This is a genomic window from Rothia sp. HMSC08A08 (assembly GCF_001808385.1).
Taxonomy (GTDB): Bacteria; Actinomycetota; Actinomycetes; order Actinomycetales; family Micrococcaceae; genus Rothia; species Rothia dentocariosa.
This window is the reverse complement of the sequence record NZ_KV793081.1, coordinates 3,988-61,658: the sequence shown is the minus strand read 5'-3', so window position 1 is coordinate 61,658 and position 57,671 is coordinate 3,988. Positions and strand designations below refer to the sequence as shown.

Genomic DNA, 57,671 nt, shown 5'->3' with positions numbered 1-57,671 from the left:
CCGAAGCACCCCACGCTCAGTACTTTAGTGCAGAAGTTTGACGAGAAAAAGAACGAAGAAGCGGCTCCGGTAGAAAAGGCAGCTGAGTCGGATACACCCGCCTCAGACCCCAGCCAAGATGTCGATAATAAACCCCAAAAATCCACCCTAGTGACCGTGGAGAAGGGAACAAAAATCTCAACTGGGTCGCTGATCTCACGCCCTAAATACCGCACGCAAACAACCCGTACCGTCGAAACTTCAAATGCATGGGAAGAAGATGCGGCACAAGAAGCCGCCGCCGAACGCCCACGCCTGCTCAAGCTCCGCGCCGCCCTCATCACGGCAGCGGTACCGCTCCTCTCGTTTATGATCGCTATTCGGGCCGTCGCATCCGCACCATTCCTCTGGCTGGAATACCGCAGGCCCGGATTCCCCGAAGACAGCTACGGATTCGACCTCGCCGAACGTATGCGGCTGGGCTCCTATGGGCTGGACTACGTGACCAACCTAGCCCCCGAAGACTACCTGGCGAAAGCCACCACCGGACCGGCAAACACCCCGGCATTCCTCCAGAGTGAAATTCAGCATATGCACGATGTCAAACGAGTCTTGCTCTTCGCAACCATCGCTGTGGCGGTATTCTGCGTGCTGGCCTTAATCGGCAGTATTTCGCTGAAGGAACGCGCCCCCGGCACTATTCGCCGCAGCCTGTACACTGGCGCTTGGGCTACCGTTATTATGCTCGTGGTGCTAGGTATCATAGGCGCCACCAGCTGGGAATGGCTCTTTACCGCCTTCCACACGACCTTCTTCCCGCAGGGCAACTGGCAGTTCCGCATGAGTGATACGCTCATTCGCCTATACCCGCCGCAATTCTGGATCGATGCGGCGCTCGCCATCGTGGTGATAACCCTGCTGATAATCGGTGTGCTGCTGGCGTTCACCTGGCCCACGCGCTACCGCCTCGTGAAGGAAAATCGGTATTACAAGGAGCGCTACCAGATTCGCCAGAAAATCAAGGCGATGCGCGCCGAACGTGACGGCGACATCGAAGCTTAGCGGGTACCCGGCATACGTCCCTCCAGCATAAAAAGGCTCTTGAGGTGAATAAATTGGTGTTTCTAACACCTTATTCACCTCAAGAGCCTTTTTCGTGCGGCATCCTGTTGGTTCCGGGTATTGGGGAACGCCGCCGCTAAATCCAGGTTGGAATCCACATATGCCCGTACCACTGTTCATACGGGATAACCTGCCCGGTCCACAGAGGCCAGAAGTATGCGCTCACCAGTAGAACCGCCGTCAGGTATACACCTACGCACAAAACGCCTACGCGCACGCGTCTGACGGAACTGGTACGATTCCCCAAAAGCACGCCCAAACAACCCGCCAAGAGGATGAGGAGGAAAGGCTCAAAGGAGAGAGCGTAGAAGAAGAACATGGTGCGGTTAGGGTAGAGGAACCACGGCAGATAGCCTGCGGCAAAAACCAGCAAAAGAGCCCCAAAACGCCAGTCGCGCTTCAGGATAAAAATGACTAGGGCGAGAATTATCGCCGGAATAAACACCCACCAGATCAGCGGATTACCAATATTGAGGATGGCCTGCGAACAATTGAGTGCCGTGCACCCTTTTTCACCAAACTTGGGCGCCTCATAGTAGTACGACGTCGGATGTCCCAGAATAAGCCACTGCCAAGCCTGCGAAGCGTAGCGATGCTCACTGCTGAGCCCCGAATGGAACTTAAACGCGGATGTATGATACTCCCAGAGTAGGCGCAAATCCTCGGGAAGCCATTTCACAGCACCCGAGTCGGGGAACTGATTACTCCAGTGGCGGTAGAAAGCGTTTGACGACTTAAACCAACCAATCCAGGTGGTCAGATAGACGATAAGACCCACGCCAATCATCTGAATAAACGCAGGAATACCCTCTCGAATCAGAGCGACAATACCCCAATTTTTCAACCCCAGGATGCGCCGCGCGTTCATATCCCAAAACACCGTCAGCACACCCATTGCAGCAATGAAGAACAGCGAGTTCCACTTCACCGCTACGGCGGCACCGGCACATATACCGGCGGCAAACCGCCACAGGTGCAGACCAGAGCCGGGGCCGAAAACAATCTTCTGCAAGCCCGACTCGCCGTGCGCATCCACAATCTTCATAACATTCGCCGCGAGCCTTCTACGCGCTGCCTGCCGGTCAAGAAGCAGACAGACAAAAGTCGCTAAAATCCAGAACATCTGGAAAATATCGAGAAGCGCCAGACGGGATTCCACAAACATCAAACCATCAACAGCACCCAGCAGCGCAGCGATAGAGGCAACCGTGACCGAACGGAACATGAGCCACCCGGCAACCGCCAGAAGCGCCACCGCGAGCGTACCAATAATCGCGGCACTCACACGCCAGCCGAAAGCGTTCTCGCCGAAAATCGCCATTCCCCAGGCAATCATCCACTTACCCAGGGGCGGGTGCACCACATACTCGGGGCTGTTCGGCAAGATACCGCTAAAATCCCCCGAAGCGAATGCGTGATCCACACCGCTCGACCATGAAACTTCATATCCGTAGTGCAGGTACGAATAGGCGTCCTTGGCATAGTAGGTTTCGTCAAAGACAATTGCATTCGGGTGTGCCAGGTTATAAAAACGCAGCACACCCGCCAAGAGTAAAATCAGGGTCGGTGCAAGCCAGCCCCAACGGGGCAGCGAAACACGGGCGACGCCCAGAGCCTCGAAAAGATTCGACAGAGAGTACTGCACTCTGGACTTCGTAAAAGAAAGACTACCGGTTAACATCACCTATCAATCCTATAGGGTGTAAGCCTCCACGTCTTCTTGAAAATACCTGAAACCACAAAAATCTGGCTCAGACCATATATAAAATCTATAAAACTACACCGACATCATGCGGAACTAAGCGCTATGGCGGCATAGAGCACCTCCGAGATGAAAAGCACACACGATACACTGGGGGAGTGAGCGAAAACGAAATGTATGAGCGCGATACACAAAGTACCACCTCCGCCGATACAACAACGCAGTCCCTAGCGTCTGATGGGCGTGAGGAAGGTATTCTCATTCTCGGCGGAACCCCTATCGGCAACCTCTCAGATGCCAGCGACCGGTTACGGCAGGCGCTCGCTACCGCCGACGTGATCGCCGTCGAAGATACTCGCAAGCTCCGCACCCTTGCCTCCGGGTTAGGAGTGCACACCACGGGACGAATTATCGTAAATCACGATCATAACGAGGCGGAACGCAGCGCCCAGCTCGTGCAAGCGGTCAGCGACGGGAACACAGTTCTGCTGCTCTCAGATGCCGGTATGCCAACCATCTCAGACCCCGGCTATGTTGCCGCATCCGCCGTTGCCGACGCCGACCTGCCGGTGACCGTGATCCCCGGTCCCTCAGCGGCATTGACCGCGCTCGCGCTCTCTGGACTGCCCACCGGACGGTTCACCTTTGAGGGGTTCCTGGCGCGTAAAGGCTCAGAACGTACAAGAAGGCTGAACTCCCTGGCGGCGGAAGAGCGCACCATGATTTTCTATGAATCGCCGCATCGTGTAGCCGCCACGCTCACAGATTTTGCCCGGGTTTTCGGAGGAGAACGGCGTGCCGTCGTATGCCGCGAACTCACCAAATTGCACGAAGAAACCCTGCGCGGCACCCTGAACGAACTCGCCGACTGGGCGCACAAAACCCAGGTGCGCGGCGAAATCGTGATTGTGGTTGCTGGCGCCGAGCCTCTCGAAACTCCGCAGGCGCAAGACGTGGTAAGTCTCGTCCTCGAACGGGTGAATGCGGGGGAACGCCTCAAAAATGCGTGCGCCGCAGTTGCCGCCGAAACGGGTGCCTCCAAACGAGAACTCTATGAAGCCGCCCTCGCCGCTCGAAATGCCAACGCCTAAACACACCTCAACACAGCCCACAGGAGAATACCGTGTGCCATAGTCACTCCGAGCAAACCGAACTCACCCAGGAATATTTAGACTCTCTTGCAGCCTTGGCACACTATAAGATGCCGAGCGAAGAAGAACTGATGACGAGCGTGCTTCCGCACGGCTGGCAGATCGAAGAAGGGCAAACTCCCGCGCCCTACCGAGCCGAGCTTTACCGAGACGAGACCGGGGGAGGCATAGCGCAGGAACCCTCGGGTGAAGGCACCCGCCGCCGCTCCACGAAGGGCGACGACGGACGGTCCCGCAACCTTGTGTTCCCGCCTGCACCCGAGCCTCTGCCGTACGCCATCGTCGATAACCACACCCATATGGATCTGCTTGATGGCGAAGTAGAAGTTACTGCCCGGGATGCCCTCGATACCGGGGAAAAACTCGGCATAGGTGCCATTGTGCAGGTCGGCTGCGATATTCCCTCCTCGCTGTATGCGGTTGCCGCCGCCCGCGCCGACCGGCGGGTTTTGGCGGCGGTTGCCGTTCACCCCAACACCGCTCCCGAACTGGATTCCTCCGGTACCCTTGATGAGGCTCTGGAGACCTTGGATGTGCTCGCCGCCGAACCGCGTGTGCGAGCTATCGGCGAGACCGGGCTCGACTATTTTCGCACCGGGGAAGAGGGCACCGAGGCCCAGCAGCGCAGCTTTCGCGAGCATATTCGCCTGGCGAAGAAGCACGATCTGGCGCTTCAGATTCATGACCGGCAGGCGCACGATGATGTAGTGCGCATCCTCCTTGAGGAGGGCGCCCCCGAGCGTACTGTATTTCACTGCTACTCGGGCGGGGCTGAACTGGCTCGCATGTGCAATGAGCAGGGCTGGTACATGAGCTTCGCCGGAACCGTGACCTTCAAAAACTCGAAGGATATTCAGGAGTCGTTGCGTATGGCACGCCCTGAGCTGATTCTTGCCGAGACGGATGCGCCTTTTTTGACCCCGCACCCGTTTAGGGGCCGCCCGAATGCCTCGTACATGACGAACTATACGGTGCGGTTCATGGCGGCGCACCGCGAGCAGAACCTAGAAGACCTGTGCCGAATTATCCGCGCGAACTCGATGCGTGTCTACGGCAGCTGGGGACTTGAGGGGGTCTAGACGATGGTAACGATCAGTGCATAAGGTATAAGTATTTTTTGTGCCACCTTTATCGAAGCCTGCATGAACTATCACGCGTATATGCTATTATGGTAGATGCTATATCTCACCTTTTAAGGCTTTACCTCATAATTTCTGGAGTAAATTCTGTATTTGTGTGATATGGCATCCCGATAAATAGTTTTCTATCCCGTAACGTATCAATAGCATGTTAATGTGAGAGAACTAGGGTAAAGCCGTGTCAATCATTTCTTTTTCAAAAAGAATAAAACATTATATATGGATTAATTATGTCAAAGATGGCGCGGGGATAGATAAGATGCGCAGTTGGTATTCGCAGAAAAACCCATATTCTTATGACCTTGAGAAATACACTCATCGTATTGGTGATGTTGTTGTGCCAAACTCTAGTACCTTCTCTGTTAATCACTTATTCTACGATTCCCAACTTCCTAAAGATAATCTTCGAGATGCCCCTAACCAGATATTTGTAGTGTGGACAGGAGATAACGAAATAACGCCTGCCCGTCGGAAATCACTTAATCTTATTCGCTCCACTAACCCTGAGAGTAAAGTTATTCTGGTGACTCCAGATAATCTGGATGACTATATAGTTCCTGGGTATCCTTTACACCCTTCATACGTGAAGTTGAGCTACATTCAGCGTTCCGACTATATGCGTGCCTACCTGATGCACCATCACGGTGGTGTCTATATGGATATAAAACCTATGGATAAGCCCTGGTTACCTCTTCTTGAGGAGCTTAATGCTACCCCAGATATGTGGGTGATCGCGCCGCATGAAAAAAATTCCCGGAATTCGTCACCAGCAAGTGGGGTATTGGGGAAAGACCAGCGTAACTACTATAGGTCGATTGTGAATATGTCTGCTTATGCGTGCAAACCATACAGCAGGTTTACCGATGAGTGGATTTCTGAAATACATCGCCGTATGGATTACTTTTCAACCCTTTTAGAGGGGCGTTATAACTCTCAAGCATTTGAATATATGCCAGAGTATCCTGTCCCCTGGTCTGATTTATCAGGGAATATTGTGAGTCCATTAAGCTTGAAGTATAAAGATAATATAAAAACTATTGCAGGTATGCAATTTGAAATATATTCCGGTGGATACCGGTAAATCATTGTCACATCAAATATAAAGAGGGAAAATGAAAAAATATGTTGTTGCTCTTAAAGACGAAAATCGTCTTGAGTATTTCTTCAGTGCTCCAGGGGGCACTGGTTTTGATATATTTTGGGGAGTAGATGGGCGTGCTTTACCTATTCCTGGGGAAAGCCCTGAATTTGATAACATCTATTTTGAGAAGAGAGCAGGCCGTCTAGCCCGTCCCGGGGAAGTAGGATGCGCCTTGAGCCATACTTACGTGTGGCGTGATTTTCTAAAAAGCGGGGAAGAATGGGCACTTGTTGCTGAGGACGATGCATTGATACACGCCTCCATTGATGAAATTGTTTCTCGGGTTATTGAAAAATCTCTCAGTATTGGCGTGGTGAATTTTGCGGATGGCTGGTCCACCCAGATGGGTCGTATGAATGCCCGTACCCCTTACCCCCGGTTGTCATTGTTTTCTCCGTTTATTTGGGGTCGTCACCGTTTAGGGTACTGCGCTAACGACTGGACTGCCTGTACAGGACTGTATCTGATCTCTCGGTCGGCGGCGCAGAAAATTATTGAGCAGATTGATGCGCGCGGCTCACAATACTGGCTAGCAGATGATTGGCCCCTTTTCGCCGCTGATTTTGGGGTGGATATTAAGGTTGTGCAGCCAGGACTGTGCGGTTGGACAGGAAATAGTCTTATCGAGGAAGACGGGACGCATTTTGTGTACCATAAAGCAAACCAGACAAAAAAACAGCCGCTCCTCAATAAGCTGCGGATTTACGCCGCGCCCAAGGCCCGGCTGAAGAACGCCCAAAACATCGTCAAATCTACTCTCTGGCAGATACGGAAGAAACGCAGAGTTCTCAAGTAACTACCCGCACCAGTGAGCGGCGTCCTTCGACCTAGACCTGCAACCTTCCGTAGAATAGATAGGGTGAGAGAAAATCTGAGCGATAAACCCCTGCTGGGTCCTCAAGAAATCCGTGACCTTGCCGCGCAGCTGGGCATTCGCCCTACAAAGACCCTGGGGCAGAACTTCGTGATTGACCCGAATACTATTCGCCGCATCGTTACCGCAGCGGATATTACCGACGACGAAACCGTGCTCGAAATCGGTCCCGGACTAGGCTCTCTCACCCTGGGGTTGGCAGATGCCGCGCGCCAGGTTGTAGCGGTTGAAATCGATCCGCCATTGGCGCAGCAGCTACCGCATACTATCGCCAAATTCCGCCCCGATAAGGCACAAAACGTTAATGTGGTGCTTATGGACGCTCTCAAGGTGACTGAGCTTCCCCACACGCCGGATGCGCTGGTCGCTAACCTGCCCTATAACGTGGCGGTTCCGGTGCTTCTGCACCTTTTCGCGCAATTTCCGAGCATTTGCCACGCCTTGGTGATGGTGCAGGATGAGGTTGCCGATCGTCTGGCGGCGAAACCCGGATCCAAGATTTACGGGGTTCCTTCGGTGAAGGCAAGCTGGTATGCTGAGGTCTTTAAAGCGGGGGTTATTGGTAAAAACGTATTCTGGCCCGCCCCGAAGATTAACTCCGGGCTTGTGGGTTTCAGGATGCGCCCGCAGCCGCTCGCCGATATTGACCGCGACGAAGTCTTTACCGTGATTGACGCTGCTTTCGCCCAACGGCGGAAGACCCTGCGGGCCGCGCTTGCTTCGTGGGCTGGTTCCGGTGCTCGTGCCGAAGTGATCCTGACCGAGGCGGGCATTACTCCTACTGAGCGTGGCGAAAAGTTAGATATTCACGGGTATATTCGGATTGCCCAGGCGGCGCATCGGGTGCCAGCTTTAGTGGCGGATGAAAGTTAAGACCGGGAAACCGGAGATGGATAAAGAATGCATGTTCTAGAAACTCGGGCAAAAGCGCCCGGCAAAGTAAATCTCTATCTTGCCGTGGGTAACCCCCGCGAAGACGGCTACCATCCGCTCGCCACGCTCTTTTCTTCGGTCAATATCTACGAAACCGTAACCGCACGTGATGGTCAGAAGCCGGGAATTACCCTGAGCCTGGATATTGTGTCCGAATCCCTGGTCGATCAGCAGCACCGTGCCGGAGAATTTGATCTAGCCGAGGTGCCGTTGGACGAGTCGAACCTGGCGCATCGTGCAGCCGTCTCTATGGTGCAGGCGCACGGGCTCACCGTGAACGATCTGAACCTGCACCTGCATATCGATAAGGCCGTTCCCGTGGCCGGGGGCATGGCGGGTGGCTCGGCAGATGCCGCCGCCGCGCTTCTTGCCGTCGATCAGTATCTCTATGAGAAGCGGCTTACCGAACGTACCCTCGGACTCGAAGAGCTGCTTGCCCTAGCTGCGCCTTTGGGTGCTGACGTGCCTTTTGTGGTGCGTGCCGCGTTCCCGCTGGGCGGATTAGCCGTGGGGGAGGGCACCGGAACCGAGCTGCGCATCGTGGAGCTGCCTGAAGACATGATTCCGCTCGATATTGTACTGGTCGCCGCCTCGGAGGGACTCTCGACCCCGCAGGTATTTAGCGAGCTCGATGAGGGACGCGCCGCCGGACGTTACCCCGAAGCTGGCGAGCTGCAGGTTCCTTCGGGGCTGCTGCACGCGCTAACCCAGACGGAGGCGCCGATTGCGCGCATCCACGAAATTGGCAGGCAGCTTCGCAACGATTTGCAGAACCCAGCCGTGACCCTAACACCCGATCTTGAAACTATTTTAACCATGGATAATGAGAGCATGGTTGAGGCGTTTGTCTCTGGGTCAGGGCCTACCGTGGCTATTCTTGCGGAGGGCGCGACCGCAGCTGATGAACTCGCCGCAGCACTTCGCCGCCGAGGCCGTCACGCGATCGCCACCCAAACCCCCGCGATGCTCTAATTCCTTATGAATAGTCCCTTATTCCTCTGTAATAGGCGCAGTATCCAGCCGCAGCGGCTTCGGAATACGCTTGAGAATGCGGTACTGAAGAATACCCTCCAGCGCCCCAAGGTTACCGCCCGCCAGATACGCCGCCCGAAAACGGGTTGCAGGGTTTATAAGCTTAGGGGCCTGCCGCAGAACCTCCAGGATAGACGCCTTCGTACTGGGACCGCGCATTCCATGCCGTCGATAGTGTACCCACAGCAGTACCTTGTATTTTTGGTAGGCGCGCTGCTGATGAAAAATGCGTTTAGGTTTATCCCGCAGAATATAGTGCAGAAGCGGCCCGTGCGTGAGCGCCGCCGGAACGCCTGCAAGCTGCACACGCCAGGCAAAATCGGTCTCTTCGGAACTCTTATATGAAGAATCCATACCCCCAGCCTCAAGATATACGCGGCGAGGAATCGAAAAATTACCCCCGGCAACCGTCGGCAGAAAACCAGCATAGGGAGTGAGCTCTTCGTCGTAGAGAATCCTGGTGCGTGTGCTCAGAGTCTTCTGGTCATCGCCGGGTTCAAGACCGTAAGCCCGCAGAACTTCGGGAGTATTGACCCGATCATGAAGCAGAGACCCGCTTGCTATGACAGGGGAATATAGGTTTTGTACGTACAGATGTGAAGCCACCCAGTCAGGTTCTACAAGATCATCGCCATCGCAGAAGATGAGGATATCACCTGCGGCTTGTACCGCCCCCATATTGCGGGCGTGGCTGGCTCCGCCACGCTGGGATGCATCTATTACCCGCAGGGGATAGGGGGCATTGTAGCCTTCGACCACAGCGCGAGTGCCGTCGGTACTGCCGTTATCACAAATGAGCACCTCAAAACTGGGGTTACCGGTTTGGGCTGCGAGGGCATCAAGCTGCTGCGTAATATAGTTGGCGCCGTTATACACCGGAATAATGACGGATGCTGCAATGGGCTTGGGGCGAGTCACGACCGGCCTCCTTTCACCTGCTCAGCTACCGGGTACGAGTTCCCTTCGGCATTAAGGTCACGGATGCGCCGCGCCGGAACGCCCGCATACACGCCATGAGGCGCACAATCGTGCACCACCACGGCACCGGCGGCAATCACGCATCCTTCGCCGATCGTAACCCCGGCGGTAATGACAGCGTTTTGCCCCACCCACGTGCCGTTTTTGATGTGTACGGGACGAGTAATATTTGCTCCCGCGCGCTGAGCGGCAGAACCAATTTCATGGGTGTCGGCAAAAATGGTGACGCGCGGCCCCAGAAAAACATTATTTCCCAGAGTCGTATGCGCGCCCACCAAAGTTTCTTTATTGACAAAACAATTCGTGCCCATTACGACCTTAGGCATAATAGTGGAACTAGGATCGCAATATGTTCCGGCACCAAAAACAATGCCATTTTTGGTGAGTTCACGTCGTTTTTGCGCATTCGTGCGTTCTCGCCGCATAAGATGCAGGCGGTATTTCAAATCTTTGAGTTTCTGAATCATGAGAATTCGTGTGAGTGAGTGTGACCTATGCGGCTCTACCACCGTGGCAAGCCCGTCTGAAGATATTGTAGCCTACCTGCAGGCGGCGGTCAGCGGAGTGTTTTTTGGTAGGGAGCAATGCGAGAGTGTTTTCTTTATACGGGATCAGTTTATGCACATCCACATGAAGAAAACGCTCCCGGAATTTATGGTGCACTGAGTATTGCCTCCGTGTCTCTCAATAATCTGTGATATAAAACCCACTCCGTCATGGTGATTACCAAGTATCCCGGACGATACCTAAAAACGTATATACTAAGTGGTATATCGCGCGGTGTGATGACGCACATTTTGCATAGTTCAGGTCAAAATTACGCGCGACCTATTCCCGCTCGAACTCGCACGAAATGAATACCCCATGCCCCACGACGTAGATATTATCGTAGGCGTTCCCGAAGGCGCCGGGTGGGCGCCCATCCATGAGATGGCGCGCCTGATGGCATCGTACTTGGACGCGCGCATCGTCACCCCTGACCCGAGCGCATCGCTTACACCCGCCACCAAAATTCTGGGGCGCCTGCCGCGTATTCCCGGCGGAAGACGTACCGCCCTTGTTATCGCCAGCGACCCCGGACAGCTTTACGCTATCGCGCAGCCACGCCTCGCCGCACGACGCTATGCTGGGGTTTACGGGTGGGTTATCGATAGTTTCTGGGATGACCGCATTCCCGCCATCGCCACCAACGGAACCTATAACACCGTTTTTGTCGCGGACCGCGACGACGTGCACGATTGGCGCAGCGCCGGGGTTAAAAACGTGCGGGTGCTTCCTTGGGGTGCAGACGTGTGGAGTAAATTCGATGAGCATCTGGCGCATCCGAAAACCACCGATATACTTCGTGTGGGGCGCCAACCCTCCGCCTATGACGACGATGAACACACCGCAGAACTTGCCCGGCAAGTGGGAATAACCTTCGCGGGGCGCCCGCCGTTCGGTGTAACCGATCAAGAATCCATCGAGTCTTTGCAGAGAGCACTCGCGGACGCCAAGTTTGTACTGGCTTTTAGTACTTTGGTGAGCCCCGCATCGTACACGCACCCAAACAAGGAGTACATTACCGGGCGCTGGACGGACGCGCTCGCCCACGGGGTGACCGTGGTGGGGCAGGTGCCTAAAACCGAAAGTACGCGCGAGATATTGTGGGATGGAGCGACCGTCGATATTGACCCGCAGGATGCTCGCGCCGGGCTGAATGCGGTGGCGCAGCTTGTGAGCGAATGGACACCTGAGCAGAGCCGAAACCAGGTGCGTATGGCGCTGCAAAGACTGGATTGGCGGCACCGTTTCACCGAGCTATTTCAGGCTGCGGGTTTGCGCAGCCCCCGGCTGGATGCGGACCTAAAGGCTATGGCTGCGGAACTTGCGGATGCTTCCCCGAGTTTATAAAAAGAGCCTTGATAGTGAATGCAACGTTGAGGAACCCGTTTTATTCGCATCAAGGCTCTTTTAGTAGGGGAGCGGCTATCCGAGGAGTTCCGAGAGCTCCAGCCAGCGCATCTCTAGCTCGTCGATCTCATCCTGAAGCGCCTGCTGTTTTTGCCCTAGGTCGGCAAGCCCGGCGTAATCGGCGGGGTCATGCATGCTCATCTGTTCGGAGAGCTTACTCTGTTCCTCGCCCAATTTCCCGAGGCGACGCTCAATCGCGGCGGATTCCTTCTGCGCCGCGCGTGCCTGCGCCCCCGATACTTTCGGCGTGCTCTTGGGGCCAGAGTCCGTTGGTTCAGCCTGGTCGTCAGAAACCGAATAATCGTTCTTTTTCATTGGGACGGACGCACCGCCCGTAACACCAGCGGCAGAACCGCCCCGACCCGCTGCGGAAAGTGCCAAATACTCGTCCACACCACCGGGTAGATGCCGGAAAGAACCGTCAATCACCGCATACTGCTGATCGGTCACACGCTCCATGAGGTAACGGTCGTGAGAAACCACCAGCAGGGTACCGGGCCAGGTATCGAGCAGATCCTCCATCGCCGCCAGCATATCGGTATCCAGGTCGTTTGAAGGCTCGTCCAGAATCAGCACATTCGGCTCGTCCAAGAGAATGAGCATGAGCTGCAGTCGTCGCTTCTGCCCACCCGACAGATCTTTCACCGGAGTAGAAAGCTGCGCGCTCGTAAAACCTAGCCGTTCCAACATCTGCGAGGGCGACATCTCTTTGCCGTCGGCAATATAGCTGCGCTTCTTGCGGCCGATCACATCAGATACGCGGTCGTTCTCAACCTCTTTCAGCTCATCCAGCTGCTGGGTGAGGGTGGCAACCTTGACGGTCTTACCGCGTTTCACACGCCCCTCGGTCGGTTCCAGAGAGCCGGTGACCAAGGCAAGCAGGGTTGATTTTCCGGCACCGTTCACGCCCAAAATACCGGTGCGCTCACCCGGCGCAATCCGCCAAGTTACGCGACGCAGCACCTCACGTTTACCGTCGGGCAGCGAAGAATCCTCAAAGGTGACCGAGACGTTCTCAAGATCCACCACATCCTTACCCAAACGGGAAACCGCCATCTGCTTGAGTTCCACGGTATTACGCACCGGCGGCACATCGGCAATCAGCGCATTCGCCGCATCAATGCGAAACTTCGGCTTTGAGGTGCGCGCCGGGGCGCCGCGACGCAGCCATGCCAACTCTTTGCGCATCAGGTTCTGGCGCTTTGCCTCCGCGGCGGCCGCCTGCCGATCGCGCTCCACGCGCTGCAGAACGTAAGCCGCATACCCGCCCTCAAATGGTTCCACGATATTATCGTGGACTTCCCAGGTGTCGGTACTGACTTCATCGAGAAACCAGCGGTCGTGAGTGACCACGAGTAAGCCGCCCGCGTTCTTGCTCCAGCGGTTTTTCAGATGATGCGCAAGCCATGTAATTGCTTGCACATCCAGGTGGTTAGTGGGCTCATCCAGCATGAGCACATCCCATTCCTGTATCAGCAGAGCAGCCAGCGCCACGCGGCGACGCTGCCCACCCGAGAGTGAAGAAACCGGCGCATCCCAGGGCAGATCAGACACCAAACCCGCAATAACATCACGAATACGCGGCTGCGAGGCCCACTCATACTCTGGAGTATCACCCACCAGAGCATAACCGACCGTGTGAGAATCGTTGAGAACATCGGACTGATCCAGATACCCGATGCGCGTGCCACCGCGCGCCGTCACGCGCCCGGAGTCCGGTTCAAGACGCCCCGCCAGAATCTTCATGAGCGTGGATTTACCGTCGCCGTTGCGACCCACAATGCCGATGCGGTCGCCCTCATTAATGCCAACGGTCACCCCCTCAAAAATAGTGCGGGTAGGGAACTGAAGGTGCAGCGCTTCGCCGCCAAGTAAATGTGCCACATATCCAGGGTAACGCCTGACTCCCACACGCCTGGAAGTCTTCGTATAAATCCGGCGAAAACCACGCCGGTGAGAGATAAATCCCAGGGCATCTGAGGCACCACAGGCACCGTGTTAATGCAAAAATTAGGGCTTCCCGATGGCACAGAGTGGCGTGTGTGAGAACGCTGCTATTTTTGCTACACTATGGAGTATCCGTTTCTTTGTCCGTCAATCCGACGGGTGTTCATGCGGATAATCCGCCATGGTGTAATGGCAGCACAGCGGCCTTTGAAGCCGTTTGTCTAGGTTCGAATCCTGGTGGCGGAGCGAATAGTTCGGGGGTAGACTTCCGGCTATATCCCACACCTAACAAGGAGACATCTAGGTGAACGCAGAAAATCGGAAGGCACCTTCGGCTGTTATTGTTTTGGCTGCGGGAGCTGGCACTCGTATGAAATCTGCTACCCCCAAAGTTATGCACGCGATAGGCGGTCGTTCCATGGTGGAACACGCCGTAGCTGCTGCCCGAGACCTAGACCCTCAGCGCCTAGCCGTTGTGGTGCGGCACCAGCGTGATAAGGTAGCCCAGCATATTCTTGACTTTGATGCCCAGGTCACCATCGTTGATCAGGACGACATTCCCGGCACCGGTCGAGCCGTTGAAGTCGGTCTCAACGCCCTCGATAATTCCGATCTCGTTGATGGTACCGTGTTGGTCACCTACGGCGACGTACCCCTGCTTCGCGCCGAAACTCTGCGCGAACTGATGGACTTCCATGAAGAGGGACGCAACGCCGTTACCGTGCTCACTACTAATATCGAAGAGCCCGGTGCCTACGGGCGCATCGTGCGCGATCAAGCAGGCGAAGTTACCGCCATTGTGGAGGCCAAAGATGCAACCCCCCAAGAGCTGGCGATTACCGAAATCAACTCGGGTATCTACGCTTTTGATGCTAAGGTTCTGCGCGAAGCCCTGCTAGAGGTCACGACCGACAACGCACAGGGTGAGAAATACATTACCGATGTGCTGGCTATAGCCCGCGATAAGGGGCATCGCACCGCCGCCCTCGCTATTGAGGATCGCTGGGAGGTTGAAGGTGCGAACGACCGCGTGCAGCTTGCGCAGCTTGGGCGTAAACTCAACGAACGTATCCTGGAAAAACATATGCGTAACGGTGTAACTATCGTGGATCCGCACAACACCTGGATCGATGTAACCGTTACCCTTGAAAACGATACAACTCTGCTGCCCGGCGTGCAGCTGCACGGGACAACATCGGTCGCCACCGGTGCAACTATTGGTCCGGACACAACCCTGACCGATATGACGATCGAAACCGGCGCAACCGTTATCCGCAGCCACGGTTTCGGTGCAACCATCGCCGAAAACGCCACCGTAGGCCCCTTCTCATACCTGCGCCCCGGTACCGTTTTGGGCGCGAATTCAAAACTCGGGGCCTTCTGCGAAGCCAAGAACTCACAGATCGGACAGGACGCCAAGGTACCCCACCTCACCTACGTAGGGGATGCCGAAATCGGCGAAGGCGCCAATATTGGTGCGGGATCCATTTTTGCCAATTATAACGGGGTTACTAAGAACCGAACCGTTATCGGCGCGCATACCCGCATGGGCTCGGGCGGCATCTACGTGGCACCTGTCACCGTTGGAGACGGCGCATATTCCGGTGCGGGAGCCCTGATCCGCAAGGATGTTCCGGCGGGTGCGCTCGCTATTTCTGAGACTTCCCAGCGCAATATTGATGACTGGGTTCTAAAAAATCGTGAAGGAACCGAGTCTGCACAGGCTGCTGAGGCCGCGCAGGAGTAGTTTTCACACACCGAGTTCACAAGGAAAGCGAACACAATCATGTCTAGCGAGATTACCAATCCTGGGATGCGTAAAATGGCAGTGGTGTCCGGGCGGGCGCATCCGGAACTAGCCGAAGAAATCGCTGCTGAACTGGGGCATGACCTGCTGCCGACCTCTGCGTATACCTTCGCCAACGGTGAGACCTATGTGCGCTTCGAGGAATCTGTGCGCGGCGCCGATGCTTTCGTGATTCAGTCGCACCCGGCGCCCATCAACGAATGGCTGATGGAACAGATCATTATGATTGATGCGCTCAAGCGTGCCTCCGCCCGCTCGATTACCGTAGTTTCGCCTTTCTACCCTTATGCCCGCCAGGATAAGAAGCATAAGGGACGTGAGCCTATTTCGGCTCGTCTGATTGCCGATCTGTACAAGACCGCTGGCGCGGACCGCCTGATGTGCGTCGATCTGCATACTTCGCAGATTCAGGGTTTCTTTGATGGTCCGCTCGACCATCTCTTTGCTGTCCCAGTTCTGGCGAATTATATTCGCGGGCGCGTTGAGAACCCCGAGAACGTGACCGTCGTTTCCCCGGATACCGGTCGTGTACGCGTGGCTGAGCATTGGGCTGCCCTGCTCGGCGGTGCCCCTTTGGCCTTCGTGCATAAGACACGCGATATTAACGTGCCGAATCACGCCGTCTCGAAAACCGTCGTGGGCGACGTTGAAGGGCGTTCCTGCGTACTGATCGACGATATGATTGATACCGGCGGAACCATTGCTGGTGCGGTTAAGGTTCTGAAGGATAAAGGCGCGAAAGAAGTCATTATCGCGGCAACCCACCCCGTATTTTCCGGTGCAGCCGTCGATATCCTTTCCGGATGCGGTGCCTCCGAAGTGGTTGTCACTAACACGCTGCCCGTGCCTGCCGAGAAGTCTTTCGATAATCTGACGGTTCTATCGATTGCTCCGCTGATAGCACGTGCTATCCGTGAGGTTTTCGACGAAGGATCCGTGACCAACATCTTCAACGATCACGCCTAAATCGTATATATAGCATTAACCCCGTGGCCGAGCTTCGACAGTTCGGACACGGGGTTGATGTTATTGGATCGAGAAAATATCCCCGTTTGAGAACGCTAGCGCTCAGACGGGGATATTAACTACTTAGAGGCTATGCACCTCATAATCTGCTGTTTTAGTTCTGCACCTGTGCCTGTGAGAGCCACGGCAGAATCTCGAAGAGCGAGTTTTCAATCTCATCGACCGCGATGCGTGCCGCCTCTTTACCCTGACGGTACGGATCACCAATGTTATCGCTTGTGCGGGGCGCCTGATTATGGCTGTACAGGTATGAGATCGGTTCTGCCTCGGAACCGACTTCTTGCTTCAGGTTAGCTACCTGCTTGATGAGATGAACCTTGTGGTGGTACTGCGGCCATTCGCGGATAATCCAATCGGCGTGTTCCGCCTCCGCCACCAAGATCAGGGTAGCGCGTTCCACCATGTCTTCGGTGAGCTGCTTGGCGCGGTACCCGGAAATATCGTAGCCGCGCTCGTCAAGCTGTTTACCCACGTGACGGTATACACGCGAGCCCGAAAGTGCCGAAGTTCCGGCGCTGGTGAAAATCCAGTCGTCGGTCAGACCGTATTCTTCGGAGAGCTGGCTTGCAATAATCTCTGCCGCCGCACTGCGCGCTACGTTCCCTGTGCACACGAAGACCGCTTCCATAGGCCCTTGGAGCCTGGGAGCGAGCCTGCGCCTGCGCACCACGCCCGAGCGAACTTCGCCCGGCGCGAGCTTAAACGGAGAGGCATGGGATGCTGCGCGTTTTACGGGACGGACGGAAGCTGTCGGATGCACAGATGCCTGAGCAGGAGCCGAACGGAAATCCGTCGGCTGAGCTGCTGGCTGGATGCTCTGCGTATCCGTATCCTGCGCATCCTGGGCGGAAGTGGAGAGCGTGTTGTTTGCGCCATCACGCACTTTCAAGGTCTGGTGAGCGGGCCGCGAGGGCTCTGTGCGGGTGTTCTCGTTAGACGTGGGACGAGCAGCATTATCACGCTGAGCAAGTTTTCGAGCCAGCTGAGCCTGATTCTGCTCGCGCTGCTCTCGTTCAGACTGAGTCTGCTCGTTCTGCTGCCCGGCATTGGATTCTTCAGCGCGCGTGCGCTGAGCCTGTTCCTCTCGGCGACGGCGAGCCTCTAGACGTTGACGGTGAACTTCCGCGCGTTCACGTTCGCGCCGGGCCGCTTCATCTTCCTGTCGCTGCGTGTCCTCCGTCTGAGACTGCTGACTTTCTCCACTGTGAAGGTTCAGTTCTTCCTGCGCGCGGCGAATGGCGATTGCCTCTTTACGGGTCTGCGGCTTATACCCGGGCTGCAGAAGCTTCTCCATATCGAAGCCCGCGAACTCGGGCTTGTTCGCAAGTTTCTCGCTGATAGAGGGTTCACTCTGCTTTTGCTTCGTTGGAATATCCTCCGGGGTCTGCTTGGATGTTGCCGGAATGCTGTTCCACGGATTAGCGGCAGCAGACTTTTTCTGGGGTGTGGGAATGCTGTTCCACGGGTTATGGGTTGCTGCTGTAGATGCCGTTGCCGTGCTCTGTTGTTGAGTCTGTTGCTGGGGAGTTTCAGGCTTTTTATGAGTCTGAGCATCTTGACGTGCGCGAGCCTGCGCTGCGGCAACAATTTTGGCGGGGGAGTAGCCAGGGTCGGACTGCGCAAGATGCGACTGAACCGGCTTAGACTGCACCGAGGAACGCGAAGCTACTTCAGCGGGCCTTGGCTGTTGGTGGGTCCTTCGCTGCGGTTGATGTGCCTGGGCGCGCTGCTGGGTGGGCTGGCTCTGGTTCTGCTGCGCCGATGAAGGACTCTGCTGGCGCTGCGCCATTTGCTCATTTGCTTGACGCGCAAGGTTGGTGCGCACCGTATTCTTCAAGGCAGCATTCCGAGCTGCAGGGTTCTTGGCAATTGAGTTCTTGGGGCGTACCTTTTTTGCGCCGGTTGTTTTTGCGGATGCGGTGCGCGCCTGAGCTGACCTCTGCGGCGCTGTGCCAGACTTGGGGCGCTTGTTCTGCGCCGCAGCTGCACCGGATGCTTGTGAACGAGACGACGTGGAACGCTGGGTTATGGGTATCCGCGCGGTCTTCGGGCGCGGAGAATTCGTGCGCGCAGCAGTATTTTCCACGCGAGGAGTCTGCTGCTGAGATTTATGCTGTTTTGCGTAACGCTGCGCCGCAGCCTGCACATCGTTGGTATCCATGAGAACCGTTTGATCCAGCTCTGCGCTGTTCGTCGTCGGCTTGGTAATCTGCTGCTCTGGCTTCTTTTTACGATTTGAAATCTTGCCGTGGAATTCGCCGATGTTAATCGACCTAGTTTTCCGAACCATCGGGCTTGACTGCGTCTGCGGTGCCGCCTGAGAATTTTTACGGTTGCCGCCCACGGAACGCTGTGCCCCCGTGGCGGAAGAAAGTATACTTGCGGCACGGCGGCGAGCATCGGCTGCCTGCTGCGCCCGCCTCTCTGCGGCCTGTTTTTCAGCTGCAGCACGTTCTGCAGCACGCCGTTCTTCTGCTTCGGCGACCGCAATATCGCGTGCCGCGCGTATGTTAATGCTAGACGTTACCGGCCCAGTGTGATGCAAACCCTGGGAACGGGATTCGTCCTCTCGCGCTTTCCTCTTTTGAGCCGCGAGCGAGCGTACTTCCTGTGGAAGATCCTGTGACCTACGGGAGGCGCTGCGTGCGGAACGTTGGGGCAGGTCATGTCGCGCGCTCAAACGTGCGACTCCGTCCTGAAGGGAAGACCTTGAGGATCCCCCTGCTCGGCGGCGTCCGGAAACGGTATCGGCGGAGGGGGACTCACGGTTATCCTGCCCGGCAGGTACACCAGAGTCAGACAGATATTTGTCCCTGAGGGACTGAATATTAAAAATTCCCATGGATACCTTTCAGAGTCTCGGACGCTCCAGAAGCGCATTGCATTGCCTCCAGGGCAGGGCTACTCACCTATTATTTTACCTGTAGAACACAATTTGTCAGTCTTAGAGGGTTCCTAGCGTGTACCTCAATGTTGTGTTAGGCACGAGCAGAGTACACGACGGTGGTGTTTACATGGATGACTTTCCGCGAAAAACTACATATTATAATACGTCTTATACGCCGCAAAGATTAAGCAGAAATATGCCATAGTCTGAAAATAACCCTGATCTGCATGCTAAAATCTACATACGTATTTTACGTGTATTTTTATCGGCACCAGCCGTTTCACGAAAGCACAATTCATGAAATTCCTCACCGCACTGCGGACTGAACTGGGGCAATTGAGCTACTCACTCAAAGCTCGTAAAACCCGGAAAGGTCTTAAAGATCAGATTGCCGCTATTCGGCATATCCACATATCTAACCTGCCTGCCCACCAATTCATGGGAAAACGCCATGAAATATGGGCTGTTTCTGTTGTTAAGAATGAACTTGATATTCTTCCGCACACAATTTCACATTTTTTCAGACAGGGAATTGATCGCATTCTTATTGCAGACAATCTCTCAACCGATGGAACGCGTGAATATGTGATAGATCTTGCAGCACGGGATTCACGCATCATTTTTGCATGGGATAACTATGATGTACACCTGCAATCCGAGAAAATGACATATTTATGCCATCGTGCGTGGCAGAGTGGTGCAGCGTGGATCATTCCATTCGATGGTGACGAATTTTGGTTTGCGCCGCGCGGTCAAACCCTTGCAGAATTTCTTCGCGCGAGCGCCTCGGAAACCGCTGTCTACTATGCCGGGTTCCACCACACGGTGCCGGTTCAGAACGCACCGGACGATATTATCAACACTGAACTCATCATGGATACCGCCAATTCCTTCCCGGGCAAAGTTGCGTTTCGGGCGCATCCGCTGGCGGGGCTGTACGGGGTGTCGAAGGTTCATCTGACACAGACCATCAGCGGTTTTTTGCTCGACCCTGTGTGGGTTCTGGTGATCGGGATTTTTGCGCTTCACGACATGCAGCACGCCGATGCGCGCCACCGTGCGGGGGATCCGGTATCGGGTACGCGAATGCGTCGCCTCCTCGTGTATTTAGGCGAGGTTAGCTTCGCGTTTTACCTGGTGCACGAGCTCGTGATTTTTGGGGCTGTCGCAGCGCCTTGGGGTGCATCGGCGGTAGGTGGTGTGAGGGGACTCATCCTGATGGGGGCCTCGTTGGCGCTTGGCGTGTTCTTAGCGATCGCTGCGCATCATCTGGTGGAGCGTCCCGCACGTATTATGATTCTCAAGGCATCCACGAGCACTCTATGAGGTTTTTATGAAAAATATTTATCGTAAACTCAGAATCTTCTTTCCCGGCCGAAAATTTTATATTTTAATCCTCAATATCCTGGGGCTTTTCGTGGTGTCTCTTTTCGAGATGCTGGGTGTGGCGGCTATTCTACCTATCGTTAACCTGGCGATGGGTGCCCCTATTACCGGATATTTACGAACTGTCGCGGAACTTTTCGGCAACTCCGACCGCACGCAGCTTATCGTGATTTTTGGTGTCGCGCTGGTGCTCGCCTTTGTCATCAAGGGTGTATTGTCGTTGGTTATTAAGCGTTGGAGTCTGGGGTTTATTGCTACCCAGCAGAGCATTACCTCGGTGAATCTGCTCAACTGCTATATGCGTGAGCCTTATCTGGTTCACCGTAAGCGCGGTGCAGCGGCGGTGCTTAACTCGGTTAATGACATTGTGGGGCAGGCGTACAGCGCTTTCGTAAATGGTGTCATGAGCTTTATCGGGGATTTACTCTCCATCGTGGTGCTCATGGTGATGCTGCTGGTTCTTATGCCGCTTCCCGCGCTTTTCGCTTTTGCCTACTTCGGTGTGGCTGCCTTTGCGCTTCAATACGTTTTGCGAAGGAAAAATAAGGAACAGGGCGAGATTATCCTGGAAGCTACGCGCGGTTCGATGAATGCAGCGCTTGATGCTGTGGTTGGGTTCCGTGAGATTCGTATGCACGGTGTGACCGAACGGTACCTGCACCGGTACCAGAGTAAGCGCATGGACTCGGTGAATGCGAATATGCGGAACGTTTTCCTTCAAGAACTTCCAAAGTATACCCTTGAAATTATTTTTATTCTCGGAATCGCCGCACTTCTAGCGATCATGAGCATGACCCAGGGTGTCGATAGCGCACCCTATCTGCTCCTTTTCGCCGGTGCCTGCATCCGTATTCTGCCGAACTACACGCGCATTGTGGCGTCCCTAGGTAATATTCGTTCCGGTGAGAAACCCAGCGATGAGCTTGTCCGCGAAATTGGGATGCTTGATGAACAGGGGAAGAAGCTCGACCTTCCGCCTGCTCCCGACTCTGATATTCAGGCAGAGTACGTAAACCGTGAGATTGAGCCCATCACTATCACGGTGGAGAACCTTTCCTTTACCTACCCCGACGGTGATCAGCCGGTGCTGAAGAACATTAACCTGCAGATTCCTATGGGTACATCGATCGCCTTCGTGGGCGGCTCGGGTTCGGGAAAGACCACCCTGGTTGATTTGATTTTGGGGCTTTTCAGCACCGAGCAGGGGCGCGTTTTGTGCAATGGGGTGCCGATCGAGCAGGATCTGCCCGCGTGGTTTCAGCGCATCGGGTATGTGCCTCAGGATGTCTTCATTGCCGATTCTACGGTGCTGGAGGCGGTTGCTTTCGGGCTTGAACCTCATGAGATTGATGAGGCGCGGGTGCGTGAATGCTTGGCTGTCGCCGAACTTACCGAGGTTGTGGACTCCCTGGAGAACGGGCTGATGACGATGATCGGGCACAATGCGGTTCGGCTTTCGGGCGGTCAGCGCCAGCGTCTAGGCATTGCGCGCGCGCTCTACCGCAACCCCAGCGTGCTCATAATGGACGAGGCTACCAGCGCCCTGGATAACGAGACCGAGCATAAGATTACCCAGGCGATCGAGCGTATCTCGCGGGATATTACCGTGATTATCGTGGCGCATCGCCTCTCGACGGTGCGCAATGTGGATCAGCTGATTTACCTTTCGCAGGGCGAAATCGCCGCGCAGGGAACCTTCACGCAGGTGCAGCAGCAGAATGAAGAGTTCGCCAATCTGGTGCGTTTAGGGCAGCTTCCCGAGTAGTCGGGCGAATCGACCTGAAAACAGTAGGACTGTGCCCGCCTCCCAATCTTTGGGAAGGCGGGCACAGGTCTATGCGGATGCTAGTTCTAGGCGGTCTCTGGCCGGGCTTCAAGGAAGGGTTTAAGGCTGTGCGCATCCTGCGGTATATCGCTGCCTAGGGGGTAGAGGCTTCCGCGCGGCTGCCACGCAAGATTTACGGGCATGGGTCTGCCCGCGATAAGATCCAACCAAATATCGGCAAGCTGTTTCTCGCTTAACTCGCCATTTTTACGCCAGTGATACCCCAAATCTTCCGGCAAATCGGTGAGCTCAAGCGCCTTTGCCCCCTGCATGAGCTTACGCTGCAGCTGCTGCCGTGAACGCCAAGGCAAATGTAAGATAACCACCCGATCGGTGCCCTGTGCCCCAGGCCGAAGCACCCGATGATTACCCATAGTGACGACCGATGACCGCCAGGATTTAAAGCACACCTTAGGGTCAAAATGCGCGGTTGTATCGAGCACCAGGTCTCCCGAGGCCGTAGGAAACAGGTTGTAGAGCTGCGAGATTTCCACGGTATTTTTGCTGGTGGACAGAACCTCGGCAAGCGTACCTTCAACGCCGAACCAGAACTCGTCCGCATCGAAAGGTACTACCCAGGTGGCACCGGCTCGCTGGGCACGATGGGTCAGATAGGTCATTTTCTCGGACTGATAGTAGGCGGGCTCCCGATCGCGCCCCACGCTCAGCGGCAGTTCACGGCTAAGTCGCTGAAGAAGCTCAAAAGTACCGTCATCTGAACCGTTATCGACCACCAGGAAGCGCGCCACCCCCTGGGCGTGCAGGTGCCGTAGGGAACGTTCGAGCACATCCGCCTCATTCTTGACCATCGCGACCGCCCACACGCCCTTGGTCGTGGGCAGGGGAGGGAGCTCAAAGGTCTTCTCTAGCTCCCGGTAACGGTTCTTAAAATCCCCCGAGCTCAGCTGGGCACGTGCCTCACGCCGGGTAAGCAGATCGCGCTGCGCCAGAAAAAGCCGATGTTTTCCAGTGCGAAGCCCGCGAACCGTCGGGTCTAGAAAACGGGTTTTAAAGCGCGAGTTTTCAAGGCGTCCAGAGAAAAAACTACGGGAGTTAGATACGATTCGCTGCGAAAATTTAAACGGCGCGAGAAATTTGATGTTCATGGGTTATCTTCCGTGCTTGAGTATGAGTGAGTTGTGAAAGAGTGAATTATAGAGGTTTACGCGGTATCGCCTTCTTCAGGCAGAAGCCAGGCACCCCCATGCGGCGGCTTAACCGCATGCCAACGGGAGAAATGCGGATGCGGACGCACAGTTCCGGGCACCACGATAGGCTGGCGGGTTTTCGCATCGTACTCGTGGGCATTCGGTACGTACACCTCAACGGGGTGATCCGCCTGCGCCATATAAGCACCCCAGTACCCGAACGTAGTGTTCGTAAGAATAAGCCAGCGCGCCTTCGCAAGAACCGCTAAATCCGCGAACATACCCTCGCCAGTCTTATCGTAGATTACCGGGGCAATATCTTCGAGGAAACTCAGGTTTTCACGGCACCACTGCGGATCATCACTTGTGACCACAAAATTACTGGGACTCATACGTTTAAGCACCTGATCCAGGGCCTCACGTACATAGGCCACAGTATTAATACCGTAACGCTGCCGAATTGCGGGAACAGAATAATAATCACCGCGCCGAATACTGAGCACCACCGTATTACTTCCTACAATATTGCCTACTGTAAGAATGCGCTGCCTAAAATTCTCAGAAGAAAGTAATCGTTCACGGGCAAAAATTTCAAGAGAACCGGGCGCAAAACTATCTTCTACATTGGTATCAAGACCAGAATAACGCCGGTGCAAAAACTTAAAATCTTTCGGATCCATCATGAGTTCCTGCAAAGCAGGAAATTCTGTAAGCCAAGGTTCTAAACCGGCAGTATCGAGCATATATGAAAAATCCCCGGCATCGGCGCGACGGTCAGCATCAACGGCCGCCAACAGATAAAGCCAATTACCGCCGCGAGAAAAAGGAGGCGCAATATACACTTTCTCGCGAGAGTGGCGAACTGTATCCAAAACCCGTGCAATACCGGGGCGTAGAAACCCCATCACGCGAAAATAAGCTTCAACATGCGGCGGGCGCATACCCTCAAGTTCTGTTAACCGGGTTTTATCTTCAGACTCAGAACGACGATTCACACATAACTCCCTGGGATTTACACACGCAATACCTTTATTATGAGGCAAAATACGCTGTATAGTCACCTGATATGTCGATACTATATTAGAATTATAAAGTAACACTCACTCACGAGGATATGACGGCAATAACTATGCACAGTATGCCGAGAGTTTCCTCACGAATAAACACATACGTTTACAGACAATGTTTGATGACCGGAACATAGATGTAAACCGCAACAGAAAGCATTTTTGTGACTTCGTCAGCAGAAACTATCTCCGCCATTATTCCCTTTTATGGCGAACCTGCTCCCGTACTGAATTTAATTGCCAGCCTGCGCGCGCAGCGGGGAATAACCCCCGAAAATCTTGAGATTATCGTTTCTGACGACCGCTCACCCATACCCTTCCCCGACACCGAAGGCGTGAGCATCGTGCGCCGCGAGCGCAACGGTGGATTTGGCAGCGCCGTAAACTCCGGGGCTGCACGCGCACGTGGAGACTGGCTGATAATCCTCAACAGCGACCTTGAACTCGGCGAAAACTTCATCAGCTCAATGCTCACGGCGCTCGCCGTCTATCCGCAGGTGCTCGCCAGCCCCCAAGTAATCGGCCACGACGGAAACCACCAGTGGGTAGCCCGCAAATTCCCCACCGTGGGGCATATCGCGTGGGAATGGTTCACACCCCTGGCACGCTTCAAACCCACACGCCTGTGGCATCGCGGGGCAGGGCACGATATAAGTGCCTGCACCGCCTTGAGGCCCCACGGAACAGACTGGGTTATGGGCGCCTGCATGATGGTACCCCGCACGGTATACGAACGGGTACAAGGCATGGACGAACGCTTCTACATGAACAGCGAAGAAGTAGACTTTCAGCGTCGTCTTGCCGAGATTGGGGTGCCGCGCATCCTGGTGCCCGAGGTGACGGTCACTCACGAAGGAGGCGCATCCAGCCCCTCAGCTCGGCGCCGCCAATGGCTTACCACCGCACGGTTTATCTATGCCGAAAAATGGGGTTTCGAGAAGAACCTGCGCCGCGCCCTAACCCTCACCAGCTACGCCAACTACGGTTTCAACCTGGTGCGGTCCCTGCGGAATCACCGGGTGAACCCGCGCGAGATTCTGAACCACGAACTAGAGCTGATCCGGCGGGGAACACGGCACGAAAACTAGCCGGGTAACCGCGCCGAACCTGGCTTTCCCGCACGAAGGACCACAGGACAGAGAAGAACCACAAAGGATACACGAGATGAGAGCCCCCACGATTCTGCTGGTTTCGCCAGCGTTCCACGGGTATTGGAAGGCTATTGAGGCTTCACTAAACGTTGCCGGGTACGAGGTTCGCACCCATATTTACGATGCTCCCGGCACAGTTGTCGACCGTATCCGCAATAAACTCGCGCATGAACTGCCCGAAAAATATCGGCCCGCATCCGCCGAAGCCCAGGCGACCGCCCGTGCTATCGCCGCGTTTGAGGAGTATCACCCCGATATTGTGCTCGTCATCAAAGGCGACCTGCTGGGGGATACCTGGTGGCAAAAACTTGAAGAATCCGGGGTTCGCTACGGAACCTGGCTCTACGACGAGCTGCGTCGCATGTCATACACCCTGGAAGATTTACCGCGCCTCGGAGCGCTCGCAAGCTATAGCCCGCAGGACGCCGAATACCTGCGCTCCCTAGGGTACGCCGTCTTGGATATGCCCAACGCCTACGATTCGCACTGCACGATTGCGCCGGTTACCGAAGACGCCATCAGTTTCGTTGGGGCGAATTACCCTAACCGTGAGCATACGCTGCGAACTCTGCACGAGGCGGGGATACCCGTGCGCGCCTACGGGCGAGACTGGTCACGCCACCCCTGGGATATAGCTAGAACCCGCAGATTCAAGGGCACTGGAATTCCTGCGCACCGCGATATCGACCGATCCGCCGCCTACGGGGTCATGGCATCATCACCGGCGACCCTGAATATCCACCATAACCAAGACGGCTTCACGATGCGCACCTTCGAAGCCCCCGGTGTGGGTGCACTTCATCTGATCGACCGGGCCGATGTGGCGCGCTACTACGAACCCGGGCGCGAAGTACTGGTCTACGAGAGTACCGAAGAACTTATTGACCTGTGCGCCCGCATCTTCCGTGAACCCCGCTGGGCGCATGCAATCCGTGAGGCCGGGCAGCGACGCACCCTCGCCGAGCATACCTTCGATGATCGCGTCAAAATTTTGGAGAAACTATGGGCCTAAACTACCCCGTCGATCTCGAAGCCTGGCATGCCTGGCAGCAGCGCCAAAACACCCTGCGCTGGGTGAAAGGACGCGCCCAGAACATGGTGCGCGCCCGCAGAGGTGCCCAACAGGACATGGTTTCCGGCATGCTCTATACACGCGGGGCAATACCGCGGGTACTGATCGTGCTCGACTCGTTCTCACCCACAAGCCGCAACGCTCTGCTGGAACCGCTCAAACACCTCGAAGGGGTGGGGGTCGCGCTCTGGTGCCCGAGCGACGCTTCAGAATATCTCAACGGACAATACGCCAGCACACGCTATAGCCGCAAAGACTGGAACGCAACCCCGATACGCGCCGATGAGCTCGCCGAAAAACTACCCGGCGTGCGCCTCGTGCTGTCCTTAGGACACTACCTTCCGCGCGGTCACGCGGCCTACCGATTCGCCCGCGAACGCGGCATAGCCTACTGGGTAGTACAGCACGGGCTGCTGGTTCCGCACGCCCCGCCGCTGCCCATCGGTTCAACCCTGCTCGCCTTCAGCGACGAGGACGCCCAATTTTGGGCTTCCGGACGCCGCGACGTGCAGACGCATACCGTCGGCTCACAGCTGCTCTACCGCGCTATCCAAAATACGCACGGCGAAACCACCAAATCCCTGGGCAAAATCCTGTTTCTGGGGCAGATGCACGGCGCGGAGTTACCGCGCGCATCCTTCGCCCGCGCCGCGCACAGCTTTTTGAAACGCCACGACGGCATCTACCGGCCGCACCCGAGCGAAACCGATAAACTCTCCCGCGCCACCCACGCGCTCTGGGAGATAGAAGGCATAGCCATAGATCGCTCTTCCACGCCCCTGAACGAGGTGCCGAACCCGGTGGTCTCAGTCTTTTCAACCGGCGTGCTTGAGGCCGCAATCCGCGGTATTCCGGCGTGGGTGTACCACCCGAACCCGCCCGCTTGGCTCGAAGAATTCTGGGCACGCTACGGCATGAACCGCTGGGGCGAAGCCCCCACGCCAGCGCCCGAACAACCCGCAGTCGAGCCCGCCCACACTATCGCTCAGCTCATCATCGACTACCTGGAGGCATACTAATGCGAGTTCTCTGCGTTATTCCCGTGCGCGGCGGATCCAAAGGCATACCGCGTAAAAACCTGCGCGAGATCGCAGGAAAACCCCTGGTGGCGTGGACTATTTTGCAGGCGCTCGCCGCCCGCGACGAACTGGCGGGGGAGCACGAGGTGCGGGTCGCGGTCTCAACGGAAGACCAAGAACTCGCCGCCATCGCCCGCCACTACGGAGCCGAGGTTCCGTTCATGCGTCCCGCGCATCTTGCCGAAGACACTACAGCCACCGAACCGGTGATCGAGCACGCCATCGACTTCTACACGGGCGAGGGCTGGGCACCGGATGCGGTCATGCTGCTGCAAGCCACCAGCCCGGTACGCCTGCCCGGCACCTTGGCCCGTGCAGTACGTCAATTTGCCGAGAACGGCAAAGACTCACTGGTTGGGGTTATCCCGATCGGTCCGTTTATTTGGCGGTGGCACCCGGATGCTGAACCTACCGCAGAGTTCGAGATTATGGCGCGCCCACGCCGCCAAGAACTCACGCAGGAGACCTTCCGGTACCGGGAAAACGGTTCGCTCTACCTCACCAAAACTCACGTGTACACCGAGCACCACAACCGTTTGGCGGGGTATCCTGGAGGGACCATTGATCTTTTCACGCTTCATGAGGTCGAGGGCGTCGATATTGATGCCCCTATTGATTTTGCGGTTGCCGAGCATCAGCTCAAGCAGATTCTTGAGGGTCACCCCGGCGTAAGAAGCTAAGCCTCAGCGTCAAAAGACCCAACACTCACTCTCACTAAACACAAGTTTTCTTGAAGAAAGCATCATAAACCGTGATTATCGAACGTAATATTGCGCCCTATGTGGTCTTCGCCGAAGACCCGATTCTGACTGCGCTTCACAAAATTTCTGCCAACGGTCAGCGCATCATCTTTCTCGTCAACGAATCCGGCATTTTGCGCGGTTCGCTTTCGGACGGGGACTTCAGACGTTGGCTGATTGCCAACCCCACCGCATCCCTAGAGACCAGCGCACTGGCGGCGGCGAATACGAACCCGCAGACCGCCCCCGCCGATAGCGACCCCGAATCTTTACGCGGCTACTTTGCGCGCGGCATCGAGCATATTCCGCTCATTGACGAACGCGGCCATCTGATGGCTTTGGCGATGGACGAACAGAACGTGCTGCGCATCGGAAAACACACCATCAGCGAGGATGCGCCCGCCTTAATCATCGCCGAGATCGGCAATAACCACCAGGGGAGCGTGGACTTCGCGAAAGAGCTGGTGGACCTCGCGGTGGAATCCGGTGCGGACGCCGTGAAATTCCAGCTGCGCGATCTGGATGCGCTCTACCGCCAGCGCGGCGGCGCCACTGCGGGCGAAGACTTGGGCGTGCAGTACACCTTGGATCTGCTCTCACGGTTCTCATTGAGCGTTGAGCAGATGTACGAGGTATTCGACCACGTCAAGGAGCATGGTCTGGATATTTTGTGCACCCCCTGGGATGCGCCTTCCGTGCAGGCTCTCGTCGATTACGGTATTGCGGGCATGAAGATTGCCTCTGCAGACCTGACGAACCACGAACTGCTGCGTGATGTTGCATCGCGCGGGCTGCCCATGCTGGTATCCACCGGTATGAGCCGCGAAGAAGAAATCCTGGACTCGGTGAACCTGCTGCGCAAGGCGGGCGCATCCTACGCCCTGCTGCAATGCCAATCCACCTACCCGGCACCCTTCAAAGACGTGAATCTAGCGTATATGGACCGCCTCGCCGAGATCGGCCAGTGCTTGGTTGGCTATTCCGGGCATGAACGCGGCTACCATGTGCCCGTGGCCGCTGTTGCGCGCGGTGCAAAGATTATCGAGAAGCATTTCACGACCGATAAAACCCTGGAAGGCAACGATCACACTGTATCGTTGCTGCCCGAAGAGTTCGCGGCGATGGTGCGGCAGATTCGTGACATTGAGGAATCCATCGGCACGGCCGCGCCCCGCGAGGTTTCTACCGGTGAACTGATGAACCGCGTGAACCTGGCCAAATCATTGGTTGCAACCCGCAGCATAGCCAAAGGTGAGGTAATTACTGAGGCAGATGTGGACGTCAAGTCACCCGGCCGGGGCCTGCAGCCAAACTACCTTCCGCAGCTGCTCGGGCGTACCATCCAACGCGACGTTGAAGAAGGATCGTTCTTTTTTGAGGGCGATCTGAAGGATGACCTCGTAACCCGGCGCGACTTCACCTTTGAACGCCCCTGGGGTCTGCCGGTACGGTACCACGACTACAAACCCCTGATCGAAGAGGCAACACCGGATTTCCTCGAATTCCACTTCTCCTACAAAGACCTTGACATCAATATTGACGAGGTCTTTGAGAAGAAACTGCCTATGAGCTTCACGACCCACCTGCCCGACCTCTTCGCCGGGGACTTCCTGGTCGATCTGGCCTCCCGCGACCCCGAAGTCTGGGAACGCTCCATCGCCGAGGTGCAGCGCACCATCGACATTACCCGCGATTTGACCCGCTACTTCACGGTGGATGAAGACCCCGTTATGGTCGTCACGATGGGCGGCTTCACCAAAGATAAGCACATCCCGGCGAGCGCCCGAGCCGCAAAATACGAGCGCATCGGCGAAGCCCTGGGACGGCTAGATACCGCCGGGGTGCGCCTAGCAGCACAGACTCTGCCGCCCTACCCCTGGCTGATGGGCGGGCAGCAGTACCACAACCTCTTCCTTGACCCGCAGGACACCGCCGAATTCGCGCGCGCCTACGACAGCGCTCTCTGCCTGGACATTTCACACACCATGCTTGCATGCAACTTCCTCAAAATTCCTCTGTCGGAGGCGGTAGCACAGCTGGCACCGCACTCCATCCACCTGCACTTGGTCGACGGTATCGGCGTAGACGGCGAAGGTGTGCAGGTGGGCGAAGGCGATGTCGATTGGGCTGCACTGGGCAAGCAGCTGCGCGAGCTGGCGCCGAAAGCATCGTTTATCCCCGAAATCTGGCAGGGGCATATCAACAACGGCGAAGGCTTCTTCACCGCCCTAGACCGCCTCGAAAAGTGGCTGTAGGTCGGTTTCGTGACACCACCAAGAACCGTTCAACACACCCGAAAACCCAGCGAAGTACTCGATAACAGCTTCATCACCCCCGGGCGATTTAGCGAACTCGACGGGCTGCGCGGAATAGCGGCACTGGCCGTTGTGGCCTACCATTTCGGGTACCCCGCCGTGCAGAACTACCCGCGCATCGCCCCCGAACCGTACTCTATTCCGCTCGGAGAACTAGGGGTGCAGCTTTTCTTCATCATCTCGGGGTACGTGATTTTGTTGAGCGCTATCAAAAGCGGTTCCGCCCTAAAATTTGGTATTTCGCGTTTCGCCCGTCTGTACCCAACCTACTGGTTAGCGCTTGCGGTTGCTGCGGCTGTGTATTTTCTCTACGGTAATCCCGGCAGGGATATTACGGTGGCGCAAACCCTGGTTAACGCGACGATGATGCAGCGTTTTATGCTGGTCGATAATGTCGATCAGGTGTATTGGACGCTCGCCATCGAGTTACAGTTCTATCTGCTCATGGGGCTCTACCTGGCTGTGCGGCGTGGAAAAATATATCGCCGTGATATCACGATCGGTATTTTTTGTTGGACAACCTTAGGGCTGCTCGTCTGCTGCATATTTCACCCGGAGGCGTCCCTGACGGGTGCCCCCAAAATGCTGGTGTGGGGCGTAGTTGCCGAGCATGCGGCTTTGTTTAGTCTGGGCATGGTGTTCTTTATGTACAGCCACGACCGCAGGTTTACCTGGCTGATGCCGTATTGCGCCGCGGCGGCCTCCATTAATGCCTTCCTGATGCACGATAGCGCCCACGGGGTGGGAGTAGCCATCATATGTGCGGTGTTTTTCGCCGTTATCTATGTGCGCCACGTGCCGTTTTTGGCGCGCGGGCCCTTGCACGCGCTCGGCACAATATCGTACCCCCTGTATCTGGGGCACGCGATGCTTGGCTATATGCTGATCGATATGTTCTACCCCTGGGCGGGGGCGTGGGGCGCGCGCATATTGGCTCTCACGCTGATTCTACTCTGGGCGTGGTGCGTGCATAGCACGGTTGAGACACGAGTTTCTGCCGCCCTGCGTAACGTTCTGACACGAAAGCTGGTGAGGGCATGAGTACAGCCAAGACTTTGACCACGCTCTGGGTTGTTCCGGTTCCCGACTTCGGGGGAGTGGCCCGACATGTTCTTGACGTTGCCCGAACCGGTATTCCCGGGTATCGCCTGGTTGTCTGCGCGCCCGAAGGAAAACTCACTGAGCGTCTTCGCGAGCTTAATATTCCCGTTCACGCCGTGCCCTTCGGACCGAGCCGCGGTTTTAGAACCTCGTTCGCCTCGCTCACACACGTTATTGAACAAGAGAAGCCCGCTATTGTGCACAGTCACCTCGCCTATGCGGATGTTATCGCCGCCGCCGCCGTCAACTCCCTCAAGATGCGGCGGCTTGCCAACCGGTCACTGACCGTTCCCACGCTCATCACTACCGAGCACGGAATCGCGGGAGATGATGCCGTCTACCACGGCACCTCCTGGCGTTCTAAACTCATGGAACAGGTGCACCGGGTGCGTCTGTGGGGTACCAATGCGGCTATTGCCGTCTCGCGCTCTACCGCCGAGCAGATGCGCCGTAAATGGGGCGCTCGCAGGGTGAGCATCATCTATAACGGGGTGGATGTACCCCGGCTGCGTGCCGCCGTACATAAGCATCGCGTGCCGACCGAACCGGATGCGCCGCGCATCCTCTCGCTCTCACGGCTCTCGCCCGAAAAAGGTATTGACGTGCTGATAGAAGCATTCGCCCAGCTGCGCACCGTGTACCCCAAGGCGCACCTTGAAATCGCGGGGGAAGGTGACCTTGCCGATACCCTGGCGCAGCAGGTGCGGGAGCTACATATCAGTGATGCCGTAACCTTCAGCGGGTTCGTCGATCCCTTAGAAGCGATGGGCCGCAGCGATATGGTGGTTCAGCTATCCATCTGGGAGAACTGTTCTTATACGCTCTTGGACGCTAAAGCCGCCGGATTAAAAACCGTGGCAACCAACGTGGGCGGAAACCCCGAAATTCTTGCCCCCAACGAGCTTGTTAACCGCCGCCAGAACGCATTCTGTGATAGCGTTTTAGAAGCTCTTATGCGGAACTGTGAAGCCTCGGCCCCTTCAGCATGGACGTGGGTAACCAACGCCGAGATGACGGCGCAGATCGCAGAACTCTACACTCAAACACAAAAGCATCAAGGACTAGCATGAGCACTCACCTAGGAACATCGCTATCGCCTAGCTCGCAGCACCGGAACGATAGCGCAAACCTCTCTGCGCGCGTTAGTCACGGGCTCAAAAAGAGCGGTGACTATGTGCGGGACAACAGTAATCAGCTGCGCATACCCGAATTCGTAATTTTCGGTGCCATGGTGTTCGCTACCGTGCTGCCGGTCATTAACCAGCCCCTCAGCCAGATTGCCGTGGTTATTGGTGCATTCTACGGGCTTACCAAGCCTGCACAGTACGAACTTGGCAGGTTTAAATCTCTGAAAACTATTATGTGGCTGGGCTTGGCCTACATGATGTTCGTATCGCTTTTGCATACCGCCAGTGCTGATGCTTTCGACTGGCGACAACGCTTAGTTCGCATGATCTTCACCACCATTCTGATGTGGAATCTTGCCGAGGGGCGGCTGCATTTTAGATCCGCTATCGCAGGATACCTCACGGCGCTTCTGATCAACGTTCCCGCCTTCTATCTGGGAATTACCGAACGCTCGGATGGCAACGTTCTGGTGGGTTTCCTCCACGATAAAAACTATGCGGGCCTGGCGTACGCTATCTTCGGTGTACTTGCTTTCGCCATTATGCGCACTATGCCCGAGCGTATTTTCGCCTTCGTGCTGGGAACTTCGGTGGTGTGGTTGACGAACTCGCGTACCTCCATCACGGCGTACCTGGTAGGCGTGCTGTGGGTACTGCTCGCTTCCCGATTCAACTTTATGGTGAGGATGTTCCTGTTGGGTGGGGTCTGGGCACTTGTGCAGACACTCGCCACAGATTATGCCCAGGTAGGGCAGTTCGCCTCGCGTGTGGGCTCCGATATGCTCCGTGAACGTATTGATGCGGTGGCACAGGAAAAAGCCGAAACTGCGGGGTTCTTTGGAAGCGGACTCGGAGAAGCCTACGCGCCCCTGCAGGATAGGAACTGGGTGTATCACAACTCCTATCTAGTGCTTCGTACCGAGGGCGGCTGGGTCTGGACAGTCTTCGTTATCGCTATCACGATTATTGTGGGGATGCGCATCTTCGTCTCAAAAACCTCCTGGACCGTCGAAGAAAGAGTGGGACAGGGCGCAGCGATCGCCCTGCTTATCTGCGGTTTGAGCCTGGGCGAGGTTTTCTACACCTTTACCTGGGCAATTGTCATGGCCTATGCGGTTCGCGCGGGTGCCATCTCCCGGAACAGAGAACTTGGCATGCCGGGGTATGAGGCGGAAAACTTCGTGGGGGTAGACCGGCGTATCGAACCGCCAAAATCACCCGAAAAAATCACCGCCTATATCGCGAACCGGATCAAAAACTCCTAGAACCATCGCCAAATATTTGACTATTCACTTATGATAATTGGCATATCGGTACCGAAAACCTAGAAAGATACACCCGAGATGAGTAAAGAACTCTACCTAGCCACCAATAACGGCGATATAGGCGGGGGCGAAGTCATGCTCCTGAATATCGCCCGGGCGGCGCGAGGGCTGGGGTACCAGGTTGTCATCATCGGTCCGGCAAACCCGCCGGATCTCATTGAAGCGGCCGCCGATGAAGGGTTCACACGCATCGTACTGCCCGCCAAAACGCGCATGCAGTATATGGTTCAGCTGCGGCTCTGGCACCGGGTGCACCGGGATGCGCTCCTGTGGTGTAACGGGCTGGTTCCTGCCGCCGCCACCGGGGGACGGGCAGGGCGCATCGTGCACCTACATCAGCTGCCGACGGGTACCAACGCTAAATTAGTACCTTTTGCTCGCAAAAAGGCCCTTCAAACCCTCGTTCCCAGCGAGTATGTTGCGGCATCCGTACCCGGTGCGACCGTCTTCCCCAATTGGGCGCAGGAAGTCCCCCTCTCGCTGGCGAAATCCACCGTCCCCGGGGTGGTACGCATTGGCTACCTCGGCAGACTCACACCTTCCAAAGGGGTTGGTGTCCTCTGCCAGGCGATCGAGCGCCTCAACAGTACTGTTACCGTCCCCGAATACCGCCTCGTGGTTGCCGGAGCGCCCGTCTTTGCCTCTGCAGAGGAAGAGCGTGAAGTATCCCGTGCCCTTGAAAACATTGAGCGCTACACCGACCGTCTCGGTTGGAGCACCCCGCAAAAGCTCTTCGACACGGTCGATATGCTGGTAGTGCCCTCGCAAGCCCCGGAATCCTTTGGGCTGGTCGCTGCGGAAGCGATGAGTGCCCGCGTGCCGGTGATTGTCAGCGATGCGGGTGCCCTTCCCGAAGTCGTGGGGGAGGACTACCCGTATATTTACCCTGCCCAGGATCCCTCGGTCCTCGTTGAAAAGATTCGACATTTAACTCAGGCTTTCTATCAAGAATCTGATAACCTTAATGACATTATTTCTGCGGCATTTTGGCGTTGGCAGGAATTATATTCACCCGACTCAGGCAGAGAACGAGTTCGCCACCTTTTAGAGAAATATCTCTAGAGGATTCATCATACTCACGCTTGTTCCCGCCAATTACTCACTCTCATAACTACAGGACAGTTTATGGCTCACTATCAAGCAGCCGTCATCATCCCATCGCGGGGTGGAGCAGGGGTTTTACACTATCCCTTAGACGCGCTTTCTGCTCAGACGGAACGAGACTTTCAAGTTATCGTTGTCCTCGATGGTGACATCGACCAGAGCGAAAAAGTTGTTGACGACTATATCGCCCGCGGAACCTTAAACCTCACGAAGATTGTGTTCCCCGAAAATCTTGGGCGCGTGGCGGCTCTCAACGCCGGGCATACTGCGGCGGATGCGGATATTTTGATTCGCTGCGACGACGATCTGGAACCCAAGTCCGACTATGTGGCGAACCACCTTCGCTTACACCGCGACTATGACGGGGTGATCGGCACCCTGAACAATATTTTCCCCAAGACCGCTTACTCTCAGGTGTACGGAACCTACCGCGACGCAAAGTTTAAGGAAGCGGCGCTGAGCACCCCCGAATCCGAGCGTTGGCACTATTGGAATGGAAACTCGTCCGTCTCTGCAGAGCTGTACCGAACTATCGGCGGTTTCGATCCCGCCTATCGTCTTTACGGCTGGGAAGATGTCGATCTGGGTAAGATGATCGCTGATGCCGGCGGGAAAATTATAATTTCCGATGTGGTTGAAACGAAGCATTATGCTGAGGCGACCACGACCGCCGTGCGAGCTCTCCGCGCCCTGCACGCGGGCAGTGCGCGCACCATTTTCGTGCGTAAACACGGCGAAGATGCGCATGTGGCTCCCAACCCTGCCGGGCTCTGGGGTGCCGCGGTGAAGGCCCTCGCGGCGGTCAGTACCGAGGCAAATATCCGGCGAATAGGCAATACTCTCGATGCGGTACTCCTGAAACTTCCCGCGAAGATCGCTGAGAAGCTGGTAGCGCTTCAGGTGGAGGCGGCATCCTACGCAGGCGTGAAGTACCCGCAGCGCGCACGGAAGGTGTTCTAATGCTGAATCGAGTAGCACAATCCTGGCGCGGCGCATCCGCTCACATTCGTTCTTTGGCCTCGAAAAAAATCCCGACATCGGCGGAATCTCGGTCTGCAGGTTCGGTAGATACGGGTTCTGTCACCGCCCCTCGGCTCGCTATCGCTCACGACTATTTGACGCAGCGCGGTGGGGCGGAACGGGTTGTTCTGGCCCTACACCGGGCGTTCCCTGAGGCCCCTATCTACACGACCCTCTACAATCCTGAAGGTACTTTCCCCGAGTTTGAGGATGCGACTATCATCACCAGTCCGCTCAATCGGGTGGGCTTGCTGCGGCGCTACCACCGGTTGGCGCTGCCGTTGCTGCCGCTGACCGCATCCTGCCTGAAAGTTCCGGCGCACGTTGCGGTGGTTTCGACCACGGGATGGGCGCACGGATTCAAATTCACCGGCGAGAAACTGGTGTACTGCCATTCCCCGGCGCGTTGGCTGTACCTGCGCGACCAATACCTGGGCGACGAGAAAAAGAACAGTGTGATTGGGGTGGGGTTACGGGTGATAAACCCGCTGCTGCGGTTCTGGGATCAGCGCGCGGCGGCACGGTCGGAACATTACGTGGCGAACTCGACCGCCATTCAGGAACGTATTTCGCGGGTGTACGGCAAAGACGTACCCATTATTTTCCCGCCTTACTCCGGGGGTGCAACCCGCGTGGAAGAACCGATCGCAGGTCTGCAGGAATTCACGGCTGCGGGAGACTACTTTCTGCTGGTGTCGCGCCTGATGTCCTATAAGAACGTGGATGAGGCGATTAAGGCGTGCAATCGAGCGGGTAAGAAGCTGCTGATTATCGGGCATGGCCCCGAAAAAGATAAGCTCCTCAAACTCTCGGGGCCCAATGTGCGCATTATTTCCGGGATTTCCGATGAGCAGCTGTGTTCTGCCTACCGGCATTGTCTGGCACTTCTTGCGGTATCTCATGAGGACTTCGGGATTACTCCGCTGGAGGCTGGTGCCAGTGGAAAACCGGTGATCGCATACCGCGCGGGCGGGTACCTCGATACCATCCACGAAGGCCTCAACGGCGTGTTTATTGAACAGCCGACCTCGGAACAGATTGAGGCGGCGATACGGAAGTTCAACCCCGAAGAGTGGGATAAGCAGGCGATTAAGAACTACATCGCGCGTTTTAGCGAGGAACGTTTTATCGACGAAATCCGCCAGGCGGTTGATGAGCTTACCGCATCCTCATCCTCGGGCGCGTAGACTCGGTTCGCCGGGGCTATATGAAGAGCCTTGAGAGTAAAGATCTTTACTCTCAAGGCTCTTCATATAGTGGGGCAGGGCGGGGTTTAGATGGCTTCCAGCAGTTCGTCTTCGACTAGCTGATGCACAAAATTCTCAACCTCCCCGCGAATATCCTCTGGATTCTGCTCGGTAAGCTCGGCGATCAGCTCAAGGGCCTCGGGCAGGGAAAACGGCTCCTCAAAAATACCCCAAATAATGGATGCTGACCCCTCCAACACCGAAACCTGCGCGGTCCGTGTGTCGGCAAGATACGTCGTGACGGAAGCGTATTCGGAAATTTCCTCAGCGTGTACGAAGGCAACATACTCTGGGATGCTGTACCTCACCGGCGCGGTAGTAGTACTCATTAGGAGCCGCCTCCCAACCCAAAACGCTCAAAGAACCTAGTGCGAATTTCGGCGCGCGTGGGTTTATGCCCCAGTTCCATCGCCAAATGATCCTGATTGACCATAAGAATATTCTTGAGCGTGCGCATTTTCTCGGCGAATCCACGTGCCGACCGCAGCCTGCCCACCCATTGAATATAGCTCGGCACCCGCGTGGAAACCGACTTCCACAGCAGGTAGTCGCGTTCGTGACGGTACGCCTCTAAGCCACCCATTGCGGCGGAGTAGGCGAGAGAAGAATCCAATTCGGCGGCGCGGGCGCGCAGTTTAGCCCAGTCGTAGGAGTCGAGAATATCGCGCAGATACTCAAGATCCGGGTCATAAGTGGAACTAGCCCTAGCGCGGTGCAGCACCACAATCAGCCGGGAATCGAGTACTGAAGGCACGGCACAGGAACGGTGCGCTATCTCGCGTTGCATGTGTGCCGCCCAGAGCTGCTGAAAAACACGTTCGGGATCTTTTCCGAGCCCGGGAAAGAAACGGTGAATATCGGTGAGACCCCAAGATTCGTGATAAAGCGTCATTGCATGTTCAAAAACGGATCCGGTGTCAAAATGCGCCTGAATACTCCAGCCATCAGCTAAAAGTATGTGAACAAAAGTATTTACGTGAGAAGGCCGTACTAAAAGATCTGCATCGGTGCTATGTCTATCAGGTTTAAAAATTTCGGAATTAAACGCATATCCTTTGATATGTAAAATATCTATTCCGTGAAGATTCGCGAGCCTTTGAAAGTAGGCGTGCGCCAGCATAATACGCGCCTTGAGCGGCGTACCAGGTTTGTGCTGCGGTGTAGTGTGCACGATATCCTTTCACACAACGAAAATCTTTGAATATAAGGGCGGGAAAAATAGTCCACCTATTTTCCCGCCCTTATACTCAAGAATCTGATTCAGAAATTTTCTTAAGCTCCGTGTGCGCCGGAAGAAACTTTCTTTTTACCATCCTTGGAGTAACCGTAGTAGCTGGCGTAACCTACATAACTATTGGCATAACCAAATCCATAGTAGGAATTGCCCAAGCCCTTACGCGGGGCCTTATTGAGTACCACACCGAAGAGATGCGAATTCACACGCTCCAGCACGGCAACAGCCTCGGTCATCTGCTCGCGGTGGCTCTTGCCCACGGTGCCGACCATAATCACACCGTCCACGGCGTGGGAGAGCAGCGATGCGTCGGTCACCGGCAGCAGCGGAGGAGCATCCACGATGACCAGGAATTCCTTGGAGAGCTCTTCAATAAGCTGGCGCATCTTGTCGGAACCCAACAATTCGGAAGGGTTCGGAGGGATACGCCCGGCGGGAAGCACAAAGAGCTTGGAATCCTCTACCTGGTGCACGGCCTCAGCAATATCAACCTGACCGGCAAGAACCTGTGTCAAACCAATTTTGGCGTTAATGTGCAGTTTCTTCGCGACGGTGGGACGGCGCAGGTCGGCGTCGATCAGGATGACCGGCTGCCCCGAGCTTGCCATAGAGCGCGCCACCGCCAGCGAGACCGTAGACTTACCCTCGCCAGGAACTGCGGAGGTCACAATGAAGGAGCTCGGCGGGTTATCGATATTCACGAAGCGCAGATTCGTGCGCAGCTGACGGATAGATTCGTGGGCAATATGGTCATCGTTGCTTGCACGCACGATGTTTTCTTCCGCCAGATCATCGCTGACGGGCAGCACACCCAGAATATTGCTGTTTGTCGCCTTAATGGCATCGTCACGAGTGCGGATACGCTGATCCACGGAACGGCGCAGGAAGATCGCCAGGTACACGAGCACCAGCCCGGCACCGGCACCGATGAGTCCGTTCTGCATGTAGTTGGGCGATACGAGAGGCGGGTTCACGCTGGCGTTATCCAGCGGAATCACACGAATCAGAGTATTGGTGGTATCGGACGGGTTGGTTGAAGAAACCTTGTTCTGAGCGCTTTCTTGGTTTTCCTCCCCAGCAGGTGCGGGGGTGGCGGTATTGTTGTTCCCCGAACCGTTCTTCTCAATATTTTCGATGTACTGAGCGGTGGCGTGAAGCGCCGAATTCGCCAAAACCCGTGCCTGCTCAGGGCTGGAAGCGGTCGCCCGCACCTTAATGAGTGAGCTGTTTTCTTCGGTAGTTGCGCTCAGGCTGCCGCGAATCGTCCCGATGCTCAGGTTAGAGTTCTGTTCTTGAATGATCTTGGCGACTGCTTCTGATGAGACGATTGCCGAGTATGAGCGGGCACGTTCTTTGGCGGCGTTTGAGCCGGATAGTACGTCAATAGTGCCACTCTGACCGACGGTCACGTACCCGGAGGCACTGGCGGCATAAACTTTAGGCTGCAACAGGGAATAGCCGAGCCCTGCGATGGCACCGATCACGATACCAGCAATGAGCAACAAGAGATTGGCTCTTGTGGTGCGCACAAAATCTAAAATTGTCATTTCTGAAATTGCTCCAGAGTGTTGAGTTTGAGTGGTGAACCCCGTGCGGGGCAGTAATTTTTTTTGTGACTATTTGAGCAGGTGCATCAGATAGTCCCCATAACCGCTTTTGGCGAATTTGGTGGCGATACTGTGAAGATCATCATTGCTTAACCAACCTGCGCGCCATGCAATTTCTTCAGGGCATCCGATAGAAAGTCCCTGACGTTTTTGGACGGTGCGAATAAAGTTGCTGGCATCTGCGAGTGAATCGAAGGTGCCGGTATCAAGCCATGCTGTACCTCGTGGCAGTACCTCAACCTTTAGTTTACCCTGTTTTAGATATACACGATTGAGGTCGGTAATTTCTAGTTCACCACGCTGAGAAGGTTTAATGTTTTGCGCATATTCCACAACATGTTTGTCATAGAAATATAGTCCCGGAATAGCATAATCGCTTTTAGGTACCTGCGGTTTTTCTTCAATGGAGACGGCGTGAAAATTCTCGTCGAACTCCACCACCCCGTAGGCGCGCGGGTCTGCAACTTGGTAAGCAAAAACGGTTGCACCGTCTTTTTGCTCATATTTTCCAAGCTGGGTTCCTAAACCGGGACCATAGAAAATATTATCACCTAGAACGAGTGCAACGGGATTATCGCCTATGAAATCTGCACCTAAAATAAATGCTTGAGCTAAACCATCAGGTGAAGGTTGCACTTTATAGTCGAAATGTACACCAAAACGAGTTCCATCCCCTAAAAGACGTCTAAATTGTTCTTGATCTTCGGGGGTCGTGATAATAAGAATGTCACGAATTCCCGCCAGCATAAGAGTGGAAAGCGGGTAATAAATCATTGGTTTATCGTAAACCGGAGTGAGTTGTTTACTAATACCCTGAGTGATGGGGTGTAAACGACTGCCGGTACCACCGGCAAGAATAATTCCCTTCATAATATCTATTGTGTCATGTTTATCTCGTAACCTGTGTATAAATTACTCGGTTTTGACCGCTAAAATCTAAAGTATGTCTCACTTACTCGTTACCGGCGGTGCCGGATTCATTGGCTCTAACTTTGTTCATTATCTATTGGATAATACTGAACACACTGTTACAGTGCTCGATAAAATGACCTATGCCGCCAATAAAGCCTCGCTTGATGGTCTTGATGTCACCAGATTTAATCTTATGGTTGGCGATATTGCAGACCGTGAACTCACAGACGAGCTCGTAGCGCAGGCGGATGCAGTCATCCATTACGCCGCAGAATCCCATAACGATAACTCCCTGGCGAACCCAGAACCTTTTATTCACACCAACCTAGTCGGCACGTTTACTTTGCTGGAGGCGGTACGCAGGCACGGAACTCGCTATCACCACATCTCGACCGATGAAGTCTTCGGCGATTTGGCACTGGATGACCCCGCAAAGTTCACCGAAACTACGCCCTATAACCCGTCATCCCCGTACTCTTCCACCAAGGCAGGTTCGGATCTGCTGGTGCGCGCCTGGGTGCGTTCTTTCGGGATTGAGGCGACCATCTCGAACTGCTCGAATAACTACGGGCCGTACCAGCACATCGAAAAATTTATTCCCCGGCAGATTACGAATATCCTCTCGGGGCTGACTCCTAAGCTCTACGGCGAGGGCCTGAACGTGCGCGATTGGATTCACGCAACCGATCATTCTTCGGCGGTGTTGCGCATCCTTGAATCCGGGAAAATTGGCGAGACCTACCTCATCGGTGCAGACGGTGAGGAGAATAATATTACCGTGCTGCGCACTATTCTTCGCCTCATGGGTAAAGACGAGAACGACTTTGAACATGTGATAGACCGGCCCGGGCACGATATGCGGTATGCCATTGATGGCACCCGTCTGCGCGAAGAGCTCGGGTGGGAACCGCAGTTTACCGACTTTGAGGCGGGTCTTGCCGATACCATCGCGTGGTATACCGATAACCGTTCCTGGTGGGAACCGCTCAAAGCAGAAGTTGAGGCTAAATACGCGAAGGCGGGGCAGTAAATGACGAAAGAACTGAACGTAAGGGCAACCGATATACCGGGGCTGCTCGTCATTGATCTGCCCGTGCACGGCGATAATCGCGGCTGGTTTAAGGAAAACTGGCAGCGTGAGAAAATGCGTGCCGCCGGTCTGCCCGATTTTGACCCGGTGCAGAATAATATTTCTTTTAACACCTCGGTGGGTACCACACGCGGTATTCACGCCGAACCCTGGGATAAATACGTTTCGGTGGCGAGCGGCCGAATTTTCGGCGCCTGGGTAGACTTGCGTGCGGGGGAGAGCTTCGGACGGGTCGTGACCGTCGAACTCGGTCCCGACACCGCTATCTTCGTTCCGCGCGGGGTTGGCAACGCCTTCCAAACCCTAGAGGAAAACACCGCCTACACCTACTTAGTAAACGATCATTGGTCGGCGGATGCTCTCACCGCCTACAGCTTCCTGAACCTCGCGGACGAAAGCACCGCCATCGACTGGCCTATCGACCTGGCGCAGGCTGAGCTTTCCGAGAAGGACCGCAAACACCCGCGCTTACATGAGATCACCCCGCTTACCCCCGACCCTCTTCTGATTGTGGGTGCAAGCGGGCAGCTCGGGCGTGAACTCGTGCGCCAGCTGACCGCGCAGAATATCCCCTTTGAGGCGGTGGATCGTGATCAGCTCGATCTCGGTACCCCCGAAAAATGGCGAAACGCCTTCCGCTGGCGGTCATACCGTGCGGTCATCAATGCCGCCGCTTACACCGCAGTGGATAACGCCGAAACCCCCGAGGGGCGCCGCGAAGCCTGGGCTGCCAACGCTCACGGAGTCGCCGCCCTAGCGAGCGTCTGCGAAGAAGCGAATATTCCTCTCGTGCATGTTTCCACCGACTATGTCTTCGACGGAACTCTGCCGGTAGGGCAAGAATACTCGGTGGAGCATCCCATCGCCCCGCTGAGCGTATATGGCGCCTCCAAAGCGGCGGGGGAGAGCGCCGCGACCGCATGGCGCAAACACTACCTGCTGCGCACCAGCTGGGTGGTCGGCGAGGGCAAAAATTTTGTGGCGACTATGGCATCGCTGGCCGAACGCGGCGTGAATCCTGCCGTCGTGGCGGATCAGTGGGGGCGCCCCACCTTCACCCAAGACTTGGCGGGGGCAGCACTGCATCTGCTGTTTACCGGTGCACCCTACGGCACCTACCATGTGTCAAATAGCGGCGAGGTTATCACCTGGGCAGATCTTGCCCGAGCCGTCTACACTGGAACCGGTCACGATGCCGCCCGAGTAAGCAACACCACCACTGAGGAATACTTCGCCAACGCCCAGGTCTTCGCCCCGCGCCCCGCCAACTCTGCCCTGGATCTTTCAAAACTTATTGCTGCCGGATTCACCCCGCGCGATCACCGCGATGCGCTCGCCGAGTATCTGCACCAGCTAGGCGGGGCACGTGAAGACTAAAATCCGTGACCTTCTCGCACGCCAGGGTATACAGGTTGCACTCCTTGTAATCGCGCTTGAGGTTATCACCTACTGGTCATACTTCATGCGTCTGACGGTGGTTAACGGCGACGCGAATGCCCACTACCTCTCAGATTCTTACTATTGGTGGAATAACGGCGGGATTTTCAACCCGCCCGAATGGGTTGCCTACACCTGGATGGGTCGCCCCGCCGGGAGTAATATTCAGGGCGGATCGTATGTGCTGCCGCAGGGCATCGCAAACGGTATTTCGCCGTGGAGCCCTACGGTATCGTCTATCACGTCGGCGGTGCTCGCGGGTCTTGGCGCGGTGGGCATGTACATATTGGTCCGTCAGCTGACCGGGCACCACCTTGTTTCGCTGATCGCCCTCGTGGGGCAATTCTTTGCCCCGGCGATCTTTGCAAACGCCCAATTCTTGGATTTTCACCGTGCCGCCGCCTACTGGCCCTGGGTCCTGCTCGTCATCTCTCCGTTATGGGCGTGGCATAAACGCTACGGGATTCCGCTTGCGGTCTTAATCCTGTGGCAGAGTTTCGTCGGCATATACCCGGGGCAGCTGATCGCCGCTGCCGTGTGTATTGGTGGGTGGGGCATCGGGTGGATGATCGTCTCTCGAAGCCGCGCCTGGATATGGCGTGTCATCGTCAGCATTCTCATCGCGCTACCGTTGAGCATCGTCAAATATGTTCCGGCGCTACTGTCGGGAACCGGGCAGCGCGACTGGAGCCCGCAGCGCATTCACCTGACTTTCCCAAACCTGGCCTCACTCATTTACCCGTACGACAACCCGGCCATGAGCTCGGATATTGCGATGCGCCCCTTCTTTATCGTGATTCCACTTCTGCTCGCCCTCACCTTCGTGCCGTGGCGTTCACGGCGTAACCTGCCGCTCTATCTGCTGGGCGGGCTGTCAATTCTGCTGTTGGGGCTGGCGACCTTCGCACCCAGGCTCCTGTGGAATATTCCGGGTATGAGCCTGAGCCGTTTCTGGATTAACGATTTCAAAAACTTCGTGCCGCTTACCATGATTATTCTGGGCAGCCTGGGACTTAAACGGCTTTTTGAAGGCAACGTGTCGCGCCGTCGCATCCTGGTGGGATGCTCGATCGTTGCTGCCGCCATCGTGATTTTCGGCCTGTCGCTGTCGTGGAATCTGAGCGGTCCTCGCCTCGTGCTGATGCTCGTGCCGGTGGTACTTTTTGCTCTAACGGCGGTTGCTGTAACGAACTATACACACGGTTTATGGCGGTTTGCACGGCAGAGTTCAGCCCGAACCTTGGGCGTCCTGATGCTTTGCCTGTCGGTAGCCTCCGGGCTGAATTTCGCCTACTCGGTGACAAGCACGTGGGCTTCGGCGCGTGAACGACTTGAGGTCGGGCACTACGGGGCTGAGATTTCGCAGCTTATGCACCAAAACCAGGCGTGCGAGCAGAACTACACGCGTCGCCCTGAACGTCGCGTTTCCGATCAGCCCGTCAAAGATTGGGACCACGATAATATTGCTCTGGGAGGCGCCTTCACCTGCACCGATTCCCTGAGCGGATACGCCAATGTTCAAGGAAGCTCGGCACTGCGCGAACAGCATAAGGCGTTCAAAGGCGAAAAGGGTAATGACTTTATTCGGTTCTATGCCGCTGCCGGTGCCGTGGTGCCGCTTTCGGGCGGATCCTTCGCGGATCTTTCCGATGCCTGTCTCAAGGAAGGCCGCTGCGCAGGGTTAGAGTACACCCCACTCTCGTACAGCAGGTTCGGCAAGATATCGTACCGGGTTGAGGTTGAGCATCAAACCGAAGTCGCCCTGAACGAATCGTATTACACCGGCTGGACGGGCAAACTTTGCGACGCTGAAAACACCCAGAAATGCCACGCGATGGCGCTGTCTGCCGGGCCGGGGCGATACATCAAGACTGTTTTACCCGCAGGAACATATGAGGTGAATTTGACCTATGATGCACCCTATAAGAATCAGCTGCAGGTCATCTTCTGGGTTTGTGTGCTTTTGATGCTTGCTTCGGCGGCGCTGCCGGTGAAGCGGCGTGCGGCAGGCGCAGGGGAGCAAAAGCGAAATCCTTGGGATTCCTTGCGTGCCCGCCTCAAATCTGGAAAATCTGTAAGAATATAGTGTTGGCCAAAGCGACGGCAAACTGTATCTCTCACCGGTAGTGGACCTGTTCAACCGCGAAATCGTCGCTTACGTCGTGAGCCGCAGGGCCAACAGCGACATGGTGGGGACAATGCTGCACAAAGCCTGCCGACAAAGGAACGATGCTGCACTCCGATTAAGGCGTACTATATCGTACGCCAGGGTATAGGAACTTACGTACGACCATTTTATGGTTCAAAGTATGTAGCGCAGGGGGACTGCGGGAGCGCTGCAGTTTGAAATTGAAAAAGCTGGGTTCTGTTGCATACAGAACCCAGCTTATGCGGAGCGCCTGAAGAGGTTTTTATGAGCGTTCAAGATGGGGGCAGTTCAACCCGAATCCGGATTTTCAGACGACCTCTTCTCCATATCAATCAGCGTTCAGCAGGCAATTAATATAACCCTTCGCGCTCTTCGCGGGTGGAAATGTAGATGTTTTTCACCTGCGTGTAGGCGGCGAGCATCATTTTGTGGGTTTCGCGGCCGATGCCTGAAGTTTTGTAGCCGCCAAACGGTGCGCCTGCGGGCAGGCGGTTGTAGCAGTTCACCCAGACACGACCGGTTTCCAGTGCGTTGGAGACGCGCAGGCAGCGGTTGATGTCTTTGCTCCAAACAGCGCCGCCCAAGCCGTATTCGCTGTCGTTGGCCATTTTGACGACTTCTTCTTCGGTTTTGAATTTAATCACGGTGGCAACCGGTCCGAAGATTTCTTCTTGGGCAACGCGGGCGTTGTTGTTGTCAGCCTCAATCAAGGTCGGCTCGACAAATTCGCCTTTGCCCAATTCGCCTTCGAGTTTTTTGCCGCCGGTGATGATGCGGCAGCCTTCCTGCTCACCGATTTTGACATATTTCAAAATGGTTTCAAGCTGGCCGGCGTTGACTTGCGAACCCATTTGGGTATCGTCTTCCCAAGGCAGTCCGACTTTGATTTTCTTGAACTCTTCCGCCAAGGCGTTGACGAATTTGTCGTAAATGCCTTCTTGTACGAAGATACGCGAGCCGGCGCTGCACACTTGGCCTTGGTTGAACAAAATGCCTTTTTGCGCGCCTTCGAGGGCTTTGTCGAACGGCATGTCGTCAAAGAAGATGTTGGCGGATTTGCCGCCCAGCTCCAAGGTAGAGGGAATGAGCATTTCGGCGGCAGCGATACCGATGCGGCGGCCGATTTCGGTCGAGCCGGTGAAGGCGAGTTTGTTGAAGCCTTTGTGGTGCAGCATGTATTCGCCGGATTTTGAACCACGTCCGGTAATGATGTTCAGCACGCCTTTAGGCAGCAGGTGGTTGATTTTTTGGGCGAACGACAACAGGCTCAGCGAAGTGCTGGAAGACGGGTGGATGACAATGGTACAGCCTGCGGCGAGCGCGGGTGCGATTTTCCAAGCCGCCATCAGGAAGGGGAAGTTCCACGGAATAATCTGACCGACGACGCCGATAGGTTCGCGCAATACGATGGACAGGTCTTCGGAGTCAAGTTGGGTTGCGGTGCCTTCTTCGCCGCGGATGACGCTGGCGAAATAACGGAAATGGTCGGAAGCCAGTGGGATGTCTGCGGCGCGGGTTTCGCGGATGGGTTTGCCGTTGTCCAGCGTTTCCTGCAAGGCGAACAATTCCAAGTTTTCGTCAATCACATCGGCGATTTTGTTGAGTATGGCGGCGCGTTCGGTTGTGGTGGTCTTGCGCCATGTTTTGAACGCTTCCTGCGCGGCGGCGACGGCGGCATCGACATCAGCGTCGGACGCGTCGGTAAATTTCGCCAGTGTTTCGCCGTTGGCGGGATTGTAGGAATCCAAAAGCGTGCCGGGGCTCGTCCACGCGCCGTTAATCAAAAGACCGTACTCTTTATCGAACACATTCAAATCTTTTGCCATGATGCTGTCTCCTTAAGTTGTATTTATTGGGTTTTAGTTGTTTTTCTTGGTTTTTGGTCGTTTATTCAACGTCATTTGAAAACAGGGTAGTATTTTTTCTGTTTCGATTCAAGCACTAAAAATGAGAGTGTTCTCGAAATTCCAAATATGTAATTTTGCAAAACGTAAAACGCAGTCAGCCACATCTTGATGATGTATGGGGGCGAGGGCGGTTTGTTAATATATTTTAAGTTTTCAGACGACCTTGCGATAACCGTGGAGCGCTCGCCGAGTATCTGAGGATCCTCAGCAACGCTTGATGTTGGGGTGCGAGTCTGGAACTAGGAAAAACTATCCTTGCTCGTATCTGGAAAATCTGTAAGAATATAGTGTTAGCCAAGGCGAGGGCAGGTTCTGCCGTTATCGACGAGGTGGCGCATGGAATCCCATGATTTGCGCCATTATTCTCTTGGCGCATTACCCATCATCAAAGATTGGAGATTACCATGTCTGAAATTAAAATTACTGCCGAGCCCCGCACCGATTTCGGTAAGGGCTATGCACGCCGCATCCGCGCTGTTGGTGATATCCCTGCCGTTATCTACGGCAATGGCAAAGAGCCTAAGCACGTGACCCTTCCCGGCCACGAGACCACCCTGGCTGTTCGTAACAAGGACGTCGTTCTGGTGATCGAGGTTGATGGTGAACAGTTCAAGACTCGCGTGCAGGATATTCAGCGTCACCCGATCCGCCCTGAACTGCAGCACATCGACCTGCTGTTCGTCGACTAAGGTTAGGTAGACGAAGGAGCGCGCGGCGCATCAACGTTTACGCCGGAACCCGCTTTAGAGGTTTTTCGGCAACGGTACGGCTCGTATCTGCTTCTGGCGGGTGCGAGCCGCTTCCATATTCCCCGCCAACTTACGGCGTACACCCATCTTTACCGTTTGGCTCAGGTGCGAGATAGCCGACTAGTAACCGCCTAATCCGCCCATAGTTTTATCCGGTTTACCGAGTAGTCTCTACCGAGCATTTTTTATTCCTCACCCTATAACCCGCAGGAAGGTACACGAGAACATGTCTGATGCGTGGCTCATCGTCGGCCTGGGCAACCCCGGACCGCAATACGCGAAAACCCGCCATAACATCGGGCAGATGGTGCTCGATAAAATCGCCCATGAAATGGGCAGCACCTTCAAGAAGCATTCCAAAGCATCCGCTGTAGTCGTCGAAGGTCGCCTAGGTATAGGCGGTCCCAAGGTTGTACTCATGAAATCCCTCGGGTACATGAACACCTCGGGCGGGCCCGTATCTGCGGTCGCAAAATTCTATGGCATCGACCCCGATCACATAATCGTGGTGCACGACGAGCTTGATATTCCCTTCGACACCATCAAACTCAAAATTGGTGGGGGAGAAGGCGGCCACAACGGCCTGCGCGATATTACCAAGGCGCTAGGCACCAAAGATTATTACCGTGTGCGCGCTGGCATCGGTCGCCCACCCGGGCGCATGAACACCGCCGACTATGTGCTCAAACCCTTCACGGCAGCCGAAGCCAAAGACCTGCCGTTCCTGATCGACAACTCCGTCGATGCGGTCGCCATGCTTATTACCGACGGGTTGACGGCGGCGCAGCAGCGCTTTCACAGCGCATCCTAAATATGCGCAGAGCATGGACGCCCGACAGACCGCACAATCTGGTGCCTTTACATCTGTCGGATAAGCCCAGCAGCAAACATGACGCCCCGTTACGCCCGTAGCTATGGTTAGGCAGATTTCCTAGGCTATTGCACACACCTAACTAGGTTTTGCTCGCGCCAAGGAATAAGCTAGAAAAGCATGACGTTATAGCCCCACAGACACTAAGCCCGGGCGTACAGCCCCGACCTAACGTGCCACACAGCAGGGGGCTCAACGCCATGCGGCGCGCCTGAAACCGGTCAAGAGAAAAGGAACAACCGTGGCAGAATACTCAGTCCCCGCCAACACGCCGCTCAACGATGACACCGTGCGAGCGTTGCGCGCAGACTTCCCTATTCTCAGCACCGTCGTCAACGGCAACCCGCTCGTCTACCTCGATTCCGGCGCCACCAGCCAAAAACCACTCCAAGTTCTCGATGCCGAACGCAACTTCTACCTGCACGCCAACTCTGCGGTACACCGCGGCGCGCACACTCTTGCCGTTGAAGCCACCGAACTCTTCGAGCAGGCCCGCACCACCGTTGCCGCCTTCGTAGGAGCCCGCGACGAAAACATCGTCTGGACCTCCAACGCCACCGAAGCGCTCAACCTTGTCGCCTACTCAATAGGCAACGCCTCCCAAGGACTCGGCGGCGAAAAAGCCCAACGTTTTGCCCTGAAACCCGGCGACGAAATTCTCACCACAGAAATCGAACACCACGCCAACCTCATACCCTGGCAGATCCTCGCCCAACGCACCGGCGCAACCCTCAAACACATCCCCGCCACCGACGACGGACAGATCGACTACGAAGCCGCCGCCGAACTCGTCACCGAAAAAACCCGCATCCTCGCCTTCACCCACGTCTCCAATGTCACCGGTGCTATCGCGGATGTGCCGCGCTTCGTCTCACTCGCCCAAAAAGTCGGTGCCCTCACCGTCCTGGACGCCTGCCAATCCGTACCCCACATGCCGGTAGACTTCCCCGCGCTCGGTGTCGATTTCGCTGCATTCTCCGGGCACAAAATGCTCGCCCCCACCGGCATCGGCGCACTCTACGGCCGCGCCGAACTCCTCGACGCCCTGCCCCCATTCCTCACCGGCGGCTCCATGATCACCCGCGTCGAACTCCAAGACGCCGACTATATGCCCGCCCCCATCAAATTTGAAGCGGGAACCCAGCGCGTCTCCCAAGTCGTCGCCTTTGCCGAGGCAGTACGCTACCTACAGCACCTCGGCATGGACAACGTACACGCCTGGGAGCAAGAACTCGGTGCGCGGCTCGTGGCCGGCGTGCAGAACATTGAGGGCGTGCGCCTGCTAGGACCCACCGACCCGAACAAACGCGCCGGGCTCGTCTCCCTCGGCATCGACGGGGTACACCCGCACGACGCCGGGCAGCTGCTCGATACGAAAGGTATCGCCGTGCGCGTAGGTCACCACTGCGCCCAGCCGCTGCACCGCGGCGCCGGGCTGACGGCCTCGACCCGCGCCTCCGCATACCTCTACAACACCACCGAAGACATAGATGCATTCCTTGCCGCGCTCGCCGAGGTACGCCCCTACTTCGGGCTGTAAAGAAGCCGTTACTCATATACACAGGATTGGATAATTCATGTCCCTAGAATCGCTCTACCAAGACATTATTCTGGAACACTCAAAGCAGCGCACCGGCGAACATCTGGTGGAGGTACCCGCCGGGCACGCCAGCGCCGACAACCACCAGTACAACCCCACCTGCGGAGACGAAATCAACCTGCGCCTCGTGCTTTCTGATAAGCAGAAAAACGGCGAAAAGGTCGTTGAATCGGTCTCGTGGGAAGGCGACGGCTGTTCCATTTCGATGGCGGCGGCATCGGTACTCTCCGAGATGGCACCGGGCATGACTGTGGGGGAGCTGCAGAACCATGTGGATGCGTTCCGCGAGATGTTGCGCTCGCGCGGTCAGATTACCCTGGATGAGGAAGAATACGGCGATATGGCGGCATTTTCTGGGGTCTCAAAGTTTATGGCCCGCGTCAAATGCGCGATGCTCTCATGGGTGGCAGTCGAAGAGGCAGCCCGCGAGGCAAGCACGAAATAGGCGTACCTATGGTTGGCTGCTGCGCTGACCCTAAAACATAGCTTCACCCATCGAGCGGCTCTCCGGTCACCATGACCGAAGGGCCGCTCTTCTATGCGCATGCACATATGGCATATAGGGTTTTGAACTCCGGGCAGATATCGTCAGTGACAGATCCGACAGGGGTCGTGACGCGGCTTTCCTATGATGCTCGAGGGAATCTGACCGGAGTGCTTAATGCTGTGGGCGACATGCTCAAGGTTGAGTATGATGCCCAGGATCGGCCCGTTTCAGTAGTTTCTCCGTCAGGAGGAACTATGCGGGTTGAGTATGACGCTGCCTCGCGTCCTGTTCGGGTGATTGACCCGGCGGGGAACGCAACTGTGTATACATATACTCCTGCGGGCAAAGTCGCCAGTATCACGGATGCGGTTGGGGGTGTGCGCCGGCTTGAGTACAACGCCGCTGGGGAACTGGTTGCGCAGGTGGCACCTGATGGCGCCCGTACCGTGCGTGAGATCAACGAGCTGGGATACACGGTTGCTGAGACTGACCCGTTAGGGCATGTGACGAAGTTTGTTCATGATGGTATGGGCAGGGTTACAGAAAAGATTGACCCAGCCGGGAATGTGTGGGCGAGCAGGTATAACGCTGCTGATACTTTGGTGGAGCATACCGATCCGACGGGTGTGCTCACACGGGTAAGTCGAGATAGTGCTGCCGGTGAGATCACGCATCAGGACGGTGTTGGGAACACCGCGACGGTGGGATTTGACGCGCTGGGCCGGGTGATGAGCAGTATTGACCCGTCTGGGGCAGTCACGTCGTGGGCGTATCAGTTTTTGACTAACACTACGACTGCCTCCTCGGGTGAAGGGGATCGGGGCGCCGCGCATCGTCAGGGTGCTTCAGAGCCTGTTCGCGTGCAGGATCCGACAGAGAATCTGGTGAGTGTCCCCGGTGCCCATGCGTTGCGGACGTGTACTGATGCTGCTGGTCAGGTTTCGGGTGAGGTGTGTGATGCTGCTGGGCGGGTGCTCAGGCAGGTGAGTGCCTCGGGGGCTGTGACGGAGTATTCGTATGATGCGTGTGGTCGGGTTGCCTCAGTGACAGATGCTGATGGGGTGATGACTGAGTACCGGTATGATGCGGATTCGCGTTTGGTGGCGAAGACTCGTGCTGGCGTGGTAGTGGAGTCTTTTGTGTATGATGCCTGTGGGCGTCTGCTGGAGCGTCGTGCTGGGACTAAGCTGGTGGGCAGGTATGCCTATGATGCTGCCGGGCGTGTGGTGCGGTGTGTGGATGCTGCTTGGGGCACTCGGTCGTTCTCCTATGATGCGTGTGGGCGTGTGGTTAAGGCTGTTTCCGGCGTAGGTGGAACATGCTTTTTTGATTATGACGGCGCGGGGCGCTTATTAGCGCGGCGTGTGGCTACGTCTGAGGGTTTTGCGACGACTTCGTATGCCTATGATGCGGTGGGGAACGTGGTGTCGGTGACGGACCCATTCGGGGCGGTGACCAAGTATGCGTATGATGGCGCGCACCGGTGCACTGAAGTCATGAATCCGGATGGTTCGCGGGTGTCGTATGCGTATGATGGCGCCGGCGAGGTGGCGAGTATGCATGTGGCTAAGCCAGGTGAACGCTTGGGTCGGTTGGCTTGTGAGTGGGTGCGAGATCGAGCCGGTCGGTGCCTGACGGTGAAGGATTATCTGGCGGGGGAGAATCTGGCACGGCTAGGCGCTCAGCGGTCTGCAGCTGCTACGGTCGCTACAGCAACAACCACCGTTGGTTCTGCTAACGCGAGTGCAACAACGGCTGCTGGTAGGTCTTCTATCGGTTTCTCGGATGGCGTGGAATCCGAAGCTGATGTGCATGTTCAGACGACCTATGTCTCAGATGCTTTGGGACGTTTGGTGAGGGTGGATTCTGCCCCGAAACTCGGGGATGAGGTTTCTGATACGGCGTTCTTTGCAGCGGGTAATCGAGTATCCGCTGCCGAAAATGCTTCTGCGGCTGAGGTGTTCGCATCTACGGGTGCGTGGAGTCTAGCGTACTCCTATGATGCTGATGGGAATGTGGTTCAGCGAACTACTCCGTATGGTTCTACCGTGTATGGGTATTCTCCGGGCGGGCGTATTAGGTCTACGCAGCAGATCCCTGCCGGTGTCGGGGTAGAGGACTCATCGAGTGCTGGTGATAAGCCTGGGGTGGCTGAGTTTGCTTATGATGCGCTGGGGTATTTGGAACGTGTTCAGGTTGGGGAGTGTGTCTCTTCGTGGGTGCGTGATACGTCCGGGGCCGTTATGGGGTACACCGAGGAAGTTCTCGGTGGAGCCAACGAGCCTAGTGGTTCATCGTCGGGTGTGGTGCAGGGCGTGCGGGTACGCCGGAATCCTGCGGGGAAGATTACTCGGGTGGAAGACACCGTTAAGGGTTCCTGGTGTGAGTACGCCTATGATGTTTCCGGCAGGTTGATCCGTGCGGTGAGTTCGGATGATGTGTCGGTGGTGTGGGTGTATGATCCGGTCGGGTTGCTTATGAGGGAAGAAACTCATCAGGAAGGTACCCTGGTGCGGGTGCGTGCGTTTTCCTATGTGGGGGAGCGGGTGCAGACGGTACGCCTGTATGAGGCACTAGAGGATGGTGGTGGTTCTTCCGCTGCACCTGTTGCGGGTGTGGTGGAGGATCTAACCGGGTTAGATGCGTCATCTTTGGTGTGTACAGGGTCGATTCAATATTCCTATGATGTGCGGGGTTTCCGTACCGGGGCGGTTGATCATGCTGGTTCTGCTGTGAGGTGGGGCTGGGATGCTCTGGGCTCTTTAGAACGGGTGGAGCGTATCAACCACGCCCCTGAGTCTTTGCTGGGCAGTCATGTGGCTGCTGGTGGTGAGGATTCTCTGATGGGTAACTCGGCGGTGTGGTTTGCGGCATCGTCGGTTCGGAATATGCCGGTAGCTGTTGGGAGTCAGCAGAATGGGCAGGATCCTGTTGTCTCGCCGCTGGTGTGGGATACGACAGTACCTGATGCTGCTTCGTTGGTGGGTGTTGGCGTTACCGAGGCGGTTTCGGCGGGGTCTGTGCTTGGTGGACGCGATAGTATCCTCACCGGTACAGGTGCGGGAGTATATAGTTTTGGCACGGATATCTTCGGTGTCGCGTCCCCGGTAACTTGGGGAAGCAACACCACTGCAGCTGCTGGTAATGGGTTGCCGGGTTTGCCTGCTGGTGTGGGTTTGACGGATCAGGGTGCGTTAGCAACCGTTGGCGGTGAGTTGATGGGTGCGCGTTTGTATGATCCTGTGACGGCTGGGTTTTTGTCGCCGGACCCTGTGGAGCCTGTGGTCGGGTCGGGGTATATGGGTGCGTCGTATCTGTTTGCGTCGGGTGATCCAGTGAACCTGCACGACCCTACAGGATTACGTCCAATTTCTATTGAGTGGATGCGATTATATATTGACCATGTCAATAGTAAAGAAGTTGAGGAACAGTACCAGCAAGAGGGCTGGGAAAATTTCATGCAGCACTTGAAGAACTTCTTCTCATTCTCCTGGGATGATTTTATTGATAGTTTAGCTGAAGCTATTACGCACCCACTAGAGCATTTAGATCAGATTGGAGCGATGCTGCTCTTCGTAGGAGCACTTGCAGGAATAGCATTCTTTCCGCCAACTTCACTTATAGCTATTATTAGCGGGGGTGTCCTATCGGGGATGGCGTTTTCCGCCATTCTTCAACGTTGGGAAACCGGTGAGGTTGATGCTAATCAGCTGAGCCTTGACGGTCTTATATCGGGAGCTACTAGCGGTGGAATCTGGATTATCTACGCGCGGCGTTTGCAGCGGTTGAGTGCTATTGGCGCACCTCTTCGCCTTGAAGGAACCGGCATGAATGAAGTCATGCCAAAAGCGGCTGCTAAGGAACCCTGGTATGCTTGGGGGTTTTCGAAGCCTAAAGTCTCTTCGATAGAGGAAGATATTACTAGGCTCTATCGCGGAGGTACAGAAAGTTCTCGGGCAACTGAGCGATTGCGTGAGATTCGGTATCCGAAGGTGGAGATCGAGGTTAAGCCTGTTGCTGGTGGTGCTCGTTCAGCGACGGAGGTTCCGCCGGTTGCGGTGTCGCGTGTTGATGTTCCGCAGGTTGCTCCGGTGGAGGGTTCTGGTGCTTCTCGTGGTGCTCCGCAGGTTCCGGTGAAGCCTGTGGAGGCTCCGCATGTGGGTGAGGTTCCGCCTGCTTCGGGTGCTGGGTCTGGTGCTGCTGGTATGCAGGCTGTTAAGCCTGGTGGTGTGGCCGATGATGCTGTTGCGGCTCGTGGTTCTGCTGGTGGTGTGCGTGAGCCTGAGGTGCAGCTGAAACCTGTTGAGGAACCGAAAGTTGAGAACCTGCCTCCGGCAAGGGGTGCTAGTGCCACTGAAGGGCCGACGGTTTCGATGCGTGATGTGCAGACTCGTCTGGATGAGAAGTTGGAGGGTGTTCGTCGTAAAGAGTGGAGGGGGAAGGATAAGAAAGGACGCCCACGTACTGATTATTACGACTACAACCAGTTTATAGAAAAAGATAAGAATTACATTGTAGAAAGTAGGAAGTTTAAAGAATACGAGGCTCGTAAGAAGCAAGCTGAGCTTGAGGGCAGAGAATTTACTGAGGCACCCCCGGAAGATCCGGGGCCTCGTCCTCAGCATGCGTTGTGGAAAGACGCCGAGGAGCGATTTGCGCCAGATTTGCAGACTGCGATGCAGCTTGATGAGGAGGGTTTGAAGCATCACCGGGTGGTGAGGAGCGAGGACTATCAGGGTCAGATTCCTCAAGATACTGCTGAACATCTCCAGCAGGCTACGCAGAAGATTATGAAGGATGGAGCTCCTCCGCATTACCCTGGAGCGAACGAAGCGAGGACTTTTGAAAATCATCCTGCAAAGGGCGAGGGCGTAGGCGATATTTTGCCCACTACCGATGTTGAAGGGAACCCTATTACCTATACGGAAATGGATTTCATGGCTCCTCAACCGAAGATTGGTGAAAACGGTAAAGTTGAGTTGAAGCCTAACGGGAAACCTGAGACGACTCGTGGTGATGACCGGTTGATAGTGGGGAGTAATGGCAGTATCTATTACAGTCCGGATCATTATCACACGTTTATCTTGATAGTAGAGTAAGGGAGAAAAATAACCATGGCTTACAAGCAGTTACGGTCTGCTGAGGAATTCATTGCTCCTTTGTTTATCTGTGAAGGTGGGTACTGGGAGGACCATATGCTGCCTTACCTGGAGGCAGAGGGGTGGGCTGTCATTACTGTTGATTGTGCTG

44 protein-coding genes and 1 tRNA gene (1 of these 45 running past the window's edge) are annotated in these 57,671 nt (G+C 55.7%); 33 read left to right on the top strand and 12 right to left on the bottom strand.

What is annotated here, in order from left to right; all coding sequences use genetic code 11:
• On the top strand, positions 1-1,041 hold the 3' portion of the coding sequence (locus HMPREF3164_RS09695) for a TIGR01906 family membrane protein (protein ID WP_070450758.1). Its footprint begins 333 nt before the window's first position; 1,041 of the gene's 1,374 nt are visible here — the last part of the coding sequence; the start codon falls outside the window, past its left edge; the stop codon is at positions 1,039-1,041.
• Positions 1,042-1,177: 136 nt separating this feature from the next.
• Here the strand turns inward: HMPREF3164_RS09695 and HMPREF3164_RS09690 are convergent, their stop codons facing one another.
• Positions 1,178-2,782, bottom strand: coding sequence for a dolichyl-phosphate-mannose--protein mannosyltransferase (locus HMPREF3164_RS09690; RefSeq protein WP_070450756.1), 1,605 nt, complete (start codon positions 2,780-2,782; stop codon positions 1,178-1,180).
• A gap of 179 nt (positions 2,783-2,961) precedes the next feature.
• Between HMPREF3164_RS09690 and rsmI the strand changes: the two genes are divergently transcribed.
• The 6 genes from rsmI (at position 2,962) to HMPREF3164_RS09660 (ending at position 9,013) form a co-directional block, all read left to right on the top strand.
• Positions 2,962-3,894, top strand: coding sequence for a 16S rRNA (cytidine(1402)-2'-O)-methyltransferase (rsmI, locus tag HMPREF3164_RS09685; RefSeq protein WP_141744130.1), 933 nt, complete (start codon positions 2,962-2,964; stop codon positions 3,892-3,894).
• 110 nt (positions 3,895-4,004) lie between these two features.
• Positions 4,005-5,033, top strand: a complete 1,029-nt coding sequence (locus tag HMPREF3164_RS09680; protein WP_371440326.1) for a TatD family hydrolase — start codon at positions 4,005-4,007, stop codon at positions 5,031-5,033.
• Positions 5,034-5,271: 238 nt separating this feature from the next.
• Entirely contained in the window at positions 5,272-6,174 is a 903-nt protein-coding gene (locus HMPREF3164_RS09675) for a capsular polysaccharide synthesis protein (RefSeq protein ID WP_048751341.1), read from the top strand.
• A gap of 31 nt (positions 6,175-6,205) precedes the next feature.
• Complete coding sequence (locus HMPREF3164_RS09670) at positions 6,206-7,030, top strand: glycosyltransferase family 25 protein (protein WP_048751342.1); 825 nt, start codon at positions 6,206-6,208, stop codon at positions 7,028-7,030.
• A gap of 63 nt (positions 7,031-7,093) precedes the next feature.
• On the top strand, positions 7,094-7,981 hold the full coding sequence (gene rsmA, locus HMPREF3164_RS09665; RefSeq protein WP_239661929.1) for a 16S rRNA (adenine(1518)-N(6)/adenine(1519)-N(6))-dimethyltransferase RsmA: 888 nt from the start codon (positions 7,094-7,096) through the stop codon (positions 7,979-7,981).
• 27 nt (positions 7,982-8,008) lie between these two features.
• Complete coding sequence (locus HMPREF3164_RS09660; RefSeq protein WP_070450750.1) at positions 8,009-9,013, top strand: GHMP family kinase ATP-binding protein; 1,005 nt, start codon at positions 8,009-8,011, stop codon at positions 9,011-9,013.
• 18 nt (positions 9,014-9,031) lie between these two features.
• On the opposite strand, the gene HMPREF3164_RS09655 is transcribed toward HMPREF3164_RS09660, so the two are convergent.
• Positions 9,032-9,991, bottom strand: a complete 960-nt coding sequence (locus HMPREF3164_RS09655; RefSeq protein ID WP_048751344.1) for a glycosyltransferase family 2 protein — start codon at positions 9,989-9,991, stop codon at positions 9,032-9,034.
• Positions 9,988-10,518, bottom strand: coding sequence for an acyltransferase (locus tag HMPREF3164_RS09650; protein WP_048751345.1), 531 nt, complete (start codon positions 10,516-10,518; stop codon positions 9,988-9,990). Before HMPREF3164_RS09650 ends, HMPREF3164_RS09655 begins: the two co-directional genes overlap by 4 nt.
• Positions 10,519-10,915: 397 nt before the next feature.
• Between HMPREF3164_RS09650 and HMPREF3164_RS09640 the strand changes: the two genes are divergently transcribed.
• Positions 10,916-11,944: a glycosyltransferase gene (locus HMPREF3164_RS09640; RefSeq protein WP_048751347.1), complete on the top strand. Its 1,029-nt coding sequence runs from the start codon at positions 10,916-10,918 to the stop codon at positions 11,942-11,944.
• A 75-nt stretch (positions 11,945-12,019) separates the two neighbouring features.
• Here the strand turns inward: HMPREF3164_RS09640 and HMPREF3164_RS09635 are convergent, their stop codons facing one another.
• Positions 12,020-13,888 (bottom strand): ABC-F family ATP-binding cassette domain-containing protein, encoded by a 1,869-nt coding sequence (locus HMPREF3164_RS09635; protein ID WP_048751348.1) that lies wholly within the window; start codon positions 13,886-13,888, stop codon positions 12,020-12,022.
• A 238-nt stretch (positions 13,889-14,126) separates the two neighbouring features.
• On the opposite strand from HMPREF3164_RS09635, the gene HMPREF3164_RS09630 reads away from it, so the two are divergent.
• The 3 genes from HMPREF3164_RS09630 (at position 14,127) to HMPREF3164_RS09620 (ending at position 16,724) form a co-directional block, all read left to right on the top strand.
• Positions 14,127-14,197 (top strand) — tRNA-Gln (locus HMPREF3164_RS09630).
• Positions 14,198-14,255: 58 nt separating this feature from the next.
• Positions 14,256-15,698 carry a bifunctional UDP-N-acetylglucosamine diphosphorylase/glucosamine-1-phosphate N-acetyltransferase GlmU gene (gene glmU / locus HMPREF3164_RS09625; RefSeq protein ID WP_048751349.1) on the top strand — a complete coding sequence of 481 codons (1,443 nt, stop codon included), beginning with the start codon at positions 14,256-14,258 and terminating at the stop codon, positions 15,696-15,698.
• A 39-nt stretch (positions 15,699-15,737) separates the two neighbouring features.
• Positions 15,738-16,724 (top strand): ribose-phosphate diphosphokinase, encoded by a 987-nt coding sequence (locus HMPREF3164_RS09620; protein WP_048754405.1) that lies wholly within the window; start codon positions 15,738-15,740, stop codon positions 16,722-16,724.
• Positions 16,725-16,878: 154 nt separating this feature from the next.
• On the opposite strand, the gene HMPREF3164_RS09615 is transcribed toward HMPREF3164_RS09620, so the two are convergent.
• Positions 16,879-19,626 carry an arsenate reductase/protein-tyrosine-phosphatase family protein gene (locus HMPREF3164_RS09615; RefSeq protein WP_070450748.1) on the bottom strand — a complete coding sequence of 916 codons (2,748 nt, stop codon included), beginning with the start codon at positions 19,624-19,626 and terminating at the stop codon, positions 16,879-16,881.
• Positions 19,627-19,968: 342 nt separating this feature from the next.
• On the opposite strand from HMPREF3164_RS09615, the gene HMPREF3164_RS09610 reads away from it, so the two are divergent.
• Together HMPREF3164_RS09610 and HMPREF3164_RS09605 are read left to right on the top strand one after the other, a co-directional pair.
• The gene (locus HMPREF3164_RS09610) at positions 19,969-20,997 is read left to right on the top strand and encodes a glycosyltransferase family 2 protein (protein WP_070450746.1); all 1,029 of its coding nucleotides are present in this window, start codon (positions 19,969-19,971) and stop codon (positions 20,995-20,997) included.
• Between the two features lie 7 nt (positions 20,998-21,004).
• Positions 21,005-22,822: an ABC transporter ATP-binding protein gene (locus tag HMPREF3164_RS09605; protein ID WP_048751351.1), complete on the top strand. Its 1,818-nt coding sequence runs from the start codon at positions 21,005-21,007 to the stop codon at positions 22,820-22,822.
• Between the two features lie 86 nt (positions 22,823-22,908).
• Here HMPREF3164_RS09605 and HMPREF3164_RS09600 read toward each other — a convergent pair whose 3' ends face one another.
• Together HMPREF3164_RS09600 and HMPREF3164_RS09595 are read right to left on the bottom strand one after the other, a co-directional pair.
• Positions 22,909-23,988 carry a glycosyltransferase family 2 protein gene (locus tag HMPREF3164_RS09600; protein WP_048751352.1) on the bottom strand — a complete coding sequence of 360 codons (1,080 nt, stop codon included), beginning with the start codon at positions 23,986-23,988 and terminating at the stop codon, positions 22,909-22,911.
• A 56-nt stretch (positions 23,989-24,044) separates the two neighbouring features.
• Positions 24,045-25,025 (bottom strand): alpha-1,2-fucosyltransferase, encoded by a 981-nt coding sequence (locus tag HMPREF3164_RS09595; RefSeq protein ID WP_048751354.1) that lies wholly within the window; start codon positions 25,023-25,025, stop codon positions 24,045-24,047.
• A 236-nt stretch (positions 25,026-25,261) separates the two neighbouring features.
• On the opposite strand from HMPREF3164_RS09595, the gene HMPREF3164_RS09590 reads away from it, so the two are divergent.
• From HMPREF3164_RS09590 to HMPREF3164_RS09540, 11 genes are all read left to right on the top strand, one after another.
• Positions 25,262-26,185 (top strand): glycosyltransferase family 2 protein, encoded by a 924-nt coding sequence (locus HMPREF3164_RS09590; RefSeq protein WP_070450744.1) that lies wholly within the window; start codon positions 25,262-25,264, stop codon positions 26,183-26,185.
• Positions 26,186-26,261: 76 nt separating this feature from the next.
• Positions 26,262-27,260: a CgeB family protein gene (locus tag HMPREF3164_RS09585; RefSeq protein ID WP_048751359.1), complete on the top strand. Its 999-nt coding sequence runs from the start codon at positions 26,262-26,264 to the stop codon at positions 27,258-27,260.
• Entirely contained in the window at positions 27,251-28,339 is a 1,089-nt protein-coding gene (locus HMPREF3164_RS09580) for an RNA-binding protein (RefSeq protein ID WP_070450743.1), read from the top strand. The genes HMPREF3164_RS09585 and HMPREF3164_RS09580 overlap by 10 nt, the downstream gene beginning before the upstream one ends.
• Positions 28,339-29,079: an acylneuraminate cytidylyltransferase family protein gene (locus HMPREF3164_RS09575; RefSeq protein WP_048751362.1), complete on the top strand. Its 741-nt coding sequence runs from the start codon at positions 28,339-28,341 to the stop codon at positions 29,077-29,079. The genes HMPREF3164_RS09580 and HMPREF3164_RS09575 overlap by 1 nt, the downstream gene beginning before the upstream one ends.
• 71 nt (positions 29,080-29,150) lie before the next feature.
• Entirely contained in the window at positions 29,151-31,394 is a 2,244-nt protein-coding gene (locus HMPREF3164_RS09570) for an N-acetylneuraminate synthase family protein (protein WP_070450741.1), read from the top strand.
• Positions 31,395-31,403: 9 nt separating this feature from the next.
• Positions 31,404-32,495, top strand: a complete 1,092-nt coding sequence (locus HMPREF3164_RS09565) for an acyltransferase family protein (protein ID WP_070450739.1) — start codon at positions 31,404-31,406, stop codon at positions 32,493-32,495.
• The gene (locus HMPREF3164_RS09560; protein WP_070450737.1) at positions 32,492-33,625 is read left to right on the top strand and encodes a glycosyltransferase; all 1,134 of its coding nucleotides are present in this window, start codon (positions 32,492-32,494) and stop codon (positions 33,623-33,625) included. The genes HMPREF3164_RS09565 and HMPREF3164_RS09560 overlap by 4 nt, the downstream gene beginning before the upstream one ends.
• Entirely contained in the window at positions 33,622-34,947 is a 1,326-nt protein-coding gene (locus HMPREF3164_RS09555) for an O-antigen ligase family protein (protein WP_246822672.1), read from the top strand. Before HMPREF3164_RS09560 ends, HMPREF3164_RS09555 begins: the two co-directional genes overlap by 4 nt.
• Before the next feature lie 78 nt (positions 34,948-35,025).
• Positions 35,026-36,069: a glycosyltransferase family 4 protein gene (locus HMPREF3164_RS09550; RefSeq protein ID WP_070450735.1), complete on the top strand. Its 1,044-nt coding sequence runs from the start codon at positions 35,026-35,028 to the stop codon at positions 36,067-36,069.
• A 63-nt stretch (positions 36,070-36,132) separates the two neighbouring features.
• Positions 36,133-37,071 carry a glycosyltransferase family 2 protein gene (locus HMPREF3164_RS09545; RefSeq protein ID WP_048754392.1) on the top strand — a complete coding sequence of 313 codons (939 nt, stop codon included), beginning with the start codon at positions 36,133-36,135 and terminating at the stop codon, positions 37,069-37,071.
• Positions 37,071-38,318 (top strand): glycosyltransferase, encoded by a 1,248-nt coding sequence (locus tag HMPREF3164_RS09540; protein ID WP_048754391.1) that lies wholly within the window; start codon positions 37,071-37,073, stop codon positions 38,316-38,318. Before HMPREF3164_RS09545 ends, HMPREF3164_RS09540 begins: the two co-directional genes overlap by 1 nt.
• A gap of 86 nt (positions 38,319-38,404) precedes the next feature.
• Here the strand turns inward: HMPREF3164_RS09540 and HMPREF3164_RS09535 are convergent, their stop codons facing one another.
• From HMPREF3164_RS09535 to rfbA, 4 genes are all read right to left on the bottom strand, one after another.
• Complete coding sequence (locus tag HMPREF3164_RS09535) at positions 38,405-38,707, bottom strand: PqqD family protein (RefSeq protein ID WP_070450734.1); 303 nt, start codon at positions 38,705-38,707, stop codon at positions 38,405-38,407.
• On the bottom strand, positions 38,707-39,549 hold the full coding sequence (locus HMPREF3164_RS09530) for a nucleotidyltransferase family protein (RefSeq protein ID WP_246822671.1): 843 nt from the start codon (positions 39,547-39,549) through the stop codon (positions 38,707-38,709). The genes HMPREF3164_RS09535 and HMPREF3164_RS09530 overlap by 1 nt, the downstream gene beginning before the upstream one ends.
• Positions 39,550-39,650: 101 nt before the next feature.
• Positions 39,651-41,159 carry a tyrosine-protein kinase domain-containing protein gene (locus HMPREF3164_RS09525; protein WP_048752898.1) on the bottom strand — a complete coding sequence of 503 codons (1,509 nt, stop codon included), beginning with the start codon at positions 41,157-41,159 and terminating at the stop codon, positions 39,651-39,653.
• Between the two features lie 69 nt (positions 41,160-41,228).
• On the bottom strand, positions 41,229-42,089 hold the full coding sequence (gene rfbA, locus HMPREF3164_RS09520) for a glucose-1-phosphate thymidylyltransferase RfbA (RefSeq protein ID WP_004006131.1): 861 nt from the start codon (positions 42,087-42,089) through the stop codon (positions 41,229-41,231).
• Between the two features lie 73 nt (positions 42,090-42,162).
• Here rfbA and rfbB point away from each other — a divergent pair, with 73 nt between their 5' ends.
• The 4 genes from rfbB to HMPREF3164_RS11585 are packed head-to-tail and all read left to right on the top strand — an operon-like array spanning position 42,163 to position 46,934.
• A complete protein-coding gene (rfbB, locus tag HMPREF3164_RS09515) occupies positions 42,163-43,161 on the top strand; it encodes a dTDP-glucose 4,6-dehydratase (RefSeq protein WP_070450733.1) in 999 nt (332 codons plus the stop codon).
• Positions 43,162-44,598 (top strand): dTDP-4-dehydrorhamnose reductase, encoded by a 1,437-nt coding sequence (rfbD, locus tag HMPREF3164_RS09510; protein ID WP_048754386.1) that lies wholly within the window; start codon positions 43,162-43,164, stop codon positions 44,596-44,598.
• Positions 44,588-46,744, top strand: coding sequence for a Tat (twin-arginine translocation) pathway signal sequence (locus HMPREF3164_RS09505; RefSeq protein ID WP_070450731.1), 2,157 nt, complete (start codon positions 44,588-44,590; stop codon positions 46,742-46,744). The genes rfbD and HMPREF3164_RS09505 overlap by 11 nt, the downstream gene beginning before the upstream one ends.
• A gap of 22 nt (positions 46,745-46,766) precedes the next feature.
• Positions 46,767-46,934, top strand: a complete 168-nt coding sequence (locus HMPREF3164_RS11585) for a transposase family protein (protein ID WP_141744131.1) — start codon at positions 46,767-46,769, stop codon at positions 46,932-46,934.
• 223 nt (positions 46,935-47,157) lie between these two features.
• Here the strand turns inward: HMPREF3164_RS11585 and HMPREF3164_RS09500 are convergent, their stop codons facing one another.
• Positions 47,158-48,633: an aldehyde dehydrogenase family protein gene (locus tag HMPREF3164_RS09500; RefSeq protein WP_070450729.1), complete on the bottom strand. Its 1,476-nt coding sequence runs from the start codon at positions 48,631-48,633 to the stop codon at positions 47,158-47,160.
• A 485-nt stretch (positions 48,634-49,118) separates the two neighbouring features.
• Here HMPREF3164_RS09500 and HMPREF3164_RS09495 point away from each other — a divergent pair, with 485 nt between their 5' ends.
• The 5 genes from HMPREF3164_RS09495 to HMPREF3164_RS09475 all read left to right on the top strand — a co-directional run bounded on the left by HMPREF3164_RS09495 (position 49,119) and on the right by HMPREF3164_RS09475 (position 57,520).
• Positions 49,119-49,403: a 50S ribosomal protein L25 gene (locus tag HMPREF3164_RS09495; RefSeq protein WP_037231874.1), complete on the top strand. Its 285-nt coding sequence runs from the start codon at positions 49,119-49,121 to the stop codon at positions 49,401-49,403.
• Between the two features lie 286 nt (positions 49,404-49,689).
• Positions 49,690-50,274, top strand: coding sequence for an aminoacyl-tRNA hydrolase (pth, locus tag HMPREF3164_RS09490; protein ID WP_048754383.1), 585 nt, complete (start codon positions 49,690-49,692; stop codon positions 50,272-50,274).
• A 301-nt stretch (positions 50,275-50,575) separates the two neighbouring features.
• Complete coding sequence (locus HMPREF3164_RS09485; RefSeq protein WP_070450727.1) at positions 50,576-51,874, top strand: aminotransferase class V-fold PLP-dependent enzyme; 1,299 nt, start codon at positions 50,576-50,578, stop codon at positions 51,872-51,874.
• Between the two features lie 37 nt (positions 51,875-51,911).
• Positions 51,912-52,379 carry a Fe-S cluster assembly sulfur transfer protein SufU gene (sufU, locus tag HMPREF3164_RS09480; RefSeq protein WP_070450725.1) on the top strand — a complete coding sequence of 156 codons (468 nt, stop codon included), beginning with the start codon at positions 51,912-51,914 and terminating at the stop codon, positions 52,377-52,379.
• 107 nt (positions 52,380-52,486) lie between these two features.
• The gene (locus HMPREF3164_RS09475) at positions 52,487-57,520 is read left to right on the top strand and encodes a hypothetical protein (RefSeq protein WP_168160767.1); all 5,034 of its coding nucleotides are present in this window, start codon (positions 52,487-52,489) and stop codon (positions 57,518-57,520) included.
• The last annotated feature ends 151 nt before the right edge of the window (positions 57,521-57,671 follow it).

Bases quoted from the DNA above. Each gene is read 5' to 3' on its own strand.
- rfbA (WP_004006131.1), bottom strand. From the start codon at position 42,089: ATGAAGGGAATTATTCTTGCCGGTGGTACCGGCAGTCGTTTACACCCC.
- HMPREF3164_RS09525 (WP_048752898.1), bottom strand. From the start codon at position 41,159: ATGACAATTTTAGATTTTGTGCGCACCACAAGAGCCAATCTCTTGTTG.
- HMPREF3164_RS09580 (WP_070450743.1), top strand. From the start codon at position 27,251: ATGGGCCTAAACTACCCCGTCGATCTCGAAGCCTGGCATGCCTGGCAG.
- HMPREF3164_RS09540 (WP_048754391.1), top strand. From the start codon at position 37,071: ATGCTGAATCGAGTAGCACAATCCTGGCGCGGCGCATCCGCTCACATT.
- HMPREF3164_RS09600 (WP_048751352.1), bottom strand. From the start codon at position 23,988: ATGAACATCAAATTTCTCGCGCCGTTTAAATTTTCGCAGCGAATCGTA.
- HMPREF3164_RS09535 (WP_070450734.1), bottom strand. From the start codon at position 38,707: ATGAGTACTACTACCGCGCCGGTGAGGTACAGCATCCCAGAGTATGTT.
- HMPREF3164_RS09660 (WP_070450750.1), top strand. From the start codon at position 8,009: ATGCATGTTCTAGAAACTCGGGCAAAAGCGCCCGGCAAAGTAAATCTC.
- pth (WP_048754383.1), top strand. From the start codon at position 49,690: ATGTCTGATGCGTGGCTCATCGTCGGCCTGGGCAACCCCGGACCGCAA.
- HMPREF3164_RS09500 (WP_070450729.1), bottom strand. From the start codon at position 48,633: ATGGCAAAAGATTTGAATGTGTTCGATAAAGAGTACGGTCTTTTGATT.
- HMPREF3164_RS09690 (WP_070450756.1), bottom strand. From the start codon at position 2,782: ATGTTAACCGGTAGTCTTTCTTTTACGAAGTCCAGAGTGCAGTACTCT.
- HMPREF3164_RS09575 (WP_048751362.1), top strand. From the start codon at position 28,339: ATGCGAGTTCTCTGCGTTATTCCCGTGCGCGGCGGATCCAAAGGCATA.
- HMPREF3164_RS09560 (WP_070450737.1), top strand. From the start codon at position 32,492: ATGAGTACAGCCAAGACTTTGACCACGCTCTGGGTTGTTCCGGTTCCC.
- HMPREF3164_RS09585 (WP_048751359.1), top strand. From the start codon at position 26,262: ATGAGAGCCCCCACGATTCTGCTGGTTTCGCCAGCGTTCCACGGGTAT.
- sufU (WP_070450725.1), top strand. From the start codon at position 51,912: ATGTCCCTAGAATCGCTCTACCAAGACATTATTCTGGAACACTCAAAG.
- HMPREF3164_RS09475 (WP_168160767.1), top strand. From the start codon at position 52,487: ATGGCATATAGGGTTTTGAACTCCGGGCAGATATCGTCAGTGACAGAT.
- HMPREF3164_RS09615 (WP_070450748.1), bottom strand. From the start codon at position 19,626: ATGGGAATTTTTAATATTCAGTCCCTCAGGGACAAATATCTGTCTGAC.
- HMPREF3164_RS09610 (WP_070450746.1), top strand. From the start codon at position 19,969: ATGAAATTCCTCACCGCACTGCGGACTGAACTGGGGCAATTGAGCTAC.
- HMPREF3164_RS09545 (WP_048754392.1), top strand. From the start codon at position 36,133: ATGGCTCACTATCAAGCAGCCGTCATCATCCCATCGCGGGGTGGAGCA.
- HMPREF3164_RS09605 (WP_048751351.1), top strand. From the start codon at position 21,005: ATGAAAAATATTTATCGTAAACTCAGAATCTTCTTTCCCGGCCGAAAA.
- rfbD (WP_048754386.1), top strand. From the start codon at position 43,162: ATGACGAAAGAACTGAACGTAAGGGCAACCGATATACCGGGGCTGCTC.
- HMPREF3164_RS09555 (WP_246822672.1), top strand. From the start codon at position 33,622: ATGAGCACTCACCTAGGAACATCGCTATCGCCTAGCTCGCAGCACCGG.
- HMPREF3164_RS09495 (WP_037231874.1), top strand. From the start codon at position 49,119: ATGTCTGAAATTAAAATTACTGCCGAGCCCCGCACCGATTTCGGTAAG.
- HMPREF3164_RS09670 (WP_048751342.1), top strand. From the start codon at position 6,206: ATGAAAAAATATGTTGTTGCTCTTAAAGACGAAAATCGTCTTGAGTAT.
- HMPREF3164_RS09640 (WP_048751347.1), top strand. From the start codon at position 10,916: ATGCCCCACGACGTAGATATTATCGTAGGCGTTCCCGAAGGCGCCGGG.
- HMPREF3164_RS09550 (WP_070450735.1), top strand. From the start codon at position 35,026: ATGAGTAAAGAACTCTACCTAGCCACCAATAACGGCGATATAGGCGGG.
- HMPREF3164_RS09680 (WP_371440326.1), top strand. From the start codon at position 4,005: ATGCCGAGCGAAGAAGAACTGATGACGAGCGTGCTTCCGCACGGCTGG.
- rfbB (WP_070450733.1), top strand. From the start codon at position 42,163: ATGTCTCACTTACTCGTTACCGGCGGTGCCGGATTCATTGGCTCTAAC.
- HMPREF3164_RS09620 (WP_048754405.1), top strand. From the start codon at position 15,738: ATGTCTAGCGAGATTACCAATCCTGGGATGCGTAAAATGGCAGTGGTG.
- HMPREF3164_RS09650 (WP_048751345.1), bottom strand. From the start codon at position 10,518: ATGATTCAGAAACTCAAAGATTTGAAATACCGCCTGCATCTTATGCGG.